The sequence below is a fragment of the Corynebacterium sp. Marseille-P4611 genome (assembly GCF_916618765.1).
In the GTDB taxonomy this organism is placed as follows: domain Bacteria; phylum Actinomycetota; class Actinomycetes; order Mycobacteriales; family Mycobacteriaceae; genus Corynebacterium; species Corynebacterium marquesiae.
Genome location: NZ_CAKAKD010000001.1, coordinates 452,901 through 510,571 on the forward strand (window position 1 = coordinate 452,901; position 57,671 = coordinate 510,571).

General features: G+C 61.7%; 50 protein-coding genes, 1 tRNA gene and 1 pseudogene (2 of these 52 cut by a window edge). 25 read left to right on the plus strand and 27 right to left on the minus strand.

Translation table 11 applies throughout. The features are described 5' to 3' along the window. Nucleotides 1-649, plus strand: the 3' end of a protein-coding gene (locus LG376_RS02305; protein WP_225746041.1) for a long-chain-fatty-acid--CoA ligase. 1,061 nt of this gene lie to the left of the window's left edge; 649 of the gene's 1,710 nt are visible here — the last part of the coding sequence; the start codon falls outside the window, past its left edge; its stop codon occupies nt 647-649. Nucleotides 650-660: 11 nt separating this feature from the next. Further along, nucleotides 661-2,190: an AMP-binding protein gene (locus LG376_RS02310; protein ID WP_225746042.1), complete on the plus strand. Its 1,530-nt coding sequence runs from the start codon at nt 661-663 to the stop codon at nt 2,188-2,190. Here the strand turns inward: LG376_RS02310 and LG376_RS02315 are convergent. Further along, nucleotides 2,187-3,440 (minus strand): YihY/virulence factor BrkB family protein, encoded by a 1,254-nt coding sequence (locus LG376_RS02315; protein ID WP_225746043.1) that lies wholly within the window; start codon nt 3,438-3,440, stop codon nt 2,187-2,189. The genes LG376_RS02310 and LG376_RS02315 overlap by 4 nt on opposite strands. 71 nt (nt 3,441-3,511) lie before the next feature. On the opposite strand from LG376_RS02315, the gene LG376_RS02320 reads away from it, so the two are divergent. Continuing rightward, a complete protein-coding gene (locus tag LG376_RS02320; protein WP_023020462.1) occupies nt 3,512-3,988 on the plus strand; it encodes an S-ribosylhomocysteine lyase in 477 nt (158 codons plus the stop codon). 142 nt (nt 3,989-4,130) lie between these two features. Here LG376_RS02320 and LG376_RS02325 read toward each other — a convergent pair whose 3' ends face one another. Further along, nucleotides 4,131-5,237 carry a UDP-N-acetylmuramate dehydrogenase gene (locus tag LG376_RS02325; protein WP_225746044.1) on the minus strand — a complete coding sequence of 369 codons (1,107 nt, stop codon included), beginning with the start codon at nt 5,235-5,237 and terminating at the stop codon, nt 4,131-4,133. 24 nt (nt 5,238-5,261) lie between these two features. Between LG376_RS02325 and LG376_RS02330 the strand changes: the two genes are divergently transcribed. The 3 genes and pseudogenes from LG376_RS02330 to LG376_RS02340 all read left to right on the plus strand — a co-directional run bounded on the left by LG376_RS02330 (nt 5,262) and on the right by LG376_RS02340 (nt 7,547). Beyond that, on the plus strand, nt 5,262-5,753 hold the full coding sequence (locus tag LG376_RS02330; RefSeq protein ID WP_198492435.1) for a DUF2505 domain-containing protein: 492 nt from the start codon (nt 5,262-5,264) through the stop codon (nt 5,751-5,753). Between the two features lie 20 nt (nt 5,754-5,773). Beyond that, a pseudogene (locus LG376_RS02335) lies at nt 5,774-6,587 on the plus strand (class I SAM-dependent methyltransferase). A gap of 108 nt (nt 6,588-6,695) precedes the next feature. Next, nucleotides 6,696-7,547, plus strand: coding sequence for a DUF2993 domain-containing protein (locus LG376_RS02340; RefSeq protein WP_225746045.1), 852 nt, complete (start codon nt 6,696-6,698; stop codon nt 7,545-7,547). Here the strand turns inward: LG376_RS02340 and LG376_RS02345 are convergent. The 4 genes from LG376_RS02345 to LG376_RS02360 are packed head-to-tail and all read right to left on the minus strand — an operon-like array spanning nt 7,544 to nt 10,170. Further along, nucleotides 7,544-8,065, minus strand: a complete 522-nt coding sequence (locus LG376_RS02345) for a deoxyribose-phosphate aldolase (protein ID WP_225746046.1) — start codon at nt 8,063-8,065, stop codon at nt 7,544-7,546. The two genes, LG376_RS02340 and LG376_RS02345, sit on opposite strands and share 4 nt — an antisense overlap. After that, complete coding sequence (locus tag LG376_RS02350; protein ID WP_225746047.1) at nt 8,065-8,355, minus strand: DUF2516 family protein; 291 nt, start codon at nt 8,353-8,355, stop codon at nt 8,065-8,067. The genes LG376_RS02345 and LG376_RS02350 overlap by 1 nt, the downstream gene beginning before the upstream one ends. A 5-nt stretch (nt 8,356-8,360) precedes the next feature. Then, nucleotides 8,361-8,798 carry a CGLAU_01105 family protein gene (locus tag LG376_RS02355; RefSeq protein WP_225746048.1) on the minus strand — a complete coding sequence of 146 codons (438 nt, stop codon included), beginning with the start codon at nt 8,796-8,798 and terminating at the stop codon, nt 8,361-8,363. Between the two features lie 19 nt (nt 8,799-8,817). Further along, nucleotides 8,818-10,170, minus strand: a complete 1,353-nt coding sequence (locus LG376_RS02360) for a DUF445 domain-containing protein (protein ID WP_225746049.1) — start codon at nt 10,168-10,170, stop codon at nt 8,818-8,820. A 186-nt stretch (nt 10,171-10,356) separates the two neighbouring features. Here LG376_RS02360 and LG376_RS02365 point away from each other — a divergent pair, with 186 nt between their 5' ends. Genes LG376_RS02365 through LG376_RS02375 form a run of 3 tightly spaced genes read left to right on the plus strand, consistent with a single transcriptional unit; the run spans nt 10,357 to nt 16,271 of the window. Then, nucleotides 10,357-13,074 carry a DNA methyltransferase gene (locus LG376_RS02365; protein WP_225746050.1) on the plus strand — a complete coding sequence of 906 codons (2,718 nt, stop codon included), beginning with the start codon at nt 10,357-10,359 and terminating at the stop codon, nt 13,072-13,074. A gap of 9 nt (nt 13,075-13,083) precedes the next feature. Then, a complete protein-coding gene (locus tag LG376_RS02370) occupies nt 13,084-15,069 on the plus strand; it encodes a DEAD/DEAH box helicase (RefSeq protein WP_225746051.1) in 1,986 nt (661 codons plus the stop codon). An 11-nt stretch (nt 15,070-15,080) separates the two neighbouring features. Then, nucleotides 15,081-16,271: a GIY-YIG nuclease family protein gene (locus LG376_RS02375; protein ID WP_225746052.1), complete on the plus strand. Its 1,191-nt coding sequence runs from the start codon at nt 15,081-15,083 to the stop codon at nt 16,269-16,271. A 203-nt stretch (nt 16,272-16,474) separates the two neighbouring features. Here the strand turns inward: LG376_RS02375 and LG376_RS02380 are convergent, their stop codons facing one another. The 4 genes from LG376_RS02380 to LG376_RS02395 are packed head-to-tail and all read right to left on the minus strand — an operon-like array spanning nt 16,475 to nt 20,441. Then, complete coding sequence (locus LG376_RS02380; RefSeq protein WP_225746053.1) at nt 16,475-16,849, minus strand: hypothetical protein; 375 nt, start codon at nt 16,847-16,849, stop codon at nt 16,475-16,477. Nucleotides 16,850-16,905: 56 nt separating this feature from the next. Beyond that, on the minus strand, nt 16,906-17,655 hold the full coding sequence (locus tag LG376_RS02385; protein WP_198492427.1) for a succinate dehydrogenase/fumarate reductase iron-sulfur subunit: 750 nt from the start codon (nt 17,653-17,655) through the stop codon (nt 16,906-16,908). Next, a complete protein-coding gene (locus LG376_RS02390) occupies nt 17,655-19,670 on the minus strand; it encodes a fumarate reductase/succinate dehydrogenase flavoprotein subunit (RefSeq protein WP_225746054.1) in 2,016 nt (671 codons plus the stop codon). Before LG376_RS02390 ends, LG376_RS02385 begins: the two co-directional genes overlap by 1 nt. A 15-nt stretch (nt 19,671-19,685) precedes the next feature. Further along, entirely contained in the window at nt 19,686-20,441 is a 756-nt protein-coding gene (locus LG376_RS02395; protein ID WP_225746055.1) for a succinate dehydrogenase cytochrome b subunit, read from the minus strand. Nucleotides 20,442-20,810: 369 nt separating this feature from the next. On the opposite strand from LG376_RS02395, the gene ramB reads away from it, so the two are divergent. Further along, nucleotides 20,811-22,220, plus strand: a complete 1,410-nt coding sequence (gene ramB, locus LG376_RS02400; protein WP_225746056.1) for an acetate metabolism transcriptional regulator RamB — start codon at nt 20,811-20,813, stop codon at nt 22,218-22,220. 325 nt (nt 22,221-22,545) lie between these two features. Here the strand turns inward: ramB and lpdA are convergent, their stop codons facing one another. Continuing rightward, on the minus strand, nt 22,546-23,958 hold the full coding sequence (lpdA, locus tag LG376_RS02405) for a dihydrolipoyl dehydrogenase (RefSeq protein ID WP_005327177.1): 1,413 nt from the start codon (nt 23,956-23,958) through the stop codon (nt 22,546-22,548). 532 nt (nt 23,959-24,490) lie between these two features. Here lpdA and LG376_RS02410 point away from each other — a divergent pair. The 7 genes from LG376_RS02410 to rfbA all read left to right on the plus strand — a co-directional run bounded on the left by LG376_RS02410 (nt 24,491) and on the right by rfbA (nt 33,274). After that, a complete protein-coding gene (locus tag LG376_RS02410) occupies nt 24,491-25,903 on the plus strand; it encodes an alpha/beta hydrolase family protein (protein WP_049377817.1) in 1,413 nt (470 codons plus the stop codon). A 33-nt stretch (nt 25,904-25,936) separates the two neighbouring features. After that, nucleotides 25,937-27,016, plus strand: coding sequence for an alpha/beta hydrolase family protein (locus LG376_RS02415; protein WP_049377816.1), 1,080 nt, complete (start codon nt 25,937-25,939; stop codon nt 27,014-27,016). Nucleotides 27,017-27,061: 45 nt separating this feature from the next. Beyond that, nucleotides 27,062-28,387, plus strand: a complete 1,326-nt coding sequence (locus LG376_RS02420; RefSeq protein ID WP_225746057.1) for a M1 family metallopeptidase — start codon at nt 27,062-27,064, stop codon at nt 28,385-28,387. A 141-nt stretch (nt 28,388-28,528) separates the two neighbouring features. Beyond that, nucleotides 28,529-30,007 (plus strand): HNH endonuclease signature motif containing protein, encoded by a 1,479-nt coding sequence (locus LG376_RS02425; RefSeq protein ID WP_225746058.1) that lies wholly within the window; start codon nt 28,529-28,531, stop codon nt 30,005-30,007. A 55-nt stretch (nt 30,008-30,062) separates the two neighbouring features. Continuing rightward, nucleotides 30,063-31,067: a dTDP-glucose 4,6-dehydratase gene (gene rfbB, locus LG376_RS02430; RefSeq protein WP_225746059.1), complete on the plus strand. Its 1,005-nt coding sequence runs from the start codon at nt 30,063-30,065 to the stop codon at nt 31,065-31,067. Between the two features lie 2 nt (nt 31,068-31,069). Next, on the plus strand, nt 31,070-32,425 hold the full coding sequence (locus tag LG376_RS02435) for a sugar nucleotide-binding protein (protein ID WP_225746060.1): 1,356 nt from the start codon (nt 31,070-31,072) through the stop codon (nt 32,423-32,425). Continuing rightward, on the plus strand, nt 32,426-33,274 hold the full coding sequence (gene rfbA, locus LG376_RS02440; RefSeq protein ID WP_225746061.1) for a glucose-1-phosphate thymidylyltransferase RfbA: 849 nt from the start codon (nt 32,426-32,428) through the stop codon (nt 33,272-33,274). It abuts the gene before it with no gap. Between the two features lie 3 nt (nt 33,275-33,277). On the opposite strand, the gene LG376_RS02445 is transcribed toward rfbA, so the two are convergent. The 3 genes from LG376_RS02445 to LG376_RS02455 are packed head-to-tail and all read right to left on the minus strand — an operon-like array spanning nt 33,278 to nt 35,845. Further along, nucleotides 33,278-33,892, minus strand: a complete 615-nt coding sequence (locus LG376_RS02445; protein ID WP_005323087.1) for an MBL fold metallo-hydrolase — start codon at nt 33,890-33,892, stop codon at nt 33,278-33,280. Further along, nucleotides 33,892-34,977 (minus strand): S-(hydroxymethyl)mycothiol dehydrogenase, encoded by a 1,086-nt coding sequence (locus LG376_RS02450; RefSeq protein WP_225746062.1) that lies wholly within the window; start codon nt 34,975-34,977, stop codon nt 33,892-33,894. Before LG376_RS02450 ends, LG376_RS02445 begins: the two co-directional genes overlap by 1 nt. 52 nt (nt 34,978-35,029) lie before the next feature. Beyond that, a complete protein-coding gene (locus tag LG376_RS02455) occupies nt 35,030-35,845 on the minus strand; it encodes a GDSL-type esterase/lipase family protein (protein WP_225746063.1) in 816 nt (271 codons plus the stop codon). A gap of 151 nt (nt 35,846-35,996) precedes the next feature. Between LG376_RS02455 and LG376_RS02460 the strand changes: the two genes are divergently transcribed. Further along, nucleotides 35,997-37,619: an AMP-binding protein gene (locus LG376_RS02460; protein WP_225746064.1), complete on the plus strand. Its 1,623-nt coding sequence runs from the start codon at nt 35,997-35,999 to the stop codon at nt 37,617-37,619. Between the two features lie 55 nt (nt 37,620-37,674). On the opposite strand, the gene LG376_RS02465 is transcribed toward LG376_RS02460, so the two are convergent. Then, nucleotides 37,675-37,750 (minus strand) — tRNA-Thr (locus tag LG376_RS02465). 88 nt (nt 37,751-37,838) lie between these two features. Further along, on the minus strand, nt 37,839-39,038 hold the full coding sequence (locus LG376_RS02470) for a DNA polymerase III subunit delta' (RefSeq protein ID WP_370633331.1): 1,200 nt from the start codon (nt 39,036-39,038) through the stop codon (nt 37,839-37,841). Nucleotides 39,039-39,075: 37 nt separating this feature from the next. On the opposite strand from LG376_RS02470, the gene LG376_RS02475 reads away from it, so the two are divergent. Both LG376_RS02475 and LG376_RS02480 read left to right on the plus strand, forming a co-directional pair. Beyond that, complete coding sequence (locus LG376_RS02475; protein ID WP_049377807.1) at nt 39,076-40,608, plus strand: adenylate/guanylate cyclase domain-containing protein; 1,533 nt, start codon at nt 39,076-39,078, stop codon at nt 40,606-40,608. Between the two features lie 11 nt (nt 40,609-40,619). Further along, entirely contained in the window at nt 40,620-41,858 is a 1,239-nt protein-coding gene (locus LG376_RS02480; protein WP_225746066.1) for a DUF418 domain-containing protein, read from the plus strand. Here the strand turns inward: LG376_RS02480 and LG376_RS02485 are convergent. Together LG376_RS02485 and topA are read right to left on the minus strand one after the other, a co-directional pair. Continuing rightward, nucleotides 41,808-42,401: a hypothetical protein gene (locus LG376_RS02485; RefSeq protein WP_049377805.1), complete on the minus strand. Its 594-nt coding sequence runs from the start codon at nt 42,399-42,401 to the stop codon at nt 41,808-41,810. The genes LG376_RS02480 and LG376_RS02485 overlap by 51 nt on opposite strands. Before the next feature lie 18 nt (nt 42,402-42,419). After that, complete coding sequence (gene topA / locus LG376_RS02490) at nt 42,420-45,383, minus strand: type I DNA topoisomerase (protein ID WP_049377804.1); 2,964 nt, start codon at nt 45,381-45,383, stop codon at nt 42,420-42,422. Nucleotides 45,384-45,631: 248 nt separating this feature from the next. Between topA and LG376_RS02495 the strand changes: the two genes are divergently transcribed. Further along, nucleotides 45,632-46,261, plus strand: a complete 630-nt coding sequence (locus LG376_RS02495; RefSeq protein ID WP_225746067.1) for a DedA family protein — start codon at nt 45,632-45,634, stop codon at nt 46,259-46,261. A gap of 16 nt (nt 46,262-46,277) precedes the next feature. Here LG376_RS02495 and LG376_RS02500 read toward each other — a convergent pair whose 3' ends face one another. Then, nucleotides 46,278-46,481: a cold-shock protein gene (locus LG376_RS02500; protein WP_049377802.1), complete on the minus strand. Its 204-nt coding sequence runs from the start codon at nt 46,479-46,481 to the stop codon at nt 46,278-46,280. Between the two features lie 179 nt (nt 46,482-46,660). Between LG376_RS02500 and LG376_RS02505 the strand changes: the two genes are divergently transcribed. Further along, entirely contained in the window at nt 46,661-49,024 is a 2,364-nt protein-coding gene (locus LG376_RS02505; RefSeq protein ID WP_225746068.1) for a DEAD/DEAH box helicase, read from the plus strand. A 447-nt stretch (nt 49,025-49,471) separates the two neighbouring features. Here LG376_RS02505 and LG376_RS02510 read toward each other — a convergent pair whose 3' ends face one another. Genes LG376_RS02510 through ssd form a run of 7 tightly spaced genes read right to left on the minus strand, consistent with a single transcriptional unit; the run spans nt 49,472 to nt 53,990 of the window. Beyond that, nucleotides 49,472-49,798, minus strand: coding sequence for an Rv3654c family TadE-like protein (locus LG376_RS02510; protein WP_198492409.1), 327 nt, complete (start codon nt 49,796-49,798; stop codon nt 49,472-49,474). After that, nucleotides 49,791-50,105 carry a hypothetical protein gene (locus LG376_RS02515; RefSeq protein WP_080970367.1) on the minus strand — a complete coding sequence of 105 codons (315 nt, stop codon included), beginning with the start codon at nt 50,103-50,105 and terminating at the stop codon, nt 49,791-49,793. The genes LG376_RS02510 and LG376_RS02515 overlap by 8 nt, the downstream gene beginning before the upstream one ends. Before the next feature lie 55 nt (nt 50,106-50,160). After that, a complete protein-coding gene (locus LG376_RS02520; RefSeq protein WP_198492408.1) occupies nt 50,161-50,349 on the minus strand; it encodes a DUF4244 domain-containing protein in 189 nt (62 codons plus the stop codon). Between the two features lie 24 nt (nt 50,350-50,373). Then, on the minus strand, nt 50,374-50,970 hold the full coding sequence (locus tag LG376_RS02525) for a type II secretion system F family protein (RefSeq protein ID WP_225746069.1): 597 nt from the start codon (nt 50,968-50,970) through the stop codon (nt 50,374-50,376). After that, nucleotides 50,967-51,755, minus strand: coding sequence for a type II secretion protein F (locus LG376_RS02530; protein WP_225746070.1), 789 nt, complete (start codon nt 51,753-51,755; stop codon nt 50,967-50,969). The genes LG376_RS02525 and LG376_RS02530 overlap by 4 nt, the downstream gene beginning before the upstream one ends. Continuing rightward, nucleotides 51,748-52,926, minus strand: a complete 1,179-nt coding sequence (locus LG376_RS02535; protein WP_225746071.1) for a TadA family conjugal transfer-associated ATPase — start codon at nt 52,924-52,926, stop codon at nt 51,748-51,750. Before LG376_RS02535 ends, LG376_RS02530 begins: the two co-directional genes overlap by 8 nt. After that, a complete protein-coding gene (gene ssd, locus LG376_RS02540; RefSeq protein WP_049377301.1) occupies nt 52,923-53,990 on the minus strand; it encodes a septum site-determining protein Ssd in 1,068 nt (355 codons plus the stop codon). Before ssd ends, LG376_RS02535 begins: the two co-directional genes overlap by 4 nt. A gap of 459 nt (nt 53,991-54,449) precedes the next feature. Between ssd and LG376_RS02545 the strand changes: the two genes are divergently transcribed. Beyond that, entirely contained in the window at nt 54,450-55,331 is an 882-nt protein-coding gene (locus tag LG376_RS02545) for an HAD family phosphatase (RefSeq protein WP_225746072.1), read from the plus strand. Here LG376_RS02545 and LG376_RS02550 read toward each other — a convergent pair. Then, entirely contained in the window at nt 55,328-56,044 is a 717-nt protein-coding gene (locus LG376_RS02550) for an oxidoreductase (protein WP_225746073.1), read from the minus strand. The two genes, LG376_RS02545 and LG376_RS02550, sit on opposite strands and share 4 nt — an antisense overlap. 108 nt (nt 56,045-56,152) lie before the next feature. Here LG376_RS02550 and LG376_RS02555 point away from each other — a divergent pair, with 108 nt between their 5' ends. Both LG376_RS02555 and LG376_RS02560 read left to right on the plus strand, forming a co-directional pair. Next, the gene (locus tag LG376_RS02555) at nt 56,153-56,656 is read left to right on the plus strand and encodes a phage holin family protein (protein ID WP_005323120.1); all 504 of its coding nucleotides are present in this window, start codon (nt 56,153-56,155) and stop codon (nt 56,654-56,656) included. A gap of 120 nt (nt 56,657-56,776) precedes the next feature. Further along, nucleotides 56,777-57,671 carry the 5' portion of an alpha/beta fold hydrolase gene (locus tag LG376_RS02560; protein ID WP_225746074.1) on the plus strand. 20 nt of this gene lie beyond the right edge of the window, so only the first 895 of its 915 coding nucleotides appear in the window; its start codon is at nt 56,777-56,779; its stop codon lies off the right edge, out of view.

A 57,671-nucleotide genomic window follows, 5' to 3' on the forward strand; every position in this document is an offset into this window, starting at 1 on the left:
TGGCGGCCGGCTCGTGGAAGGATTCGGTATGACAGAAACCTCCCCGGTCCTCACCGCCAACCCCATGAATGGCAAGCACCGCCCCGGCTATGTGGGCGTGCCCTTCCCGGATACGGAAGTGCGCATTGCCAACCCCGAAAACCTGGATGAAACCCAGCCCGACGGCCAACCGGGTGAGATGCTCGCGCGCGGCCCGCAGATTTTCCAGGGTTATTTTGGCAATGCCGCCGCCACTGAAACGACCTTTCACAATGGCTGGTTCCGCACCGGCGATATGGCGCTCATGGAGCCGGATGGCTATATCAAGCTGGTCAGCCGCATCAAAGAAATCATCATCACCGGCGGCTTCAACGTCTACCCCGCAGAGGTAGAAGAGGCGATTGCCCAGCACCCCGACGTGGTGGATGTCGCCGCCGTGGGCCGCCCGCGCCAGGATGGCTCGGAGGACGTCGTCGGCTGCGTCACCCTGCGCGATGGCGCCGTGCTCGATCCCGAGGGCTTGAAGGAATTCTGCCGCGAGAGCCTCACCCGCTATAAGGTGCCGCGCACCTTCTACCACTTCGAAGAACTGGCGCGCGACCACCTAGGCAAAATCCGCCGCCACCAGGTGCGCAAGGACCTACTCGAGCTGCTGGGGACGAAGGCCTAAACTTAGCGGCTATGGCAGATATTCATTACGGTGCCACCTTGACGGATTTCCTCGCCGCCGCCGTCGCGAGGTTTCCGCAGCGCCCCGCCACCTACTTCGCCGGCCAGACACTGACCTATGGCGAGCTCGATGCCCAGGTGGCGGCCGCGGCTGGGGCCCTGCGCGAGATGGGCGTGCAGCCCGGCGACCGCGTGGCGCTCCTGCTGCCCAATTGCCCGCAGCACGTGGTGGCATTCTTCGCCATCCTGCGCTTGGGCGCGGTGGTGGTGGAGCATAACCCGCGCTATACCGCGCACGAGCTCACCCCGCTGCTCGCCCACCATGGCGCCCGCGTGGCGATTGCCTGGGAGGACATCGCCCCCACCGTCTCCGCTCAGGTAGAGACCACCATCTCCGTCTCCCTTAGCGCACCGCTTCCGCTAAACGGCACCCCAGTGGAGGCGCACCCAGCCACGCTTGCCGACGCCGCCCTTATCCTCTACACCTCCGGCACCACCGCCCGCCCCAAGGGCGTGGTCTTAACCCACGGCAACCTCGCGGCGAACTGCCTGCAGCTAGAAACCCAGGCCCCGCTACGTTCCGGCCACGAGCGCTTTCTAGCCGCGCTGCCCATGTTCCATTCCTATGGCCTGACGATGAGTGTGCTCCTCGCGGTGCGCTGCGCGGCCGAGATCATCCTGCTGCCTGCCCCACACACCGACGCGGTGACCAAGGCACTAGCCACGCGCCGCCCCACCTGGATGCCGGGCGTGCCCACCATCTACGAGCGGGCCATGGCGGCCGCGCCCACCGCCGCTGGCTCATCCGCCCCCACGGATCTCGGCGGGGTGCGCTATTCCATCTCGGGCGCGGCCTCGCTGCCCTCGCGCATCATCGATCCCTGGGAAGCACGCACCGGCGGCATGCTGGTGGAAGGCTATGGGCTTACGGAAACCTCTCCCGTGCTGACCATCAATCCCCTTAGTGACGCCCGGCGCGCCGGCACCATCGGCCTGCCACTGCCGGATACGCAGCTGCGCATCGGCGATCCTCACGACCTCAGCCGCACCCAGCCGGATGGCGAGGCCGGCGAGATCCTCGCCCGCGGCCCGCAGGTCTTTAGCGGCTACCTTGCCGACGCCCCCGCCACCGCCGCCGCCTTCCATGAAGGCTGGTTCCGCACCGGAGACATGGGCGTTCGCGAGCCCGATGGCCATATCCGGTTGGTGGGCCGCATCAAGGAAATCATCATCACCGGTGGCTTCAATGTCTATCCCGGCGAGGTTGAGGAGGCCTTAGCCTCCCATCCTGATATTGCCCAGGCCGCAGTCGTGGGCGTTCCTCGCTCCGATGGTTCAGAGGATGTCGCCGCTTGCGTGGTGCTTGCCCCCGGCGCGCAACTCGACGAGTCTGCCTTGCGCGACCATTGCCGCGGGTTGTTGGCACGTTATAAGGTCCCGCAGCGCTTCTTTGCCATGGAGACGCTCGCCGCCGACCAGCTGGGCAAGCTGCGCCGCCGCGATGTCCAACGCGATCTCCTCGCCCTGCTCAACCAGGGCTAGCCTTCTTCACGCGCTTCTCGGCGCACCGCCTGTTCGTAGATGCGCTCGGCTCGCTCCTCAAGGTCGTGCTGGGCGCGGGCTTGGGCTTTAGCGGCGGCGTCGGAACGCGGCGGGGCCTGAATATGCCGCGCGGCGTGCCGGCCCAATTGCAGTTCTTTGGCGCGCAGAACCTCCGCATCGATTTTGATGCCCAAAATGAGCATCGTATTAGATAGCCACACGGCCATGAATACAGCCATGATGAGGCTGAAGGCGCCGTAGACGCTGGCACCAGCAAATCGCTGGGTATAGAGAGCGAAAGCTCCCCACACCACCACATTGGCGCTAAGCGCCACTACGGAGCCGAGGGTTATCCAGCGAAAGCGCGCCGGTCGCACATTCGGGGAAAAGTGATACAAGATAGCGATCAAGCTCAGCACGATCACCACGGTGAGCGGGAAGCGCAGCCAATTCCACACTGGCATAAAGATGCCGCCCAAAAAATCCGCGGTGCCTTGCATGTCCAGCTTGCCAGCCAGCGGTTCGACCACACCGCTCACAATGGTATCGCGCAGCAGGTTGGCAAAAAGCACGATGACCGCGCCGATGACCAAGATGATGGTAAGCCCCCACATGAGCGCCCAAGTGCGGATAATCCCGCGGCCTTCTACCCGCCCGTAAACGATATTGGCGGTGCGGGAGAAGGCACGCACGTAGGCCGAGGCGGCAAAAAGAGAAACCAGCACGGATACCACCAGCGCGAAGGTGCCTTGTGCCGTGGAACCAATGATGGAGCCCACGAGGTGCTCGGCCTGCTCCGTCATCGAACTGGGCACGTAGTCTGCAATGAACTGCGAAGTTAATTCGTGTACCTCGGCGCGCCGAGAGGAAAAGATGAGCGTCGCTATCGAATAGGCCGCGAGCACCGTAGGGGCAAAGGCCATAAGCGTGAAGTACGTCATCGTGGCCGCACGGTCCATCAAGGCATCGTGGAAGAAATCGGCCCACACGCGGCGCACCACCAGCCCCCAGCTTTCCTTACGCAAGCGGTTGCCGCAGGCCAGGGGGTCCAATTCATCGGTGTGGCCCTCAATCTTGACCACGGTGGGCGCGGTACTGGGCACAATCTTATCCGCGCCCTCGTAGACGGATTCGCTCACCGGAGTAGCCGCGGCGCTCGACGGAGTGCCGCCAGGCTGTTCAGCAGAAGGCAAGTCCCCAGGGGTGCGTGCGGCGCCAGGAACCTCGGCGGAATCGTCCAGTGTGCTCATATTATCCCAGCGTATGCGGTAAAGAATCTATTTCAGGAAGTGACACTCAGCTGTGATTACACTGGAGAGACATGACTGAACAGAATGATAAAAAGCTCAACGTGAAGTCCTTCGAACTCGACCACCGCCTAGTCAGCGCACCATATATCCGCGTGGCCGATCGCACGGATTTGGGCGGCGGCGTCGAAATCATCAAGTATGACCTGCGCTTCTGCCAGCCGAACCAGGACCACCTGGATACCAAGGCGCTGCATTCGGTGGAGCACATGATGGCAAACTTCATGCGCAATTACACCGATAAGCTCATCGGTTTCGCCCCGATGGGCTGCCGCACTGGCTTCTATGCCATCACCAACGGCATGGAGCAAGATGAGCTGCTGCGCGCGGTGGAAGGCGCGCTCAACGATATTCTTAACGCTACCGAGGTACCGGCCGCCAACGAAGAGCAGTGCGGCTGGGGTGCGCACCACAGCTTGGAGGGCGCGCAGGAGGCGGCCCGCGCATTCTTGGGTGCTAAGGATGAGTGGCTCCAGGTCATGGCCGCCTAAGCTAGGCGGATGCGCCGGCACGCTAGTTGCCGAACTGAAAAAGCGGCCACGATAGTCCCGAAAACCGTGTGGTCAAGGGCGCTATCGTGGCTGCTTTGTAGGTTTTAGGCCCTAGAGCCCGGAGCGAAAGCGCAGTCGCGCGCTACTCGTCGAGGGAAAGGCCGATCCAGACGGGTTCGGGCACGAGCTCCACATCGAAAGCATCGCGGACACCGTCCCGGATGGTGCGGGCAAGCTCCACGATATCGGCGGCCTTAGCCTCGCCGCGGTTGGTCAGCGCCAGCGTGTGCTTCGTCGAGAGCGTGGCCCGGCCGGAGCCCGGGTAGCCCTTGGCAAACCCGGCGCGGTCAATGAGCCAGGCGGCGGAGAGCTTTTCCCGGCCGGTCTCGGCAGAGGGGTGGCGGGGCATGGAGTCTGCGGTGGCGTCGCCAAGCGAGGCACGGACCTTGGCCTGGACGGCGTCGGCAAGAGCGGAGTCCACCACCGGGTTGGTAAAGAAAGAGCCAGCGGACCAGGTGTCATGGTCGGTGGGGTCGAGCACCATGCCCTTGCCGCGGCGCAGCTTGAGGACCTGCTCGCGGACCTCGGCCACGGGGCGGCGCTCGCCCGGATTCTGGGTGAGCTGGCCAAAGCGCAGCGGGCGGGAAAGGCCCTCGGTATCGAGCTGCAGCTCCACCTCAAGGACCACGGCGCGGCCGGTGAATTTCAGGTTGGAATAGCGATACGCTAGCTCCAGATCGGAGGCGGGGACCCACTCATCGCTATCGGTGCGGCGGTTATAAAGGCGCACGCGGGTAAGGACCTCAGAGATCTCCGCGCCATAAGCACCCACATTCTGCACCGGGACCGCACCCACGGTGCCGGGGATGCCGGAGAGGCACTCGATGCCACCCAGGCCGAGCTGCACGGAGCGAGCCACCACGTCATCCCAGACGGCGCCCGCCTGTGCGCGCACCACGCCGGTTTCGGTGTCCATAGAGACCTCGTCGAAGTCGAGGATGACCGCGACGAGATCCACTCCGCCATCGGCCACCAAGAGGTTCGATCCGCCGCCAACGACGATGAATTTCACTTCGGCGTGATCAAGGGCACGCACCACGGCGACGGCGGCCTCTGGCTGCGAGCAGCGCAGTGCGGCCTGCGGTTTTCCGCCTACACGCAGCGTAGTCAGGTCCGCGAAGGTGGCGGCGGGGTCCAGTTCTACCCCGTCGATCTCTGTGAGCTGTTGCGTCAAAGATTTATCAAGCACGCCTACCAAGGTAGTCTGTTAGGCATGTCAACCCGTAGTGAAAACACCGTAACCATCAATCAGCCCATCGAAAAGGTTCACAAGGCGCTGCTCACCAAGGAATACTGGGAGTACATCGTGGCCAACCTCTCCCCTGAGGCGGGCCAGGTGCACGACTTCAGCGATAACGTAGCCACCCTCTTCGAGGTTCTGCCGACCACCCTGCTGCCAGAGGCAGTGCGCGCCATGGTCTCCCAGGACCTGAAGGTCAAGCGCGTGGTTACCGTGGGCGAGCTCAGCGGCGAGGCTGCTGACGTTAACTACACCGCGGATGTCAAGGGCACCCCAGTTGATTTCAAGGGCGATATCTCCCTGGCTGGCGAGGGCGAGATGACCAAGCTGTCCTACGTCAACGAGATCTCCGTCAATATCCCGATGATGGGCGCCGCCATCGAGCCGAAGGTGGGCGAGTCCCTGGCTGAGCTCTTCGATAACGAGGGCAAGCTGACCGAACAGTGGATCTCTGAGAACGCCTAAGTTCTACAGAACCGAAATTTATGGCCGACCACGCACATAATCTGCGCGCTAGCGCAGCTGCGGGTCGGCCTTTTGGCGTTATCACCCGCGGCACCACCAACCACAACCGGCTGCGCCGCTGCGATAGGTGGATGCTCGCGCACCCGGAGATTTCCGCGCTGCTGCGGCATGTAGATACCCCGCTGGCGCTCGACGTGGGCTACGGGGCCTCGCATGCCACCACCGTGGAGTGGGCGGGGTGGCTGCGCCGGGCGAATCCGCAGGTAGACGTGCGCGGGCTGGAAATCCACCCGGACCGAGTGCTGCCGCCGCGCGATGGCGTGCGCTTCGAGCTGGGCGGTTTTGAGCTGGCCGGGTACCGGCCGCAGCTAGTGCGCGCGTTTAATGTGCTGCGCCAGTATGACGTGGACCAGGTGGAAGAGGCCTGGCAGACGGTGTGCTCCCGCCTTGCCCAGGGCGGCTTCTTTGTGGAGGGCACCTGCGATGAGCTCGGCCGGCGCGCGGCCTGGTTGCTGCTCGATGCCCATGGTCCGCGGACACTCACCCTGGCGTGGGACCCGTTTGATGTGGCGCGCCCTTCCGATATTGCCGAGCGCCTGCCCAAAATCCTCATCCACCGCAACGTGCCCGGCGAGCCCATCCACGAGCTGCTTCAGGCCGCCGACGAGGCTTGGGATCGGGCTGCCGGCTGGGCGCCTTACGGTCCGCGCGTGCGCTGGCGTAGGGCACGCGCCATGCTTGCCGACGCCCCCTTTTAACATCCACCCCGTCCGCCGGCGCCTGCGCGATAATGTGCTGACCGTGGACTGGGAGTCTGTCGCGCCACGGGACTAAACGCGCCGCGCGCTGATGGCAGCTGGGGAGCTGTGAAGTGCCTAGCAATGTGCCCGAGAACTCCCGCAAACTTTGCCCCGCGCCATCTCATGCGCCACACTGGTACGCATGGCTTCGAAGAGATCGGCGGGTTCACTCGCCTGGAAAATCATCATTGGCATCCTTGTAGCACTGCTCGTGCTCATCCTCTTGGCCGAGTTCGGCCTGCGCTGGTTCATCGGTCACCAGATGACCTCGCAATTTAACGAGGCCGCGGAGCAAGAGGGAATCCAGGTCAAAGAAGATCCCTCCGTCAGCTTTGGCGGCAGCCCATTGCTCGTAGGGCTGTTCAAGGGTTCCATTTCCCAAATGGATATGACCACGCCGTCCACCCTGCAAATCGACGGCCCCGAGATCAAGGGCCAACCTGCCTCCGAGATCCACGTGGAAGATATGAGCACCGACCAGGAGAATCCGGTAGCCGGCAAGCTACGCGCTTCTACCACCGTGCCGGATGACTACCTGCTGGCATCCTTCCAGAAGGGCATTTCCGAGCAGGCAGGCAGCGAGAAGATAGGCAATATGGTGGTCACGGAGATCACCGCCAACGAGCAAGACCACGTGCTAGACGTAAAGTTCGCCGGCGGCCTAGCCAACCTTTCGCTAGAGCCCACCGCCCACGACGGAAAGCTCGATATCCGCGCTATCGAGGCCTCCATCTTTGGCCTTGAGCTGCCGGATCAGGCCACCGAAGCCATCTCCTCCGCACTGCAGAACGGCATGTCGGATCAATTCGTGGGTTCTGACATGAACGTCGATTCAGTAGAGGTGCTCGATGGCGAGCTCAAGCTCACCATCACCGGCACCGATGTTCCGATGAATGACATGGATAAGCTGGCAGGCGGCGGTGACTCCGCGGGCCAGGGCGGGGCCACTGGCAATGGCGCGCCGCAGCAGGACGCGCAGGAGAAAGCAGCCTAAACCGCAGCAGCGGGAAATTCGAGGACCGGAAGCTTGGCAGCGGCCAACGCCGGTCCTTTTTTCATCTCCTCTTCCCCGGCACCGGATTCCTCGTTGTCCACGGCGGCAGAACTGCGCACAATGAGACGCTGATAACCGGCCTGCTGTGCAGCCGTAACTGCGGCAGCTGCGGCATCGGCCGCATCTGTGCCCACAGCCTCCGGCACGATGAGGCCCAAGCGGGCCGGTTCCGGGCAAGCCTCGCGGATGGCGATGAGCTCGGAGAGCACGGCATTGGCATCCGTCACGGTCTCATCGAGGCTGACCCACACCTCGCTGGCGCCGGATTGAATGGCCAAGCGCGCCTCAGAGGCCTTGATGAGCGTGTGGTGGCGGCCGGTGGGATAGCCAGCGACGGAGATAATATCGGCAGCGCCGGCCCCCGCGGCAATGGAAACATGGTGCGGGGAGACGAGGACGGTGTTATCGGCAGCGCGGTCCTTGACCATCGCGGCTGGGGCAGCAAGCAGGTTAAGCATTAGTAGCTGTAATCACCGTTGATGATGGCCTTGAGCTGCGGGCGCACATCAAACCAGTACACGCCGGTAATGACCGCGCCGATCCAAGACAAAAAGGCCAAGCCGGTGCCCATCGCTACCGCGGAACCGGCCAGCAGGCCTACCCACACCCATTTATCCTTACGGTCGCCGGCCCGGAAGGCATCCTCACGCGTGGTAGCGGCGAGAATCGCGCCGATGATGGCGGTCAGGGCGAGGATGCGCAAAATATAGGCATCCAAGTGGTACGCAATTTGCAAAAGTAAATACATGTAGTTTAATTCTGTGGATCGTCGGTGTCGATTACTTCGCCATCGATAATATTATCGCCCTGCGAAGGAGCCGAATCCTGGCCAGGGCGCGCCGCATTCTTCTTTTCTGCACGGCGGGCCTGCGCGGAATTATAGGCGTCCATCACGCCCTCGCGGGTCTCGTTATAGGCGGTGGAGAACTTGCCCTTGGCGTCAGCGAAAGACGCGGACTCACGGGTGCCATCGGCGGCCTTCTTCAAGGAAGCACCAAATTCCTTCGCGGTGGTGGCGGCTTTATCTACTAGGCCGTCCTTGCCAGTGTTGCCATAAGGGCTTTTCGCTTGCGCGCCATTAGCGTGCTGGGTGCGTTCTTCTTGCAGGCGGCCACCGAAGTCCTTGGCTACCTCAAAAGCAGCGCTGCCGGCATCTTTCAGGGAATCGAAAATCTTCTTATTATCGCTCATTGCTCATTACTCCTTTTGCCTAAGCACCAAAGATAAGGTGGTTGATCGCGAATATCACCAATCCTGCCAGGGAACCGACGATAGTGCCGTTCAAACGAATAAATTGCAGGTCCTTGCCCACCATGAGCTCGATATTTTGGGAGGCTTCCTCCGCATCCCAGCGCTTGATGGTCTCCGGGATAATAGCGATAATTTCCGGCGCGAATTTCTCCACCGCGTAGCGCGCGGCCTTATCCACGAGCGCATTGGCCTGGGCCAAGAATTCGGAGTCCTCGAGCAGACGGTGCGCCAGCTCCTTTACCTTCGCCGTAATCTTCTGGCGCAGGAAAGATTCCGGATCATTGAGCTGGTCAATGAGCGTGGTGGATACCGTACGCCACATGGCTGCCGGCGCCTGCTGCGCTTGATCGGAGGCGAGCATCTCTTGCTTGATGCCCTCGATGCGCCCGCGCATGTCCTCCTCCCACTGCAGATCTGAGGCCAGCTTAGACAGGTTGCGGCGAATGGCCAGGCGAGCCTCGTGGTTGCCATTGCGGCGCACCTCATCAGCAAATTCCACGAGCTCGGTATAGACCTTCTCCCCCACCATCTCGCGGGCAAAGCGCGGCGCCCACCCCGGCATGCGCTCGTCGATGACGGTGACCACGGTGGACTCCATACTCAGAATCTTGCCGTGCGCCCACTCAATGAGGTCGTCTTCCAGCGGACGAGCCTTGCCGTCTGCAATATAGCCCTCCAGCAGCCTGCCCAGCGGCGGGCCCCACTCTGGCTCGGCTAGGCGGTCCATGACTTGGGTGCGGATGAAATGCTCTGCCTCTTCGGGATCCAAATCTGCGACCACGCTGGCGGCACGCTCGCCAATCCATGCGGAGACCTCCTCCGCCTTGCCCGGCTCCACGCCCTGGCGCGCCAGCCATAGCGGCAGCTCCGCCTCCCGCACCTTGGCGCTAAGCGCATCTGCGGTAAGGAAGTTCTCCTCCACAAAGTCACTTAAGGCATCGCCCACGCGGTCCTTATTATTCGGGATCAGCGCTGTATGCGGGATGGGCAGCCCCATCGGCCGGCGAAATAGCGCGGTCACCGCAAACCAGTCCGCTAGGCCACCTACCATGCCTGCTTCTGCCGCTGCACGCACGTAGCCCACCCACACTGGAGCCCCGCTTTCCGACGCCTGCCACCACGAACACCCCAAAAAGATCACCGCCGCACCAATCAGGAACGACAGCGCAATCGCCTTCCACCGCCGCAGGTCCGCCCGCCGAGCCTCTTGGTTGCCAGCCTGCGGCACGGGAGCTGCACCCGACGATGCCGGCTCCGGTGACGGCCCCGGTGTCATAGCCGATTCGAGGCCTTCGTCCGCGCGATGCGTCATGAGTTCTCCTTGGGATGGTCGAGGTACTGTCTGCGACAGCGGATCTCTACCCAACTTTAGTGTTCTTAGCGAGCACACTCGAAAGACGACTTAGCTAAAATCGACTCCTAGCTCTATAACCCTCTATTCTTCTCACGCTATTGCGAACATTCTTCTCTATGGCGTAGAACAGCGAAGGAAAATCAGGTGGCACGACTCAACCTCAAAGCAATCGAAGGACGCATCAAGCCTCTTGCTGGACACGATGAATACGACCGCGAGTTCATCTTCGATCTCATGCTCGCCTACGGTCGTTCCAAGGGAAATATCACCCGTCTTCGCAATGGCTCGCTCAACATCGCTGAGGATCCGGAACACGAAGTAGCTCAGAAGAACGTCATCTACTTCCGCGAAACTACCGGAGATCTCCTTCAAGAATTGGAGCGGCTCCGCGTCTCCCCTGTTGTCATTAAGTTTGCAACCCGTTTCGTTATCGTCACTGATTACACGGAGATGATCGCGTACGACCTGAAAACAGCAGAGAACCGAACTTTCCCACTGCGCGAAATCGATCAACACTTTACGTTCTTCCTACCTTGGGCGGGCATGGAAAAGGCTCAGTACACCGCCGAGTCCCACGCGGACGTCAAAGCCGCGGAAAAGATGGGCAAACTTTTTGATGAGCTGGCCTCTGCTAACCCAGCCATCATGAAAGACCCAGAGCAAAGCCACGGGCTCAACGTCTTTTTCACCCGCCTTCTGTTCTGCTACTTCGCTGAGGACACTGGCATCTTCGGGGAGAATCAATTCACCAACGCGGTGGGGTCCCACACACTGGAGGATGGATCCGATACCGCTGAGTTCATTCGCGATCTTTTTGCCGCTCTGGATGAAGCCGATCCGAAGAAAAAGCCTGGTCACTTGGCCGACTTCCCCTACGTAAATGGTCGTCTGTTCCGCGCGGACGCACATCTGACAGTCCCTCGCTTCTCTCCCAAGGCGCGTGAGATGCTCATTGGTCTGGGCCGACAAATCTGGTTAGACATCAACCCAGACATCTTCGGTTCCATGTTCCAGGCAGTCGTAGCCCCTGGTAAGCGTTCCAACCTGGGCCAGCACTACACATCTGTGCCGAACATCCTAAAGACCATCGAGCCTCTCTTCATGGACGAGCTCAAAGAGGAATTCGACAAGGCTTACGACAGTGCCAAGAAGTTGGACAAGCTGCTTGACCGCATCGCTCGAATCAGAGTCTTTGACCCCGCCTGTGGCTCCGGCAACTTCCTCGTCATTGCGTACAAAGAGCTACGACGCCTCGAGCACGCAATTCTGCAACGGCAAAGCGAACTCGGGGCCAACCAGGCCTTGTTCAATGAATCCCGCATCAACATTGAGAACTTCTTCGGTATTGAAATCGACGACTTCGCCGTCGAGGTAGCCATCCTCTCCATGTGGATTGCCAAGCACCAGATGAACCGGGAGTTCCAAGAGCAGTTCGGCATCTCCATTCCTCTAATCCCGCTGAAGGAGACCGGCCAGATCCGAGTCGGTAACGCCGCGCGCATCGACTGGAACGAGGTGTGCCCGAACAACGGGACGGATGAGATTTACCTGATTGGGAACCCGCCTTATGGGGGATCCAGCATGCAGACGGAGGGACAAAAGGATGATTTCGGGTTCGTTTTTGGCAATCGAAAATTCTCCAAAAATCTTGACTACATTTCGCTCTGGTTTGTAAAGGGCGCAGACTACGTACGAGGAACTCGCTCACAGCTCGCCTTCGTTACGACGAACTCTGTTGCACAAGGAGACCACGTCGGCCTGATGTTTCCCACGGTTCTAACGGGCGGGGTAGAGATCGGATACGCTTACACGTCGTTTAAATGGGAAAACAACGCGAAGCATAATGCTGGTGTCACTGTTGCAGTAATTTCGCTCCGAAATCAATCGCCGCAACCAAAGTATATCTTCACTACTGAGAACCGTATTTGGGCTGAGAATATCAATCCGTATTTAGCCGACGCCCCAGATGCGATCATATTCAGAAGGTCAACTCCACTCGGTATCCAATTGCCGCCGATGCTTTTCGGCTCCAAGCCAACTGACGGAGGGTTCTTAGTTCTGTCGCCTGAAGAGAAGTATCAAATGCATCGCGACGCTCCCGAGGCAGAAAGGTTCATAAAGAAGTACGTAAGTGCTTCGGATTTCATCAACGACGTCGAGAGATACTGTCTCTGGATCGCGGAGGATGAGTATCAGGAGGCCAAAGCCATTCCGCCAATCGGAGAGAGAATCGACAGCGTAGCCGCGTTCAGACTAAAGAGTAAGGCCCAAAGCACGATAGATTTCGCTGAAAAGGCGTATCGGTTTAAACAGCTCGCCTACAAACCCACCGACTCCATCATCGTCCCGCGTCACTCCTCTGAGCGCCGCGACTACATCCCGATGGGGTATCTCGGACCCGAAACGGTAATTTCGGATGCTGCCTTCGCCGTCTACGACGCTGAGCCTTGGCTCTTTGGCCTCCTCACCTCGCGTATGCACATGGTGTGGGTGCGGGCTGTGGGCGGCCAGCTTGGAACGAGCCTCAGGTACTCCAACACCATCGTCTACAACAATTTCCCGGTGCGGGCACTGTCGGACGTCGAAAAGCAAAAGCTCACGGAGAAATCCCTGCGGGTGCTGGATGTGCGTGAGTACCACTGTGAGAAGACGCTGGCGCAGCTCTACGACCCCGACCTGATGCCCGCCAATCTGCGGGAGGCGCACGAGGACATCGACCGCTTCGTGGACGGGCTGTATTCCAAACGTCCGTACGAAACGGATGAGGACCGCTTGTCTGACCTTTTTGCTAAGTATGAGGAGATGATCGCCGCAGAGGAAGCGGCCAAGCCTAAAAAGAAGACACGCAAACAGAAGAAGTAGGTAAAGCACATGGGCAAGCACTCCCGAGACAATCTGGTAAATGTTGAGTACGCGCAAGCTGGGACGTCGGTAAGCACTGACGCTCTTGGCATGCGAGAGATGCAGCGTCGTGTTTATGAGAAGCGCGATTCTGAATACCTTCTGATTAAGGCGCCGCCTGCTTCAGGTAAATCGCGAGCGCTGATGTTCGTCGGACTAGACAAGCTCTTCAACCAGGGGCGCAAGAAGGTCATCGTTGCCGTGCCGGAGCGCTCGATTGGCGGCTCTTTTAAGGACACGGAACTTAAGAAGTTCGGTTTCTTCGCGGACTGGCAAGTTAAACCGGAAAACAACCTGTGCGGTGCCGGCAGCGCTAAGAGCAAGGTCGATGAGTTCATTCGGTTCCTCAGGGGCGACGACACAATTCTCGTGTGTACGCACGCAACACTCCGCTTCGCGTTCGAAAAACTTACGCCCGAGGACTTCAACGGGACGGTGCTCGCTATTGATGAGTTCCACCATGTTTCCGCAGACCTGGAAAACAGCCGCCTAGGCAAGCTCTTGCGAGAGATTATGAACGGTTCCGATGCGCACATCGTGGCTATGACCGGCTCCTACTTTCGCGGTGACGCGGTTCCAGTGCTGTTGCCCGGTGATGAGGCGAAGTTCACGCCTGTCACTTTCAACTATTATGACCAGCTCAATGGATACGAGTTCTTGAAATCTTTGGGCATTGGTCACCACTTCTACCAGGGACGCTACACCGATACGATCCATGAGGTCTTGGACCTAGACAAGAAAACAATCGTCCACATCCCGAACGTGAATTCCGGTGAATCCACGAAGGACAAGATTGAAGAAGTAGGTCTCATTCTCGATGCCATTGGCGAGAACATCGGAGTAGAAGAAGATACCGGAATCATCCTAATGCGCCGACGCGATAACGGAGAGATTCTTCGCGTCGCTGACTTGGTGGATGACACGGATCAAAAAGCCCGTGCACGAACCTTGCTTTATCTCACTGAAACCGCTTCTGAAAAGCGGGATGCCGTCGACATCATCATTGCGCTTGGCATGGCTAAAGAAGGCTTCGACTGGCCCTTTGCGGAGCATGCGCTCACGGTGGGCTACCGTGCCTCGCTGACTGAAATCATCCAGATTATTGGACGCGTTACCCGTGACTCTGCAGGAAAGACTCACGCGCAGTTTACGAATTTGCTTGCTGAGCCGGATGCCGCACAAAGTGAAGTCACGGTATCAGTGAACAACATGCTCAAGGCCATCACAGCCTCTCTCCTCATGGAACAGGTGCTGGCCCAAAACTTCGACTTCAAGGCGAAGATTGGTCATGATGATAAGAGCGAACCAGGCACGCTCAAGATTAAAGGACTGAAGGAACCTTCGACAGATCGTGTCCGCCAGATCATTTCAACCGATCTCAATGATCTAAAAGCAAAGATTCTGCAAGACGATACTTTCGAGCGCGCCGCAGTTGGCAACGTGGATCCAGAAACCACCAACAAAGTCCTCATCCCAAAGATTATTCGAGAGCAGTATCCGGAGCTCACAGAAAACGAGGTAGAAGAAGTCCGTCAACGCGTAGTCGTCGATTCAGCCATCAAGACCGGTGAAGTCCGCGAGGTCGGCGACCAACGCTTCATCAAGATGGCTAATCAGTTCGTCAACGTCGACGAACTTAACATCAATCTCATCGACAAAATCAACCCTTTCCAGAGGGCATTTGAGATTCTGTCTAAGTCCGTGACTCCCTCTGTTCTGCAGCTTATCGCCGATTCCATCTACACCAGCAGAATCGACATGTCTTTGGAAGAGGCAATGCAGCTCTATCCCAAAATCGATGCGTGGGTAAAGGCCAACGGACGAAAGCCCGAACGCCGCACGGACGATCCCGAGGAACGCCAGCTGGCTGATGCTTTGCTCGTCATCCAGAAGGCCGTCGCTGATCGAAAAGCAGAGAAGGCAGCCCAGTCTACTGCCGACTCGGATGATTCCTAAGGAAAGAATGCATGAGTAAAAAGAATCAACAGGACGCGGTTGATCCATCTGTCCTCGAACAACTCGATGCGCTCATCGCGTCGGACACCAACGGCCTGCTCGACCTCCCCGAAAAACCTAAGCCGGTAACGGATGTCGACCGCCTAACGAAAGCCTTCCGTGAGGTTTCCGAATTCTACGCAGAACACGGGCGCGAGCCCGACCCTAATACGATGGTTATTTCGGAGAGAAAGCTCGGAGCTCGTTTGGTGGGAATCCGCGCCAGTGATGAGAAGATGCAAGCACTCAAAGACGTAGATGAACATGGGCTTCTCACCGCTGTTGAGGCCCCTGGCTCCCTTGATGAACTTCTAGAGTCTGACGCCCTGGGCGTTGTGGGTGACATTCCTGACCTATACGACACCTCAACGCTTCCCTCCCGAAAAAGCCCTACAGACGATGGCCAACGCGCTACTCGGGTTAAGGCCAAAGACTTCGAGTCTTTTGAAGAGCATTTCAAGGCCAAGCACGCAGGCCTCGCTGATGGCTCATGGGCGTTGACTAAGTTCGCCGGTGAACACACTATTCGTGAAGGTCGATTCTTCGTCATCAACGGAATCATGTGTTTCGTTGCTGAAGTACGAGAACCTGACGTGCAGAAGGCTGAGGCGAAACCACGCCTACGCGTTGTCTTTGAGAATCGAACCGAGTCCTCAATGTACCGGGAATCGTTGGCTAATCGTCTCTATGAAACCGGTGGGCAAGCGGTGACGCGCACTTCCATTGACGCAACCGAAATCGGTGATGCTGACGAGGAAACGGGTTATATCTACGTTCTTCGATCACTGAGTGACAATCCGGAAATCACCAGCCTCGAGAACCTGTACAAAATTGGCTTCTCGCGTGGACCGGTGGAGCAACGCATTCGCGGTGCAGAGAAGAGTGCTACCTACCTCATGGCGCCTGTGGAAATCGTAGCGAGCTACCGAGCATACAACCTGCGCCCGTCAGCTCTTGAACATCTGATCCATCGCGTCTTCGACTCCGCTCGACTTAATGCGTCGGTCATCAACGATGCTGGCCTTTCTGTAGCAGCAACTGAATGGTTTATGGTCCCCCTCAAGGTCATTGATGAGGCCATCGAACTCATCATGTCCGGGGACATCGTCAACTACGTATATAACCCCTCAGTCGGCAAATTGGTGGAGAACCCTTCCGCATAATAAGGCCAAACATCAGCTACTAAGCCCCACGGCGCGCCCAGCGGTTGAAGCAATAGTGCTAAAAGAGGCGTCGGCAAGCGCTGCTAAAAGCAACGCAATGTCGGCGCCGTCTTGGGTCTCTGGCGGCAGATATACACCAACCCCCGCCTCCCTGCATGTCATGCATGCCGGTGGAAGCGGGGGTTGTGTACTAAAGAAACGATTTAGTTGGCTCGGCCGGTTTCCTTGCGGTACTTGCGGTAGTAGCGGCGGCCGTAGTGGATGGTGCCTACTGCGGCGATGGCCACAATGACTAGGGCGATGATGCCGATGATCATGGTCAGGGTGTAGTCACCCTCGCCTGCGGTGCCCAGCGGGGTATCCCAAACGCCAAGGCCCCAAATGATGATGCCGGCAGCCGGGAGGCAAGACAGGATCAGACCCATGCCCACCCAGGTGGAGGTGCGCAGGAGGGAAGAGTGAGGAGCACCGAAGGATACTGGATCGTAGCCTTCAATGTAGGTGTCCTGAATCTTGCCGGAGAACTCCGGGTAGGTCTCGCTGGCGTAGTCAGCGACTGCGTGGGTGTTATCGCTCATGGCGGAGTCTTTCTGTCTTTCTCTCGTTCCTAGTATTCCTACGGAATAACCTTAGCTTAGTCGTCCTTGCCACGGAAAGCAGCACGTGCACGTTCGCGGGTAACCGCGGATACCGCGGTCAGCGGAACGCCGGCCGGGCAGACATCGGCGCACTCACCGTAGAGGGAGCAGTGGCCGAAGTTGGCTTCCAAGTCATCAACCATGTTGCGGGCACGGCGGCCACGCTCTTCCTTGCCCAACGGCATGAGGGAGAGGTGCACCAGCTTTGCGCCGGTAAACAGGTGAGCCGCACCGTTCGGGCAGGCAGCAACGCAGGCACCGCAGCCAATGCAGGCAGCGTGGTCCAGCGAGTACTCGGAGGTCTCATGGTTGATGTGCATGGTATCCGCATCCGGAGCGGTACCGGCATCCATGGAGACGTAGCCGCCCTGCTCCATCACGTGATCCAGAGCCGCGCGGTCCACGATCATGTCCTTAATGACCGGGTAGGCAGCGGAACGGAACGGCTCCAGTTTAATCGTGTCACCATCGGTGAAGTTGAACAGGCGCTGCTGGCAGGCCGGGGTGTTCTGGCCAGGGCCGTGCGGGCGGCCATTGACGGTCAGGCCGCAGGTACCACAGATGCCCTCACGGCAGTCGGAAGCGAAAGCGAAGGGCTCTTCGCCGCGCTCGATGTAGCCCTCGTTGACGTGGTCCAACAGCTCCAAGATGGACATCTGCTCAGAAGCGTCATCCACCTGGACGGTCTCGAAGTGGCCTTCTTGGGTCGGTCCGGCTTGACGCCAGATCTCAAGTGTCAGTTTCATTACTTGTAGTTCCTTGTCATCAGCGGGATCGAATCAAAGTACAGCGGCTCGGCGTGGCGAATGAATTCGCTCTTATTAGCGCCCGGCTCCCACGCGGAAACAAAGCACCAGTTCTCATCGTCGCGTTCTGCCTCGCCGTCCTCGGTGAGGTGGTCCTCGCGGAAGTGAGCGCCACAGGACTCGTCGCGGTCCAGAGCGTCAACACACATAAGCTCGCCCAGATCCAGGTAGTCGGCAACGCGCAGGCCGTATTCCAGCACCTGGTTCATGTCATTGGCCTCGCCCGGGATGCGGACGTTAGCCCAGAAGTCCTCGCGCAGCTTACGGATCTTGGTGATGGCTTCCTTGAGGTCTTCCACGTTACGGGACACACCGCAGCCGTGGTACAGGATGTCACCCAGCTGGCGGTGGTAGTAGGCCGGACCGTGCGGGTCCTCGCCACGCACGCCCATCAGGCGGTCAATACGCTCCTGTGCCTGTGCCACTGCAGCCTGTGCTTCCTGGGAGTCCTCAGCAAGCTTCTCCTCACCAAGGTGATCGGCCAAGTAGTTCGGGATGGTAAACGGCAGGGTGAACCAGCCATCCACAGAAGCAGACAGCAGGGAGTTAGCACCCAGACGGTTTGCACCGTGGTATGTCCAGGAGCACTCACCGGCGGCAAAGAGGCCGTCGATAGCGGTCATCTCGTTAAAGTCGGTCCACAGGCCACCCATGGTGAAGTGGCAGGTCGGAGCGATACGCATCGGGGTCTCATAAGCGGACTCGCCGATGGCCTCTTCGTACATCTCGATGAGATTAGAGTAGCGCTCGCGGATCTTATCCTTGCCCAGGCGCTCGATGGCGTCACGGAAGTCCAGGTACACCGAGTTGTGCAGCGGTCCAACGCCCAAGCCCTTGTTGATCTGCTGGGAGATGGCGCGGGAAGCAACGTCACGCGGGACCAGGTTGCCGAATGCCGGGTAGCGGCGCTCCAAGAAGTAGTCGCGCTCGTCTTCCGGAATCTCATTAGCCGGGCGGTCATCTTCCGGCTTAATCGGAGACCAGATACGGCCATCGTTACGCAGGGACTCCGACATCAGGATGGTCTTGGACTGCCAATCGGAGTTGACCGGAAGACCCGTTGGGTGGAACTGGATGAATGCCGGGGAAGCCAGGTACGCGCCGTTTTCATACGCACGCATCATGCCGCCAGCATTGGAGTTCTTAGCCAACGTGGACATGTGGAACACGTTGCCGTAGCCGCCGGTACCCAGGATGACGGCGTGACCGGTGAAGGCGGTGAGCTCACCGTTAATCAGGTTGCGGGTGACAATGCCGCCCGCCCGCTTCTTACCGCCATCGTTATAGGTGATGATTTCCTGCAGGTCGTGGTGAGCGAAAAGCTCCACATTACCCAAGCCGATCTGGCGGTAAAGCGCAGAAGTGGTGGACAGCTGCAGCTGCTGGCCTGTTTGGCCACGCGTGTAGTAGGTACGGGAGACCTGCACACCACCGAAGGAACGGGTAGCCAAGGTGCCGCCGTACTCGCGGGCGAATGGGGCACCAATGGCGTTCATGTGGTCAATCACGCGCACGGACTCGTTGGCCAAGCGCCAGCAATCGGACTCGCGGCAGCGGTAGTCGCCGCCCTTCACGGTGTCCTTGGTGTGGCGGTAGGTGGAGTCATTGTCCACCTTCTTGGCACGGGAGGAGTTAACACCACCCTGTGCGGCGACGGAGTGCGCACGACGCGGGGAGTCATGGAAGGTGAAGACCTTCACCTTGTAGCCCAGCTCGCCCAATGCGGCCGCGGCGGAACCGGCGGACAGGCCGGTACCAACCACGAGGACTTCAAACTTGCGGCGGTTCAGCGGGGATACCAGCTGCATGTGATCCTTTTGGTGGGACCACATATCCTTCATCGGCACGCCGTGCGGCTCTTTAGATTCGAGGATCTTGCCGGCGGTGACGCCCGGAACAATGGACTGTGGGTGCGAGAAATTTGGGTGCTCGCGCTTGAGTTCAGTATTAGTCATGGGTTTCTAACTCCTTTAGCTGACCAAGCCCAGGGCAACGGACAAAGGCATAACGATGTTGCCGATGCAGACAACGGCCGGGATGACGTACGCCAGGATCAGGAAGGTCTGACGCCACTTCGCACCGGTGATACCCAGGTCAGAGGCGGCAAGGCGAATGCCGTGGGTGAGGTGCAGGAACAGGAAGCACATGGCAATCACGTACACGATGGTGACCGGCCAGCGGCTGAAGGTAGCAATCATGTTGGCCTTCACCGCACCCTCTGCGAAGTCACCTGGGGCGATGGGCTGTACGCCCATGGTCAGGTCCAGCAGGTGGAAGATGATGAACAGCAACAAGACGATGCCGGAGACCAGCATGGTCTTGGTGGCGAAGGAATCTAGGCCACCCATGAGGTTGCTGCGGCGGAACTTGCCGCGGGATGCCTTGGAGCGGGCAGTCAGAGCGATCGCGCCGTAGATATGGGCGATGATGGCAACCAGCAGGACGGCGCGGATGATCCACAGTGCGCCCTCATGCGGGAACAACGGCTCGCCCATGGAGCGCAGGAATGCACCGTATTCATCCAGCGCCTCTTCGCCGCCGTGCGCCGGCAAGTACAACTTCAGGTTGCCGGCCATGTGGCCAACAACGAAGAGGGCGAAAAGCAGGCCTGTGACGGCCATGATGAGCTTCAGAACCCAGGAGGGCACTCCCGGCTTCTGACGGATTGGTTCGTTAGTAATGTGGCCGTGAGCTACTGCCTCACGGTCGGGATTTCTTAAAGTCATGACACCTCCATTGTCGTCCTCACCTTAACCGGGCTTAACCGCTGGTTACCAGTCAATTCCGGCGGTGTTTCACCTAACGGTACGGCGGTACGGTTAAAGTCAGAATTCTTTTAGGTAAGGGTTGCCTTAAAAGCCTCGGGGCAAAACGTCACTACCTTGGCTGCTCGGAATTCCGCAATATTGACGTTGCGTAATTTCCTCCGCAATTGTGAACTTGGTCACTCGGTGTTACTAGAGTGACTGCCTTACCCCTTTATGCGTCAAACTTTCGCATGAAACCCACATGCAGCCCACAGGGAGGTGAACATTCTTTGCAAGATCTTTGCGATTAGGGTGCACACCCGCAGGCCAGCCAGTAACCTTGCCGGCATGAGTAAGACGTATGTGGGATCCCGCCTTCGCCAGCTTCGCCGTGAGCGCGATCTCAGTCAGGCTTCCCTTGCTGCGACGCTGGGGCTCTCCGCCAGCTACGTCAATCAGATCGAGCACGACGTCCGGCCGCTCACCGTCCCGGTGCTCCTGCGCATCACGGAGGTCTTCGGCGTCGATGCCACCTTCTTCTCCCGTGATGACGACTCCCGCCTTCTTGCCGAGATCCAGGACGTCATCCAGGACAAGGAGCTCTGCCCCTCCCCTGTCGAGCTGCAGGAGCTCTCCGAGCTGGTCTATAACCACCCCACCGTGGCTCGCACGCTGGTGGATGTCCACCGTCGCTACCGCAATGTGCGCGATAAACTCTCGCTAGCCACCGATACCCGCCGCACCACCGAGGCCACCCAGGCCTTATCCATGCCGCACGACGAGGTGCGCGACTTCTTCTACGCTCGCCAAAACTACTTGGACAACCTGGACCACCATGCAGAGCAGCTTGCCGACGCCCTCTCGGTCACCCACTTCGGCATCCGCGACACCGAACACGCCCTCGCGCAGCGCCTGCGTGATCGCCACAACGTAGATATCCACATCACTTCCCAGATGGATGGCACGCTACACAGCTTTAACCGCGACACCGGCGAGTTCCGGCTCGCGTCGCGCCTGAGCGAAGGCCAGCGCGCCTTCCGCATGGCCGCGGAGCTGAGCTTCCTCGAGACCGGGGAGGACATCGCCGCCCTAGTGAAGGAGGAACCGTTTACCTCGGATGCTTCGCGCAACCTCGCACAGCGCGGCTTGGCCAGCTACTTCGCCGCCGCCACCGTGATGCCCTATGCACTGATGCATTCCGAAGCCGAGCGCTCCGGCTACGACGTGGAATACCTCTGCCAGGTCTTCGGCGTGGGCTATGAATCCGTGGCCTCCCGCCTGTCCACCCTGCAGCGCGATAACCTGCGCGGCATTCCTTTTACTTTTGTCCGCGTCGACCGCGCAGGAAACATGTCCAAGCGCCAATCCGCCACCGGCGTGCACTTTTCCAATAACGGCGGCACCTGCCCGCTGTGGAATGTTTACGAGACCTTCGCCCAGCCCGGCATTATCTCCCGCCAGCTGGCCCAAATGCCCGATGGCCGCAATTACCTGTGGATCTCCCGCGCCGTCCAGCACCACCAGGGTCGCTTTGGCGATACCAATAAACTCTTCGCCATCGGCCTAGGCTGCGAAGCCCGCCACGCTGACCGCACCGTCTACGCCGCGGGGCTCGATCTCAGCGATCTCTCCTCGGCCACCCCCATCGGCTCCGGCTGCCGCACGTGCCCGCGCGAGAACTGCGCGCAACGCGCCTTCCCACCCATCAACGAGGTCATCAACGTCGATGCCCACCGCTCCGCCGTTGCGCCGTATTAGCGTCTTGGGCGCCAATCGACCTACTCGAAAACTACTCGAAAGCTACTCGAAAGAGCTCGTTTCGAGTAAATAACGTTATGACCTGCCGGTTTGGCAGTACTCGAAAACTACTCGAAAGCTACTCGAAAAATTTTCGAGTAGCAGTGAGGGTTGCGCGCGTTATGCACACAAAGAGCATCGGCACCGCTGATCCTCCTGCTCCGTGTGGGCGGAGGAGGATCAGCGGTGCCGATACTGTTGCCTTTGTGGTGTGCCGAGGTCCTAGCCTCCCGCCGCTGCTGGGGCGGTGGTGGAAGAACAGGTGGACGTCGGCAAGCAGCCCTGCTTAGAGGTTAATCATGTGGCCGCCAATACCCTCGGCAGCTTCCTTCATGGCCTCAGAGAGGGTCGGGTGGGTGTGAACGTTGCGGCCGATTTCCTCAGCGGTGAGGTCGAAGCGCTGCGCCAGGGTCAGCTCTGGCAGCAGCTCGGAAACGTTGGAGCCCACCATGTGGCCACCGATGAGCTCGCCGTACTCGCCGTCCGCGATGAGCTTGACAAAGCCCGCGGTCTCATTGAGGCCAGCAGCCTTGCCGTTAGCGGAGAACGGGAAGGTAGCGACCTTAATGTCGCGGTCCGCGAACTTCTCCTTGGCAGCCTCTTCGGTGTAGCCGAAGGAAGCGACCTGCGGGTTGCAGAAGGTAGCGCGCGGCATATTCATGTAGTCGCCCAAAAGCTGGGTCTCCACGCCGGCGATGGTCTCTGCAGCCACAACGCCCTGGGCCTCAGCAACGTGGGCGAGCTGCAACTTCGCGGTGACGTCACCGATGGCGTAGATGTGGTCGACGTTGGTACGCATGGTGTCATCGATAGCAATAGCGCCGCGCTCGGTGAGCTCAACGCCGGTGTTCTCCAGGCCGAAGCCCTCGGTGCGCGGGGCGAAGCCGATGGAGATCATGGCACGGTCCACGGTGAGGGTGTCCTGCTTGGAGCCGTCCTTGGACTCCACCTCAACGGTGACATTATCGCCGTTGTCCTTCACGGAGGTGGTCTTGTAGCCGGTCAGCAGCTTGACGCCGAGCTTCTTGTACTCCTTGGCAATGGCCTTGGAGACGTCCTTGTCCTCGTTCGGCAGGACGCGGTCCATGAACTCCACGATGGTGACGTCCACGCCGTAGTTGGACAGAACATAAGCAAACTCCATGCCGATGGCGCCGGCGCCGACGATGACCATGGACTTCGGGGCCTCATCGTTGAGGATCTGCTCCTCGTAGGACACGATGTTGCCGCCGAGCTCTACGCCCGGCAGAGACTTGACCACGGAGCCGGTAGCGATGATGCAGTCATCGAAGGTGACGGTCTTACCCTTGTCATCACCATCGGTGATTTCGATGGTCTTATCGTCTTTGAAGGAGCCAAGGCCGTTGATCTCGGTGATCTTGTTCTTCTTCATCAGGTAATGGACACCCTTGACGATGCCCGCGGAAACCTTGCGGGAACGCTTGTGGGCAACACCGAAGTCGAAGGAGACATCGCCAGAAATGCCGAAGTCCTTGGCCTCGTGGTTGAAGGTGTGGGCAACCTCAGCGTTCTTCAGCAGCGCCTTGGAAGGGATGCAGCCTACGTTGAGGCAGACACCGCCCCAGTACTGCTTCTCGATTACGGCAACTTTCTTACCAAGCTGAGCTGCACGGATGGCGGCCACGTAGCCGCCAGGGCCCGCGCCGAGTACTACTACATCATAATGTTCATTAGTCACGCCCTTTAGGATACGTAACTTTGCCCTCCATGTCGCGCATTGGGTCACACTCTTGTGCCCGAGTACCCCACGCTTCGGGGGTAAAACTCGCAAAGGCCCTGCACGGTGGCGTCGGCAAGCGCGCGACGCCCCCACGCAGGGCTATGGGTTCGGTGTTTTAGAACAGGCCGAGAGCCAATGCGGCGGCGGAGGACATAGAGGAACCCATGTGCAGGAACTGGCCCAGAACTTCATTGATGGATACGAGGATGGAATCGAAAACGTTCATTATGCTTCTTTCTGTGTTTTTACTTGCCTAGAGCGAGGGATGGGTCCGCAGTTGGGACCGCATTATTCACACGTTTAGTACTAGCGGAGATTGTAGCGCCACCGTTACATACGCGCTGCGTTCAGAATTATGACACACAAACCACATGCGTCACAGGTTTTGCTACATTAAAAGGGCTATTAAGGCATAGAGTCTTGCTAACACTCCCGCTATGCGGAACGATACCTACTGAGAAGATTCTCTTAACTCGAGGAAGCTAAAAATATGCATACTTTGCGCTCTATCGGCTCCAGCGTCGCAGGCATCGCCATCGCGGCAGGAGTCCTCTCCGCCCCTATCGCCTCCGCCGTCGAGCCGGCCGAGATCCAGGGTGACGCCACCCCGTCCACCATCCGCGAGGTAAACCTGACCGACTCGGCGGACCCGGAAAATATCAATTACGCCATCACCACCGAAGGTGAAAACCGCGTGGTGGATATTGCTGGATTGAATGATAAGGACAAGTGGAAGGGTTATGCCTTCGGCCACAAGAGCGGCCAAGGCAAGCACTACGGCAACCACGTTAAGGCCCTGACCGCCACCTCCGCCGCCATGGGCGGCCGCGAGGTTCCGCTGGCGGTCATCACCCCAGACGGCGACTTTGAGAAGAAGCGCCCCACCCTGTACCTGCTAAACGGAGCGGGCGGCGCTGAGCAGGGAATGGACTGGCTGACCGCCACCGTCAACCACGACATCGACCCTGAGACCGAGGGCGTACAAGACATGGTGGACTTCTACACGTCCAAGGATGTCAACGTGGTCATCCCGCAGGCCGGCGCCTTCTCCTATTACACCGACTGGGTATCTTCCCCGAATAGCGGCTACCTCAAGGGCCCGCAGAAGTGGGAAACCTTCCTCACCAAGGAGCTACCGGGCAAACTGGAAGAGCACATCGGCGGCAATGGCAAGCGCGCGATTGCCGGCATGTCCATGTCCGCGACCTCCTCCCTGCTGCTGGCGGAGCACAACCCGGGCTTCTACAACGCCGTGGGCTCCTTCTCCGGCTGCGCTGCTACCTCTCGCCCACTGCCGCGCCTGTACACCCAGCTGACCGTCAATCGCGGCGGTGGCTCGGCCGACCAGATGTGGGGCGCTATGGGCAGCGAGTACAACGTGTACAACGACGCCCTGGTGAACGCTAACCCGAATAACCTGGGCAAGTCCGAGACCTATGTTTCGGTCAACTCCGGTCTGGGCGGCGCCAATGACTGGGGTGCTAAGGGCTCGTCCACCCTCATCGTTGAGGGCGGCGTCATCGAGGCCGCGATGAACTCCTGCACCCACGATCTCAAGGCCAAGATGGATTCCCAGGGTATGAAGGCGGACTGGAACTTCCGCAATACCGGCACCCACTCCTGGCCGGGCTGGCGCAATGATCTCTTCACCTCCTGGGCCACCTTCGAGCGCGGCTTTGCCAAGGATGCTGCCGAGACACCGGCCGAGCCGGAGGTAAAGCCCAATGAGCTTTCCATCGAGGCACCGCAGGCCGAGGAAGATGCGCAGGTTAAGGACGCCCCGAGCGCCGCTGACCAGTCCCCGGACAAGGACTTTGTCGAGGGCAAGGACGCAGAGGGCGCAGCGGCTCCGAACACTGCGGAGGCTGCAGCGGACGCCGAGGCTGCTGTCGCTGCCGAATAATCAGGAATTCATTAACTACAGGAAAGAAGCACTATGAAGCGCCTTAGCTCCATCCTGGCCGCCACCGCCGTGTGCGCCGGCCTAGCATCCGCCCCGCTGGCGGGGGCCGCACAGCTCACCCCGCAGCAGGTAGCGGGCAACGCCGCCCAGTCCACCTTGGCCCCGTTGGAGGTCACCCCGGAGCTGGAGCAGCAGACTTGGTACCAGAAGTACAAGGACGATCCGCGCGTCGAAAAGCTGCAGGCCACCTCCCCGGCCATGAACGGCCGCAAGATTCCGCTAGCTGTCATTCGCGCGAAGGATGAGAACCGCCCGACCATCTACCTGCTCAATGGCGCAGGCGGCGCGGAGCAGGACATGGACTGGCTGAAGCTTTCCGATGCCGTTGATTTCTACCACTCCAAGAACGTCAACGTGGTCATCCCGCAGGCCGGTGCTTTCTCCTACTACACCGACTGGGTATCCGAGCCGAACTCCAAGTACCTCAAGGGACCGCAGAAGTGGGAAACCTTCCTTACCAAGGAACTGCCGGGCGCCATCGAGGGCCACATCAAGGCCGATAACCACCGCGCTATTGCGGGCATGTCCATGTCCGCGACCTCCTCCCTGCTGCTGGCGGAGCACAACCAGGGCTTCTACGATGCCGTCGGCTCCTATGCCGGCTGCGCAGCCACCGCCTACCCGGTAGAGCACAAGGCCGTTGAGCTCACCGTTAACCGCGGCGGCGCCACCACGGAGCAGATGTGGGGCCCGTTCGGCTCCCCCACAAACCGCTATAACGACGCGATGATGAACCACGAGAAGCTGCGCGGCACGGAGCTGTACATCTCTTCCGGTTCTGGGTTGGCAGGCAAGGAGGATACCTTCTCCTACCACGTGGCTAAGGGCACGAACCCTATGGCAGCCGCTGCAGGCTCCGCTATTCTGCAGGGTGAAGGCGGTGCCATCGAGGCTGGCGTGAACTACTGCACCCACAACTTCAAGGCCAAGCTGGACCAGGCTGGCATCCCGGCAACCTATAACTTCCGCAATACCGGCACCCACTCCTGGCCGCACTGGATTGCGGACCTTAAGGACTCCTGGCCGGTCTTCGAGCGCGCTTTCAATAAATAAGCTCGTTTCTTTCCGCGGCTGAAAGGGCGGTAGGCTTGCAGCATTATGAAGTTGCTTCCTACCGCCCTTTCGCGTGCCCACACTGATCCTTATACCGGCGTGGATTTTAATCTCGGATTCGAGGTTTCCCACTACACGCTGGATCTGACCTACCGCGTGGAGCCCAACCTGCTCCACGGCGAGGCTATTTTGGCCATCCGGGCCGATGAAGATTTGGCGTCCCTGACCCTGGACTTAGGCGGGGCGATGGTGGCCCGGCGCGTGACCGCAAAGGGTGCGCCGCGGGTGGCTAAATTCCGCCAATCCTCCGGGAAGCTGCGCCTGCGTTTCGCAGAAGAGATTGCAGCCGGCACAGAGTTTGAGCTGGTGATTCGCTACGGCGGCAGCCCGCGGCCGATCCGCACCACCTGGGGCGAGATCGGCTGGGAAGAAACCGAGTCCGGTTCGCTGGTGGCCAGCCAGCCCAATGGCGCGCCGAGCTGGTTCCCCTGCGACGATACGCCTTCTGCCAAGGCACTCTATGACATCATCATTACGGCCGATGATCCCTTCATCGTGGTATCTAATGGTGACCTTGTCTCCCGCCGGGCGGGCGGTTCCACCACGCGCTGGCACTACCGCACCCGCGAGCCCATGGCCACCTATTTGGCGACGGTGCAGGTAGGAGAGTTCTCTAGTTTTGATCTGGGACCTTCCACGCGCGCTTGGGCGCCGGCTGAGTTGCGCGATCGCGTGCTGGATGAATTTGCCCAGCAGCAGGAAATGGTGGACTTCTTCGCCTCCATTTATGGCCCCTACCCATTTGCGGATTACCAGGTGGTCATCACGGAAGATGAGCTAGAAATCCCGCTGGAGGCGCAGGGCCTGTCCATCTTTGGCTCCAATCATATTAAGGGCGACCACGCCTTCGAGCGCCTTATTGCGCACGAGCTCTCGCACCAGTGGTTCGGCAATTCCGTGGGCCTGGGCGAGTGGAAGGATATCTGGCTCAACGAGGGCTTTGCCTGCTACAGCGAGTGGCTATGGGCCGAGCACAAGGGCGAGACCACCGCGCACGAGGCCGCGCGTTCCCACTACCACGTCTTGGGACGCAAGGCACAAGACCTCACCGTTTCTGATCCGGGTTCGCGCGATATGTTCGATGACCGCGTGTATAAGCGCGGCGCCTTGGCTGTGCATGCCATTCACCGCCTGCTTGGCGACGCCTTCTTTAGCACCCTCCGCAGCTACCTCACCGAGCACCGGCATTCGGTGGTGGAGCCTTCCATGTTGCTGGATACCTTCCGCGCCGCCGCTCCTGACGCCGCGCTTTTCGACGCCACCGTAGACGCCTGGCTCAACCAGAAAGCCCTTCCCCCCTTCCCGAATTAGTGGTTTTGGCCCCGCTTTGCGGGGTTTTGGCTGCGTTTGCTTGGGGAATGTCTAATCTATTGACCAATCCCTTCTTTCCTATTGACGGGGTGTTTTATCTGGGTACAATAGAACATGTAAACGAACAGGAAGGGAGGGATCATGCAGACCACCAAGCATGCGGAGATAGACTCCGCCATCGCACAGGTTGCCACTGGGCTAACCCAGCTGCGCAGCCTCATGCAAGATCCCTCCGATCTGTCTTTCGAGCTTCTTCATCCACATTTCGAACACTTGGAGCGGGCATTAGGAAATAAGTCCGCCATCGATGCCGCCTTCGCTTTCATCGCGGAGCGGGATGACGCCGGCCGCCGCGTTGGTTCTTCCAAAGCCAAGGACTATTTGACCACGCGCCTAGGCCTTACCGATGCCGAGGCCGCCGCCCGCCTCCGCAATGGACGTAACCTCTTCGCACCCATCCCCGATCCGGAGCCAGCTCCCCCTGCGGACCCCGATGCCGACGAAGCCGCACGCGCCCAAGCCGAAGAAGAAGCTCGCCGCCGCGCTGACCGCGAGCGCCGCGAGGAAGAGAAGCGCCGCAAGAAGCTCTTCGAGGAAGAGCCTATCCCCGAGCGCATCCTCAACCTCATCGAGAACGAACTGCGTAGCCTCAGCAAGTACGCCATCCCCGGACCGAGCGAGCTGCGCAACCAAGCCCTCGAACAGGCCAAGCGCCGCTCCTTCGATTCCCTGCGCGAGTGGCTGCGTAAGGCAGTTCGCAAGGCAAATAAGCACGCCCTTAATCCTGCCGGCGAACCCGACCCACACGCCGCTACCCGCAAGCGCCGCTTTAGCATCTCCCGCCAAGATGCTGACGGCGGCGTACACATCTCCGGCTACCTCGATGCCTCCGCAGCTGCCATCCTCGCCAGCGCATTTGCCCCCGCCAAAAATAAGGGCAGCGCGGATCTCAGCGCCGAGGATGATACCCGCACCTATGCCCAGCGCATGGCGGACCAATTGACCGCTGCGCTATCGAGCTATCTTTCCGCCACCCAAAAGAACTCCGACGGGCTCGGCTCCTTCTTCGTCGCCACCACATTGGAGGAGCTGGAAGCGATGGGCGGCGATACCCGCTTCGCCACCAGTACCGGCATCGAACTCACCCCGCTCGACCTTCTCCGCCTCGGCGGCGCGCAGCACGATTTCTTCTGTGCCGTGGACGACAAGGGCTTCCCCCTCGAGCTTGGCCGCACCAAGCGCACCGCTTCCCTTTGGCAGAAGCTCGCCCTCGCGGCCTCCGAACTCGTCTGCACCCACCCCGAGTGCCACCGCCCCTGGCAGGACTGCGATGTCCACCACCTCCAAGCCTGGTCCCACGGCGGTGCCACCGATCTCAAGAACCTCACGCTGCTGTGTCGCCGGCACCACGTGGACAATAACGACTACCGCGATGGCCGCAACGGAATGGGACACGCCGAACGAGACCCCGACACGGGCCGGGTAGGATACCGAGCCGCCCACGCCAACGGCTTATCGCCCACCGTGGAGGTCAACAAGCACCCCGCCGCGGAACAAGCCCCAGCCCGCAGGCTCACGGATCCGCCTTCGCCACCTCCTTCACCACCAGGGGCGGCCTGACCGGGGCCCGCGGCCTGCCACAGCCGCGCGCCCGACTGCCCTACACTGGATAACCATGCAAACGATGCTCGTCACTGGCGGCGCCGGTTTTATCGGCGCCAATTTCGTGCGCCTAATATGCCAGGCGCGCCCCGATACCCGCGTTACGGTGCTCGATAAGCTCACCTACGCCGGAAACCGCGCCAACCTCGCCGGCCTCGATATCGACCTCGTGGAGGGGGATATCGCCGATCCCGCCACCGTAGAACCGCTCGTCGCCGCTGCGGATGTAGTGGTTCATTTTGCCGCCGAGTCCCATAACGACAATTCTTTGCGCGACCCCTCGCCCTTCATCCACACGAACCTCGTAGGCACATTCACCCTTCTGGAAGCCTGCCGCAAGCACGATACCCGCCTCCACCATGTCTCCACTGACGAGGTTTTCGGCGATCTGGAAATCGGGGCAGACACCAAGTTTACTGAGGACACCGCCTACGCTCCCTCCAGCCCGTACTCAGCCACCAAGGCGGGGTCTGACCACCTCCTGCGAGCATGGGTGCGTTCCTTCGGGCTGCGCGCGACCATCTCAAACTGCTCCAATAATTACGGGCCGTACCAGCACATCGAGAAGTTCATCCCCCGCCAAATCACCAATATCCTCTCCGGACACACGCCCAAGCTCTACGGCACGGGCGAGCAGGTGCGCGACTGGATCCACGTCGATGACCACAACAAAGCGGTGCTCGCCATCCTCGAGCGGGGCCGCATCGGCGAGACCTACATTATCGGCGCGGACCAAGAAGATATTAATAATAAGCAGGTCATTGAGCTGATCTGCGAAATCATGGGCCACACCCGCAATGGGCGCGCACTCTATGAGCACGTAGCGGACCGCCCCGGCCACGATCAGCGTTATGCCATGGACGCCACCAAGCTGCGTCGCGAGCTGGGCTGGGCCCCGCGGTTCACGGATATCCGCGCCGGTCTCGAAGACACCATCGCGTGGTATCGCGATAACGAAGGCTGGTGGAAGCCCGAGAAAGAAAACGTGGAAGCCCGCTACAAGCAGCAAGGACAGTAGATATGCGTATTACCGAAACCGCCATCCCGGGGCTGCTCATCATCGACCTCGACGTGCACAGCGATAACCGCGGCTGGTTTAAGGAGAATTGGCAACGCGAAAAATTCACCGGCCTCGCGCCCGAGCTCGCGAGCTTCCAGCCGGTACAGAACAATATTTCTTATAACCACGCCGGAGCCACCCGCGGCCTGCACGCCGAGCCGTGGGACAAACTCGTCTCGGTGGCGCACGGCAAGATCTTCGGCGCGTGGTGCGATTTACGCGAGGGATCGGAGAGCTTTGGCGAGGTCGTCACCCACGAGGTGGGGCCGGAGACAGCGGTGTTTGTGCCGCGAGGCGTCGCTAATGGCTTTCAGGCGCTGGAGGAAACCTCCTACTGCTACCTGGTCAATGAGCATTGGTCGGCCGAGGCGCGCTATGCCGCGGTGAACCTCAGCATCGTCGACTGGCCGCTAGAGCCCACCGAGATTTCGGACAAGGACAAGCAGCACCCCGATCTTGCAGAGGTGAGCCCGATGCCCGCCCGCCGTATCCTCGTCACAGGCGCGAATGGGCAGTTGGGGCGGGCGTTGAAGCGCCTGCTTGCCGACGCCGAATTTTGCACCCACGCCGACTTCGACATCACCAATCCGCCGGAACGGAATTGGAAGCAGTACTCGGCCATCATTAATTGCGCGGCGTATAACGACGTCAACGGCGCCGAGAACGACCGCGCCGCCGCTTGGGCCGTCAACGCGGAGGGACCTGCAAAGCTGGCGCGCATCGCCGCAGAAAACCAGATCACGCTGGTGCATGTCTCGAGCGACTATATCTTCGATGGGGCGAACGAGGTCCACTCCGAGGAGGAGCTACTGTCGCCGCTCAGTGCATACGGGGCGTCGAAAGCCGCGGGTGATACCGCCGCGCAAACCGCGCCGCAGCACTACGTCATTCGTACTTCCTGGGTCTTTGGTGATGGTGAGAATTTCATGTCCACCATGCGCCGGCTGGCCGCTAAGGGAGTGGAGCCGAAGGTCATCCACGACCAGCGCGGGCGGCCCACGTTTGCCGAGGATCTTGCCAAGGGCATCGTCCACCTGCTCAATTCCGACGCGGACTACGGCGTGTATAACCTGTCTAACTCGGGCGATACCGTGGGCCGCGATGAGATTGCCATGGCCGTGTTCATCGGGCTCGGCCACGACCCGGCCGAGGTCACTCCGGTAAGCACCGAGCAGTACCGCGAGATCGCGGGCCCCGAGGCGCCGCGCCCTAAGGAGTCGACGCTTGCGCTAGATAAAATCGAGGCTACCGGCTTCAAGCCGCAGAATTGGCGTGCGGCCCTTGCCCTGTATTTGGCGCTGTACCCGGAGGATTAAATGAAAGGCATCATCCTGGCCGGCGGTTCCGGCACGCGGCTCTACCCGATTACCAAGGGCATCTCGAAGCAGCTCATGCCCATTTATGACAAGCCGATGATTTATTACCCGCTAACCACGCTCATTCAAGCGGGCATTCGAGAAATCCTCATCATTACCACCCCGGAGGATGCGGGGGCTTTCCAGCGCCTCTTTGGCGATGGATCGCAGCTCGGGCTGATGATCGATTACGCGGTCCAACCGCGGCCGGAGGGTCTTGCGCAGGCCTTTTTGATTGGCGAGGAGTTTATTGGAGACGACAGCGTCGCGCTGGTGCTCGGCGATAATATCTTCCACGGCTTCGGCGGCGAGCTCGCCCACTGCCAGGATCCGGAGGGCGGCATCATCTTCGCCTACGAGGTTTCGGATCCGCAACGCTACGGAGTGGTGGAATTCGACGCCGCAGGCCATGCGCTGAGCATCGAGGAAAAGCCGGAGGTACCGCGATCGAACCACGCGGTGGTGGGCTTGTACTTCTACGACAACTCGGTGGTGGAGATAGCCAAGGGCATCACGCCCAGCGGCCGCGGCGAACTGGAAATCACGGCCGTGAACGAAGAGTACCTGCGCCGCGGCGAGCTCAATGTCCAGCGCCTGCACCGCGGGAGCGTGTGGCTCGATACAGGAACGGTGGACTCGATGAGCGAGGCCTCCGCCTACGTCGAGGTGATGCAAAAACGCACCGGGATCGTTATCGGATCGCCCGAGGTCGCCGCATATGAGGCGGGCTTTATCGACCGCGCCCAGCTAGAAAAACTCGCCGAGCCGTTACTCAAGTCCGGCTACGGCGAGTACCTGCGGGCGTTTTAGAGGCTAGTAGCCGCGCTCGATGTATTCGTCGATGCGCGCGGCCTCCGCGCCCACCGTGGTGGCGTCGCCATGCCCTGGCAGGACCTTAGTGTCCTCCGGCAGAGTGAAGACGACGTTCTTCAGCGACTCGATGATCACATCGAAGTCGGAGTACTTGCGGCCAGTGGCACCAGGGCCGCCGTTGAAGAGCGTATCGCCCGACAGCAGCGTCTCGCCCACGTGCAGCACCACGCAGCCCGGCGAGTGACCCGGGGTGTGGTAGACCGTAATCTTCTCGCCGCCAATATCGAACTGACCGCGGTCCGCCAATGGCGTGTACGGAGCATCGCCATTGGACTCCTGCCACAGCATGTCATCGTCCGGGTGCAGGTAGACCTCGGTATCGAAGCGCTTTGCGGCCTCGGGGGCGAGCTCGCAGTGGTCATTGTGCGCGTGGGTGAGCAAGATGCCTTCTACGCGACGGTCGCCCACGAGCTCTGCTACCGCATCGAGGTCGTGGGAGGGGTCCACCACGTAGACGCTGGAGTCATCGCCCACGACGTAGACATTATTGTCCACATCCCATTCGCCGCCATCGAGGCGGAACTTGCCAGAAGTAACCGTGCTATCGATACGCATTAGAACTCCACCACAGAACGCAGAACCTTGCCGTACTTCATGGTGGCGAAGGCCTGCTCGACGTCGTCAAGCGCAATGCGCTCGGTGACGAACTTGTCCAGCGGGAAGTTGCCGGCCTTGGACAGCGCTACGTAAGCGGGGAAATCGCGCTCTGGGAGGCAATCGCCGTACCACGCAGGCTTGATGGAACCGCCGCGGCCGTAGAGGTCGATGGCCGGAATGTCCACGTGATCGGTGAGGTTCGGCACGCCCACCATGACCATGCGGCCGGCGTGGTCGCGAGAGTAGAAGGCCTGGCGCCAGGTGGGCTGGATGCCCACGGCGTCGATGGAGACATCGGTGCCGAAGCCGCCGGTGAGCTCGCGGACGGCGTCAATAACCTCCTGCTCCGAAAGGTCCTTGGAGCAGATGGTGTCGGTCGCGCCGAACTCGCGGGCGGTCTCCAGCTTGGACTCGTCGATATCCACGGCGATGATTTTCGCCGCGCTCGCCAGCTTGGCGCCCGCAATGGCCGCCATGCCAACGCCGCCGCAGCCAAAGACGGCAACGGACTCGCCGAGCTGGATATCGCCGGTATTCACGGCAGCGCCGAGGCCCGCCATGATGCCGCAACCCAGCAGGCCAGCGGCGGCTGGGTCGGTGTCTTCCACCTTGGTGCACTGGCCCTCGTGGACCAGGGTCTTCTCCGCGAAGGAACCGATGCCCAGCGCGGGCGTAAGTTCGGTGCCATCCTCGAGGGTCATCTTCTTGGAGGCGTTGTGGGTATTGAAGCAGTACTTTGGCTCGCCCTTCTTGCAGGCGCGGCACTCGCCGCACACGGCGCGCCAGTTCAAAATGACGAAGTCGCCTTCCTCCACGTGGGTGACCGCAGAACCTACGGTCTCTACTACGCCTGCGGCCTCGTGGCCGAGCAGGAAGGGGAAGGCGTCTTCAATATCGCCATCGCGGTAGGCAAGGTCGGTGTGGCACACACCGCAGGCCTGGACGCGCACGATGACGTCATTAGGGCCGGGATCAGGAACGACAATGTTGACGGTTTCGACTTCCGCGCCCTTGGAGCGGGCAATAACAGCTTTTACAGTCATGCACCCGAGCGTACCTATATTTTCAAAACCGGCGCATTATTGAAAACTCTTTTTAAGAGCGGGCGATAACGTTGGCCGCATGCTCGTGGCCGCGCTGGTTCATGTGGATGGGCAGGTTGCCGTCGCCGCCAGTAAAGTCCACCAGACCAGCCCACATGCGCTGGTTTGCATCGGCGCACATGCCGTTATTGCGAGTAGAGGGCTTCAGGTCTAGGAACTGCACGCCGGTGCGCGCCGCCAGATCTACCTGCATCCACTGCGCCTTATTCTCAAAGTCCTGAATGCCCGGCAGGAAGGTGGAATCGGCCGGGCGCGGTCCGAAGTGGAATAGGCAGTAGTACGGGCCGGAACCGATGGTGGGGTATCCCACGATCTGCACGCGGGCGTTCGGGGCTGCGCGCTTAATGCGCTCGATCTGCGGGGCGGTGCGGTCCGCGAACTGCTTGCGAATCTGCGGCAGGTTCATATCGCGGTGGTTGTAGGTGTCATTAAAGCCGGTGGTGATGACCACGCGGTTAGTGGCCGGGCTCAGCGCGCCGGTACGGATGGCCGCATCCACCTGCTGGGAAACCTGCGGGCCGGGGGACATGGACACGGCACCGGAGCAGGAGAAGTCCCGCACCGGAAGGCGCAGCTTGGCGCCGGCGCGCTTGGCGTAGTTATTGGAGGTCGGGCAATCTACGCCCACACCTTTAGAGGGATCGTAGCGGTGGGCGAAGTAGGAGCCGGCGTCTGGATCCGCCAAGACGGAATCGCCGAAGGCCACTAGGTTGCGCTCCGCGGCGGTGGCCTGCGGCGCGGCCACCGCACCCAGCACGGTCAGCGCGGAAGCCACCACGGAGAGTACTTTCAGCTGCAGAGATTTCATGAGATCCTTTTCTAGAAACACCAGTAACTTCAGGTAACTGTAGTCACTTCTGTAACATATTTCGAGTTGGCGGCAACACCGCCCGCCTCTCTCACGATATCGTCCATGGTTATCTTTTCGTTATCTTCGCTAATTTGGAGCTTTCCCGATCGTGAATTTTTCTGATTTCACATTCCACGCTGCAGCCCTCGGCCGGTTCGTGCCGGCGCTTCTTAACGCCGGACTTGTCAGCCACCAAGGCGGCGCGAAGGCCCAGCTCAATCTGCTGCCGAACCTGGCCCGCTACCGCTTCACCACCGCGCGCGAGATAGAACAGGGCTACCTCGCCTGCCCGGAGCGCTTGGCGCTTATCGACGACGACGGCACCCTCACCTACCGCCAGCTGCGCACCCACACGCAGGGCTTCGCCCGCTATCTCCGCTCGCTGGACCTGCCCGAGATTCGCCTCGGCGTCATGGCGCGCAACGGCCGCGGCATCATCATTCCACTCGGCGCCAAGGGCTATGTGGGCGCTTCTATTTACCTGCTCAACGTGGGTTCTTCCCCGGAACAGCTGGCCGGCTGCATCGAGGAAAATGGCATCAACGTGCTCGTGGTGGATGATGAGTTCATCGACCGCGTGGACACCGATATCCCGGTCATTATCGCGCACGATACGGGCGCAAGCGATCTGCCGAAGCTGGACAAGATTGTGAAGAACCCACCGGCCGTGGAGCTGCCGCGCTTCCCCAAGCACGGCCCAATCGTGCTCATGTCCTCCGGCACCACCGGCATTCCGAAGGGCATTGTGCGGCCGGAACCGACCCTGCCCGTGGTGCTGGCCTCCATCGTGGATACGATTCCGTGGCGCGCCGACCAGCGCCTGCAGCTCACCGCCTCCATTTTTCACACCTGGGGCTGGGCCTGCATCAATATCGCGCTGGGCCTGCGCAATACCATCGTCACCCGCCGCGTATTCGACGCGGAGCAGGTGCTTGACGATGTCCAGCGCTACCGCCTCGATGGCATGATTTCCTCCCCCATCTTCTTTAAGCGCTTGGTGGAGCGGGACCCAGCCGGTGAGTTCGATACCTCGAGCCTGAAATTCATCGCCTCGGCCGGCAATGCACTGACCCCGGAGGTGGTCAAGGAGACCAATGAGCGCTTCGGCGCCATCCTGTGCAACGTGTACGGATCCACCGAGCTCGCGCTCGCGACGACCGCCACCATGGATCAGGTGGCCGCCAACCCCACCATCGCCGGGCGCGTGGCCTCGGGCACGAAGCTGCGCATCCTCGATAAGGAGGGCCACCCGGTTCCGCGCGGCGAGGTGGGAGAGATCTACCTGACCAACTCCACCGCGATGACCGGCTATACCAACCCGAACCTGCGGCTCAATAAGGTGGACGGGCTCATTTCCATCGGCGATTTGGGCTACATCGACGAGCACGACTTCCTGCACGTGGTCGGCCGCGCCGATGACATGATCATCGTCGGCGGCGAAAACGTCCACCCGCAGTCCGTCACCGAGGTCCTCGAGGCCATGCCCGGCATCCACGAGGTCCATGCTGGCGGCGTAAAGGATAGCGAGACCTTCCAACGCATCGCCGTGTGGGCGGTGCCTACTGCCGACGCCGCCGGAAAGGCCCTCACCGCCGACGCCATCCGCGACTGGGTCCGCACCAAGCTCGCCGATCACTCCGTGCCGCGCGACGTGCACTTCCTGGCCAAGCTCCCGCGCAACGCCACCGGCAAGGTGGTCCCGCGCCTGCTCAATAACCACGGCGAGGCTTAGCGCGCACCTCCCCCGAATACGCGAAAGGCCGCAGGCTATACACCTGCGGCCACTGTGGAGCCGCCTGCGAGAATCGAACTCGCGACCTTTTCATTACGAGTGAAATGCTCTACCGACTGAGCTAAGGCGGCGCGCTGCTCGGCATACGCCAGTGCAGCAAGAGAAAGTTTAACCTAGGGGCGCCGCGGAATAGAAATCGGCCCCCAACTATTCACCCATTTACAGACACGCGCGGCGCAGCCGGCCCACTAGCCCGTCAAAGGCAATCTGCGTGCCGACGTTTTGGGTGAGCTGCTCGCGGCACAACGTGATGGCCGCTTGGCACTCCAGCAGGCCTTCTTCGCTCACGCGCTGCGCGATCTCACCAGAAAGTCCAGCGAAATCCGGGTGGGTGAGATCCACCTGCGCGCCCACCTTCTGCATGAGCGCATCGCGGTAGACGCCGGAGAGATCAACAAGCACAAGGTCCAGGTTGTCGATAACCCGGCGCTTGGCTCTCTTCTTGTGCTGATCCTGTAAGTCTTTAATGGCGGAGCGGGCGTCGCGCTGCGCCTTAGCCGCGCCTTTGCCCTTCGCACCCACACCGAGGGTCTGTTCCAGCTTCGCCAGCTCGGCCTCTTCCTGTTCCTTATGCGACTCCTTCGCCTCCGAGTCCACCAGCTTCAGCAACGAGGTCACCGCCTGGAAGCCCTGGGAGCCGTGGAAGACCTCCTCTGCCAGGTTGATGGCCACCGCGCGGCGTTTTTGCACCGCCGGATCGTTGACCAGGCGCCGCGCCCGGCCGACGTGGCGGAGGGAGGTGAGGGCGGCCAAGTGGGCGTCGTGATCCGAGGCACCCTCGCTGACCAACTGGGCGGTAATGCTCTCCACCGACGGGGAGGGAATGTAGAGGTGGCGGCAACGCGAGCGAAGGGTCTGGGAGAAGTCCTCGGGGGCGTCGGAAGGCGCGCACATGATGATCACGGTGCGCGCCGGCGGCTCTTCTACCGTCTTGAGCAGGGCATTCGCGCCGTTATTGTTGAGGCGGTCGGCGTTGTTGAAGATCACCACGCGCCAAGGGGCCACCGTGGGCAGGCTCGCGGCACGGCCGATGACCTCGCGCACCGTATCCACGGGGATGATGACCTCCTGCGGATCCACGAGGACCAGATCGGTGTGTTGTTTGGTCTCCAGCACCGCGCGGCAAGCCTCGCAGCGGCCGCAGCCTGGTTCCTCCGGATCCGTGCACATGAGCGCGGCCGCAAAATCGATCGCGGCCAGGGAACGGCCGGAGCCCGGCGGGCCAGTAAATAGCCAGGAATGGCTCATCGCCCGTGGGTCTGCCCCCGGCATCCCCCGAGCTGCCCGGGCGGCACCCAAGATAGTGCGGGCCACACCTGGGGTATCTGCCAATCTTTGCGCAACGCTTCCGGTATTCACTCGCCCTAGCCTACTGGTCTTACTAAAGTATGAAGGCATGAACAGACTACTGCGCGGCGCACGATGGCTCATGGGTACCCAATGGCCGGTCTACGCCGCCTTAGTCCTTGGCGCGAACCTCATCGGCGCCATCGCCATCATGACTTTTGTCCTTTATTTCCTGCCGATGCCGGAGATTAAGAACTTTGCCGCCGAGCTGCCCAGCCTGATGGGCGTCGCCGCGGTGTACCTCATCTTTGCCGTGGTCATCGGCATCGCCGTCACCCTGCTGCTATTCCGCCCGGTGCTGGACTGGCAGCGCAATCCGGACGAGCACGATCCGAATATGGTGCGCAACTTAGTGCTGCGCATCCCCGTCTATCAATCCGTGGTGGCGGCCGCAGTGTGGCTCATCGGCATCATCCTGGCCGTGGTGATTTCCGGGCAGGAATCCGGCCGCCTGGGGCTGGTCGTTGGCGTATCTGCCACCCTGGCCGGCCTCGTGGTGATCATCTTGACCTACCTGCAGGCAGAGCGCCTCGTACGCCCGGTGGCCGCCCAGGCGGTGGCACGGCGCTTTGAGGATTCCACCCTAGAGCCGCCCATCAAGTACCGCCTCATTTCAACCTGGCTGATGACCTCCGGCGTGCCGCTGCTGGGCATCTTGCTCATGCTCATCGCCCAGCGCACCGGGCTCTTCTCCGGCACCGCAGGAGACCTGGTTCCCGCCATCACGGCCCTGGCCCTTACCGCTCTGGCCACCGGGTTTATCGGTACTAGCTTCGCGGTGATGAGCGTAGTGGACCCGATCGTGGAGCTGCAGGACGCCATTAACCGGGTGCGCCGCGGCGAGAACAATGCCGAGGTCGATATCTATGACGGGTCCGAGCTGGGCGTACTGCAGGCCGGTTTCAACGAGATGATGCGCGGCCTGCGCGAGCGCAATCGCGTGCGCGATATCTTCGGCCGCTACGTCGGCGCCGAGGTGGCGCAGCGCGCCCTAGAGGAGCGCCCCGAGTTGGGAGGCGAGGACCGCAAGGTCGCTGTGCTCTTCATTGACGTCATTGGTTCTACTACCTTCGCCGTCAACCACTCCCCCGAGGAGGTAGTAGAGGAGCTCAATAAGTTCTTCGAGCACGTTGTCGAGGTAGTGCACCGCAATAAAGGCATCATTAACAAGTTCCAGGGCGATGCCGCCCTCGCCGTTTTTGGCGCGCCGCTCAATGTTTATGATTCCGCCTCCGTGGCGCTGCAGGCCGCCCGCGAGCTGCGCGGCGAGTTGCGCGGGCTGGAGCTGCAAGCGGGCATCGGCGTGGCGGCGGGGCACGTCGTCGCCGGGCACATCGGCGGCGCGGATCGCTTCGAATATACCGTCATTGGTGACGCCGTGAACGAGGCTGCGCGCCTGACCGAGCTGGCCAAGGACACCCCGGGCCAGGTGCTCACCAATGCCGCCACGCTCAAGACCGCCAATGAGGCCGAGCAGGCCCGCTGGACTATGATGAAATCCATTGAGCTGCGTGGGCGTCACCGCATGACCCAGCTGGCTCGCCCTATCCGCGCTACCCTGGCAGAACGTTCCGAGGTATAACGAGGTTTTAAGTGAGCTCAGCTTCCCGGCCCCGCATGATCGTGCCCGATGTGGCGCGCGGCATGGCCCTCCTAGGCATCGCCATGGCCAATATGACCACGGCGTGGATCATCACCACCGACCGGCCGGGCAGCTATTTCGGCGGCATCATTGATGGCAGCGCGTGGGATAAGGCGGCCGTCGTCTTCAGCGCCTTCTTTGTCCACAACCGCGGCCTTCCCATGTTTTCTACCCTGCTCGGCTTTGGCGTGGGGCTCATTGCCCTGAGCCTGTGGCGGCGCGGGTTTCCGGTGCGGGCGGCGCGCAGGACCATCGCCAAGCGCTATACCTTCTTGGCGCTCATGGGCGCGGTGCACATGGTGCTGCTGTTTTGGGGCGACATTATGTTTTTCTACGGCGTGGCCGGGATCGTCATTGCATTCCTGCTGCGCAAGCGGGATTCTACCCTGATGCTCATTGCCTATATTCTTTTTGCGCTGTGCGCACTTGGCGGGATTGTGGCCTTTATTTCCGGTGCTATGGATCCCCTCGGCGTGGTAGCCACGGAGGGCATTGGCACCATCGAGTCCTACCCCGATCTGCTGCTCAGCCAGCTTATTACTTTAGGCAGCCAGGCCTTGGCCACGCCGATCATTTTGCTGATGTACCTGCCCGTGATGCTGGTGGGCTTTGTGTGGGCGCGCCAGGGCGTGCTTGCCGACGTCCCCTCTCACCGCCCCACCCTCCTGCGCTGGGTCGCCATTGCAGCGGCCATCACCGTGGTTATCGGCACCTTGTGGTCTTTGAGCACGCTCGGGGTCATCGAGCAGCGCTGGGCCAATGCCGCCAATAATGCCAACGCTTTCATCGGCGTCTTTACCGGCCCTGGCATCCTGGCCGGGCTCGCGCTGCTGCTACAGCCGGTGCAGGAGCGGCTTTCGGCCGGCGCGCCACTGCCCGCAGTGCTGTGGCCCTTTGCGGCGCTGGGCAAGCGCTCCATGAGCGGCTACGTAGGGCAGTCCATTCTCTTTTTCTTCCTCGTGCACCCATTCACGCTGAACTTCGGCCACGAGCTGGGCGCCTTCGGCCAGGCCACGCTGGCCTTCGCGGTGTGGTTGGTCACGCTTATCGGAGCCTGCGTGCTGGAAGTCTTCGACCGCCGCGGACCTTTTGAGGCCGTGCACCGCCGCCTGTCCTACGGCCCGACGATGCAGCCGCAGTTACCGGGTGCGGCGCAGGCCATCGAGAAGCAGCAGATGGCCGACCGCTAGGGCGCCCGCCTCGGCCGCGCCCACTAGGCGCGCCCCCTGCTTCCACTTACCGCGATAGTGCTGCGCGAGCGCCGCGCGCAGGGCCGTCAGCCCCTCGGCCGCAACGAGCAGGTTGGCGCCGTGGCTGATGCCCTTGCCGGCGTCAGTGCGCAGCGCCGGATCCCCCGCCACTGCCGAGGTCGTGAGTACCGCCGCGCCGCCCACCGCCACGGCTGCGGCAGTCGGCTCCTTGCGAGTCGCGGCAACGCCCGCGCCCCATACGGCCGCGCGCAAACCCCAGCCCAAGGCGTCGTTGCGCGCGCCGCGGCGATATAGGCTCCACGCATAGGTGGCATGGCTCGCCGTTACGGCCGCCACGCCGAGCGCCGAAGGACGGGTCAGGGTGCGGGCCTTTTCCACCTGGCCAATAGCTGCGGCTAGGACTCCGGCGCCAACGACGGGCTCTTCACGAACCGAGGCCAAAAGCTGCGGCCGCGTTTTGATGGTGACGGCGCGCCTCAGGGCCGCAGCGCCTTCTTGGGTGCGGGCAAGAAAATCGTTCATGCCCGCCACCTTACGCGGTTACTTCTTGCGCGAGCCGGCCTTTACCACGTTCTTCGTGCCGGGTGAAGGCTTCTTCGTTGCCTTCTTGCCAGCCTTCTTCGTGGACTTTTTGGTGGCCTTCTTGGTCGCCTTCTTCTTCGTCGTCTTCTTAGAGGACTTCTTCTTGGTCTCGCCGGAAGCTTCCTTGGCGCGGCGCTCGGAAAGGAGCTCGTTCGCGCGGGCGTCGGTAAGCTGCTCCGGGTCATCGCCGCGGCGCAGGGAGGCATTGGTGGTGCCGTCGGTGACGTACGGACCGAAGCGGCCGTCCTTCACGGTCATCGGCTTGCCGGAGACGTCATTATCGCCCAGCTGCTTGATCGGCGGCTGAGCGGCGGCGCGGCCGCGACGCTTCGGCTCAGCATAGATGCGGCGGGCCTCATCCAAGGTGATGGTGAAGATCTGCTCTTCCTTGGCCAAGGAGCGCGAATCCGTACCCTTTTTCAGGTACGGGCCGTAGCGGCCATTTTGCGCAGTGATCATCACGCCGTCGTCCTCGCCCACCTCGCGCGGCAGGGAAAGCAGCTTGAGGGCCTCCTCCAAGGTCACGGTGGAGGGTTCCATGGAGCTAAACAGCGAAGCCGTACCCGGCTTGAGCTTGTTCTCGATGTATTCCTTGACGCGCTTTTCCTTCTGCTTCGCGGCCGTCTTGGTTTCCCAATTCTTGGCGCGCTTGCCTTCTTCGGCGCGTTGCTTGTCTTCCTCGGCGCGCTCCTTGGCGACGACCTCCTCGGCCTCACCCTCGGCCTTCTCCCGCTCATCCTCGCGGACGACTTCGGTGACATACGGGCCGAAGCGGCCCTCCTTGGCCACGATCATGCGGCCGTTTTCCGGGTTCTCGCCCAGCTCGCGGCCGCCCTGCGGGGTAGCGAAGAGCTTTTCCGCCAGCTCCTCGTTGAGGCCATCCGGGGTGACGGTTTCGGACAGGTTAGCGCGCTGATACTCGATGCTGCCGTCGTCGTTAGTGCCAACGGCGCGCTCGATGTACGGGCCGTAGCGGCCTACACGCACGAAGACGTCGCGACCTTCGGCGTCGGTATAAAGCAGTAGCGAGTTAACCTTGCGCGCGTCGATGGCTTCCAGGTTGACGTCGATAAGCGACTTCAAGCCGCCGTGACGGGCAATGGAAGCCGCCTTCTGCTCGTTGGCCTCGGCGTTGCCGAAGTAAAAGCCGTTTAGCCAGGCGGTGCCATCCTCGATACCGGTGGCAATCTGGTCTAGCTCGTCTTCCATGGAAGAGGTGAAATCGTAGTCCACCAACTCGGTGAAGTTCTCCTCCAACAGGCCCACGACGGCGAAGGCAACCCACGAAGGCACCAGCGCATTGCCGCGCGAGACCACATAACCGCGGTCCTGGATGGTCTTGATGATGGACGCGTAGGTAGACGGGCGGCCGATGCCCAAGTCCTCCATCTTCTTGACCAGGCTGGCCTCGGTATAGCGCGCCGGCGGGTTGGTGGAGTGGCCCTCGGCGGTAACCTCCTTGGCGGTCAGGGCGCGGCCCTCCTCCAAGTGCGGCAGGCGGGTCTCGCCCTTCTTATCACCCTTGGCGTCGTCAGCGCCGTAGGCCTTCAAGAAGCCGGGGAAGGTAATGGTGCGGCCGGTGGCGGAAAATTCCACGTCGTAGCTGCCCTTATCGGTGGCGGCGGTGCCGGCTACGGTGACCTTCATGGAGGTTCCCTTGGCATCGGCCATCTGGGAGGCGACGGTGCGCTTCCAAATCAGGTCATAGAGCTTAAACTCCTCCGCATCCAACTGGCCAGAGAGCTGGCCCGGGGTGGCGAAGGACTCGCCGGCCGGGCGGATGGCCTCGTGGGCCTCCTGGGAATTTTTCACCTTGCGGTCATATACGCGCGGGGAATCAGAGACGTATTCTGCACCATAGATGCTGGTAGCGGAATTGCGCGCAGCCGACAGGCCCTGCTTAGAGAGCGAGGTGGAGTCCGTACGCATATAAGTAATGTGACCGTTTTCGTACAGGCGCTGCGCAATGCGCATGGTGCGCTCAGAAGTAAAGTGCAGGCGGCGGCCGGCCTCCTGCTGCAGCGTCGACGTCATAAACGGCGCATAGGGCTTGCGCGTATAGGGCTTGTGTTCGACCCCAGCGACTTCCATGCCCGCGCCTTGGAGCGCAGACTCCAAGGCCTTGGCCTGTGGCTCGGTGATGACGATGACGTCTTTGCTCTTGACGTTTCCGCGATCATCAAAGTCGCGGCCCAAGGCCACGCGTTTGCTATCGACGGCGGTAAGGCGGGCGTCGAAAGTGGCTGGGTTGTCCCCGTCCGCAGCGCCAGTATCTAACGTGGCGGCCAGATCCCAGTAGTCCGCGGGGATGAACGCCATGCGCTCGCGCTCACGCTCGACGATGACGCGGGTGGCCACCGACTGCACGCGGCCGGCAGAAAGCCGCGGCATAACCTTCTTCCACAGCACCGGGGAGACCTCATAGCCGTAGAGGCGGTCGAGGATGCGGCGGGTTTCCTGGGCGTCGATAAGGTTGTAATCCAGATCGCGGGTATTGTCCGCGGCCTCCAGGATCGCGGACTTGGTGATCTCGTTAAAGACCATGCGGCGCACCGGAACCTTGGGCTTGAGGACTTCAAGCAGGTGCCAGGCGATGGCCTCGCCCTCACGGTCGGGGTCTGTTGCGAGGTAGAGCTGATCGCACTGCTTCAGCTTGGACTTGAGGTCCGCGACCTTCTTCTTTTTATCGGGGCTCACCACATACAGCGGTGCGAAGTCATCTTCCGGGTTCACGCCGAGGCGCGCCCAGGATTCCTTCTTATATTTAGCCGGCACGTCCGCAGCGCCGCGGGGAAGATCGCGGATATGGCCCACAGAGGCCTCCACGATGTAGTTATCTCCGAGGTAAGGCTGAATCTTCTTCGCCTTCGTCGCCGACTCGACGATCACCAAGGTCTTTCCCGGCCCGGCTGCTTCTGCCACTTCGACTTCATCCCTTTCGATGATGCGAACAATAAGGTATGCACGCTTTCAGCAATCGCCCCTAGCGTACACAGTTGATCTGCATTTCCTGTCTCGCACCATATACGCGGTACTGCCAAAAGGCCGTTTTCAGGGGCACTATGTACCCCCACAGAACGGGTCTATACTGGCCTACTTAGAACGCCCCGTAGCTGCGAAAGCATTGTGGGGCACAATAGCACACCCAAGACGACGCCCGCGGAGGATTCATGGTTGACGCCATCACTATGTGGATCGAAACCGTCATGTCCACAGAGTGGATCTACCCGCTGGTTGGCGTGCTGATCTTTGGTGACTGCTTCTTCCCCGTCCTGCCTTCTGAAATCCCGCTCAATATGGCCGGCGCCTGGTCCGGCTCCCAGGGCTTTCCGCACCTGCCCACCATGTTTTTCGTGGCGCTGATTGCCGCCATGATGGGCGATAATCTCTGCTTCCTGCTAGGCACACGGTTTATGCCCCTACTCCAGCGCGTGCCTAAAGGTTCTAAGGCCTACGAGGGGTTGAACTGGGTCAAGCGCAATATGCGCCGCGGCGGCGGTGCGGCCATTATTATTGCCCGCTTCATCCCTTCAGCGCGCTTGTTTATGACCATCCTGCTGGGATCGATGCGCTTCCCGTGGATCGTCTTTGTCTTCTTCGACACCATTGGTGTTGCGCTCTGGGCCAGCGAGGCGTTGGCCATTGGCTACCTCGGCGGCATGGCCTTTTCCAATTCGCCCGTGCTGGCTGTGGTGGTCAGCATCATCGCCGCGGTCATTATCGGCGTGGGGCTGCAAAAGCTGCAGAATAAGTTCACCGAATGGTGGGATACCCGCCGCGGCTACGCAGAAACGCCGTAGCGAGGGAGCCGACCGCCTAGATTACGGACACGGACTGGGCCTGCTCGCCCTTCGGTCCGGAGCCTACCTCGAAGGTGACCTGCTGGTTTTCTTCCAGAGTACGAAAGCCACTGCCCTGAATCTCGGAGTAGTGGACGAAGATATCGCCTTCGCCGTCCTCGCGCTCGATGAAGCCGTAGCCCTTTTCAGAGTTAAACCACTTAACGGTTCCTTGTGCCATGGTGTGCAGTCCTTTTCTTGATTAGCGGTGCGGCGATTCCGCACCAAGGGAGGTTTCGGTAAATGCGTCCTTTAGCAGTACCTTAAAGTGTAAACACCGCACCAAGACATCATTGGCCTCATATCAGTGTGACACGTTCCACGCCAAAGCGATAGGCCTAACCCACGAGGGGGTAGAAATTGGCTCACCCGGAAACGGATAATCCCCTGGGAGAAGAGCTGCTCGAGTTCATCCAGCGCCGCCTCGATGAGTCCACTCTCACATTTCACACCACTCTGCCGCCGCAGCGTGCGCAGTATGCCGAGTGGCCCGAATGGGTGCTGCCGGAGTTGAAGGAGAAGCTGGTCGAAGGGGGCGTCGGCAAGCTGTATAGCCACCAAGCGGAGCTGGCGCAGGCAGCCTGGGCCGGCGAGGATGCGGTGATTTCTACCGGTACGTCCTCGGGAAAGTCCCTGGGCTACCAGCTGCCCATTTTGAGCCGACTGGCGCAGGAGCCGAGCGCCTGCGCGCTGTATCTCACCCCCACCAAGGCGCTGGGATCGGACCAGCTGCAGGCAGTGCTCGAGCTGTGCCGGGGCATTCCGGCGCTCAAGGGCGTGGTGCCCTCGCCCTATGACGGCGATACGCCGCAAGAATCCCGCGCGGGCGTGCGCGATCATTCGCGGTTCATTTTCTCCAACCCGGATATGGTGCATATGTCGCTGCTGGCGGCGCATGCCCGGTGGGCGCGGCTACTGCGGCACCTAGAGTTCATCGTTATCGATGAATGCCATTCCTACCGGGGCGTATTCGGCGCGAACGTGGCGCTCGTGTTGCGCCGGCTGTTGCGCTTGTGCGCGCACTATGGCTCGCGGCCGACGGTAATTTATGCCTCGGCCACTATGAAGGACCCGGGCCGGCATGCGCAGCGCCTTACCGGCCGGCCCGCCCGCGCGATTACGGAGAACACCGCCCCCACCGGCGCGCGCACCGTGGCGCTATGGGAACCAGGCTTTATCGAGGGGGCCGAGGGCGAACATGGGGCGCCGGTGCGTCGCGCCGCCACCACCGAGGCGGCCGAGATGATGGCCTCCTTCATCGCCGAGGGCGCGCGCACCATGACCTTTGTGCGGTCGCGCCGCTCGGCCGAGGTGGTGGCCATGCGCGCGGCCGAGGCGCTCTCCGGTAGCCTCGGCCGGCCCGATTTTGCCCAGCGCATCGCCGCCTACCGCGCCGGTTACTTGGCCGAGGACCGCCGCACGTTGGAGCGCGCGCTTGACGATGCCTCCTTGCTCGGCGTCGCCACCACCTCCGCCCTCGAGCTGGGTATCGATGTCGGCGGGCTCGATGCCGTGGTCACGGCCGGTTTCCCGGGGACCGTCGCGAGCTTTTGGCAGCAGGCCGGGCGCGCCGGCCGCCGCGGGCAAGGCTCGCTCGTAGTACTCATCGCCCGCGATGAGCCGATGGATACCTACCTGGTCCACCACCCTGAGGCCCTGCTGGGCCGGCCGGTGGAGGCCAGCGTTTTCAACCCGGCCAATCCGTATATCCTCTTCGGCCACGTCTATTGCGCCGCGGTGGAAAAGCCGCTGGATGATGCCACGATTGCCGCCTGGGGCGCGCAGGACGTGGTTCACCAGCTGGCCGAATCTGGCCTGCTGCGCCGCCGCGAGCGCGGCTGGTTCGCCGTGCCCATCCCTGCCCATTCACCGGAGGAACTCTCGCCCGAAACGGCCCATACCGCGGTTTCGCTGCGCGGCGGGGCGGTCGAGGAAGTCATGATCGTAGATTCCTCCGACGGCCGCCTGCTCGGCACCATCGATGCCGCCCGCGCTACCAGCCAAGTCCACCCCGGCGCGGTGTACCTGCACCAGGGCGAAAGTTTTGTCATCGAGGAGCTCATCCTCAGCGATTACCTGGCGCTGGCCCGCCCCGAGGCCCCGGACTATTCCACGACTCCGCGCTCCACCACGGATATCCGCATCCTGCGCGAGGCCGATAACCTGGTCAATTACTCCCCAGGACTGTGGGTGGCGGACGTGGAGGTGGAGGTCACCGACCGCGTCACCGGCTATCAGGTGCGGCTTGCCGACGGCACCATTGGCGACGATATCCCCCTCGATCTCCCCGAACAGCTCCTGGTCACCCGGGCGGTGGCCTATACCATCGATCCAATGGCGCTTGCCGCGATGGGGGTTACCGCCTCCGATACTCCCGGCACCTTGCACGCGGCTGAGCACGCCGCGATCGGCCTGCTACCGCTTATCGCCACCTGCGACCGCTGGGACATTGGAGGCGTGTCCACCGCGCTGCACCCCGATACGCAGCTGCCCACCGTCTTTGTCTACGACGGCCACCCCGGCGGCGCCGGTTTTGCCGAGGAGGGCTTTCGCCGCTTCCCCGAATGGATCGCGGCCACCTTCGAGGCGGTGCGCTCCTGCCCTTGTGAATCCGGGTGCCCGTCGTGCGTGCAATCGCCCAAGTGCGGTAACGGAAATAACCCGCTGAGCAAAGATGGTGCCATCAAGCTACTGGGTGCGCTGGTCACCATGACGCAGGGCTAGCCGCAGCTTAAGCGGTTCTGCCTTTTTCTTCATTTACTCGCTGCGCCCGCGCGTGTTCATAGTCCGCGCTGCGCTGCAACAGCTCCTCACGCCGATGAGGGAACCGCTCCAAAATTATGCGCTGAATTTCCGCCGCTGCACGTGCGCGAGTGCGCCGCACTTCCGGATCCGGCTCATAAAAAGGCGAGCCTTGCGGATGTCTCATGGAGCATCACCTCTTTCTTCTTTCGGGGCAGATTTGTCGAGCTCACCCTCTTTAAACTCTTGGGCAAAATCCCACAGTGTGTTGATAAAAGGGGAATCTCCTTCAACGTCCGATAATAATCCCAGAATTGTGGGGAGAAAATACCATCCAGTAATTCTTTCGGCGGTATTCCCGCCAAGCGATGAAGCCTGCTACGGCTGCCACTGCGGTGGGGATAAGGCGCACTACTGCTTCCTGCCAGCTCATACCGGCCCGGCCTTCGCTTGAGTGGAGCGGCCACGGACCGTGGCGGTGACGATGACGTCGCGGCCGGACTCGGTGCAGGTTTCTAAGGCGGCGTCATTGAGCGCGGCGGTATCGCGCGCGGCGGCACAAGCATCTTCACCCGTAGCGAGGGCCCAGGCACCGGCAACCGCCGCGAGGTCGGCCGCCACCTGGGCCTCGTGTCGCGCGGCCACGCGCGAGCCCACTGCCGCCACGATAAGCAGCAGGCTCACGATGGCGACGATGATGCCGGCCGCGGCAATGGTGGCATAGCCTTCCTCGCCGCAGCGCTTCGGCTTACTCATTTCCGCCCACCTCGGCTGGAAATACCGCCTCGGAGCGCATGGTGCCGATGGGGGCATCAACGCTTACCGACGCCCTCACCAACCCACCGCTTTCTTCCACGCTGACCTGGGCATCCTCGCGCGGGGGATGGTATTCGACGCCGATGGCGTGCGAACGCGCGGCCGCGCCCGCCATGTCCACCGCGGCGATATAGGATGCCAACGTGGCAATGGCACCCACGATTCCCGCCGCAACCAAGACCAGGGAGCTTAAAGCCAAGGCGGCCTCGATGGTCACGGAGCCATCGTCATCAAATACCCTGTGCATCATTCCTCCTTTCTGCCGGCGGGTTGGACCCGCCGGCCGTGGTTAGAGAGCGGCGCTAGCTCGGGGTATTCGAGAGGGCGTCGGTAATGATGCCCTCGATGGCATCGACCACCCCGCCACCGTTGATGACCATGTAGAGCACCCCGGCAAGCGCGGCGGCCGCCAGAGAACCCATGGCATATTCAATGGTGCTCATCCCCTCGTCATTGCGGATGAGCTGGGAATATTTCTGAAGTGCGTGCATGATTAGTGTCCTTTCACGTGAGGTTTAGAGAAGTTGTGCGCCCAAACTGATAACTACGGGCGCAAGGCCTAGAACGATGAATGCTGGCAGGAAGCACACCGCCAGCGGGAGGGCGATAAATACTCCTGCGCGCTCCGCCTGCGCTGTGGCGTGGGCGGATGCTTCCGCGCGCAAAGAAGCACAGATTCGGTGGCATCCGGCCGCGATGGTGGCGCCGGATTGGCCCGACATGATGACAAGCTGCGCTAAGTCCTCCAGCCCCGCATGGCCCTTCATGTGACCCCACGCGGACTGCGCGGGAACACCCACTCCGAGTAGCGCGGCGACGGTCTCCCACAGCTCCTTAGTCTGGGCATCCGCGGTGCGGGCCACCGCGGTGGTGGCGCCGTGCGCGGAGAGCCCTGCGGCCAGGCACGCTGCGAAAAGTTCGACGTCGCCAGCTACTGCCAGTGGATCCAGCGGTGCGGCGGGCTTGAGCTTGCTCATCAGTCCCCCGCGCGCGGTCGGGCCATCGCGCGGGGTCTTGGCGGTGGTCTTGGTTGCGCTGGCAGGTGCCAAGCGGGCGGTGTGCGGCGGCAGGCCAACGAGGGTGGCGAGGGCGATAAAGATGAGCGGGGTCATGCGGCCGCCTTCCGGATAATGACGCGCGACCAGGCGAACCCGCCGCAGGCCAGCGCCACGCCCACCACGAGGAGAATGCCGCCTAATCCGCCGCCTAAAAGGAAGCCGAGCGAGTTGGCGCCCATGGCCCCTCCCATGGCGATGCCGGCTATGGGCAGGCACGCGAGCACCGTGGCGGTTGCTTGGGGGCCTTGCAGACTAGCGGAGGTGGATTGCTGGTGGCGTCGGGAAGCGTCGAGGCGGCTTTGCGCTTGGTCGAGCAAGCTGGCCACCGCAATGCCGTGGTAGGTGGAAAGCTCTAATAGGTGGCCTAAGCGGTGAAGCTCTGGCAGGGCCTTGCCGCCTTGCGCATCTATCAGCGCCATGTGCGGCGGCGCACCGCGCGCGGCGAGGGTGGCCGTGGATTCTAGTGCTGCGGATACCTCGCGCGGGGTGGTGGCTGGAAGGGACTCGACGCCGCGGGCGAGCGCGCCAGCCAGGGTCGCCCCCGCACGCAGGTCCGCGGTGACCACGCCCAGGTAAGCAGCCAGCCCCTCGCGGCCGCGCCGCTCTGCCCGCGCAGCCACTAAGTCTTTGACGTACCAGGACACGCACCACGCGATAATGGCGCCAGCGATGGCGATGCTAATGCGTCCCACCGAGTAGAAGACCAGGCTGCCGCAAAAGACTGCGCCTAGGATCACCACGGAGCTGGTCTGTGCCCGGCGCGGGGCGGAGGCCAAGCGACCGGCACTCGAGGGCGCGGGTATTAGCAGCGCAGCAGCAAGGATGAGGTAGCTAAGCATGGCTGACCTCCCCGGCATGCTCTCCCAGCAGCTGCGCGGAGAATTCCGCGAAGCCTTCTGCCGGGCCATCTTCGGCGCTCCAGATGATGCGCGGAGTCACTGGGTTTCCCTCGAGCAGGCCGATATGGGCGAGGCGGCGGCCCTGTGGGGTGCGCTCCATGGTCAACACCATGTGCACAGCCGCCGCCAGTTGCGAGTGCAGCGCCGCGCGGTCCAAGCCGCCGAGGGCGGCGAGAGCCTCCATGCGGGCTGGTACTTCAAAGAGAGAATTGGCGTGCAGCGTGCCGGCGCCGCCGTCGTGGCCGGTGTTGAGCGCGGCGAGGAGATCCACCACCTCGCGGCCGCGGATTTCGCCCACCACGATGCGGTCCGGCCGCATGCGCAGCGCTTGGCGCAGCAGTTGTGACATCGTGACCTCGCCGCTTCCCTCCGCGTTGGCCCGGCGCGAGACCACACTGACGCAGTGCGGGTGGTGTGGGGAGAGCTCAGCGGTGTCCTCGATAACGAGGATGCGTTCACGCTCGGAGACGGTTCCCAAAAGCGCAGAGAGCAGGGTGGTTTTGCCGGAACCAGTGCCGCCTATGACTAGGAAGGAAATCCGCTTGTCTACCACGGCGCGCAGCAGTGCCGCGATGTCTTCTGGCAGCGTGCCATTGTCTACAAGCTGGGGCAGGGTTGTCTGCGCTTGGCGCAATACGCGCAGGCTCAGGCAAGTCCCGGCCACTGCGGGTGGGCTCAGCAGTGCGTGGACGCGCAACACGACGCCATCGGGGCGAGTGACGCGGCCATCGGCAAAGGGCTGCGCATCATCGAGGCGCGTGCCTGAAGCTGCCGCAAGCCTGCTGGCCAGCTGGCGGACCTCGGCATCATCGCGGAAGGTGATATCGGTGCGCTCGAGGCCTTCGCCGCGGTCCATAAATACCGCGTCTGGCCCGTTGACTACGACGTCTGTGACGCCCTCGCGCCCCAGCACCGCATCGAGAGGCCCCATCCCGGTGGCGTCTTGGCGCAGGCGGCGCAGCAAGTCAAGCACTGCAACGTCACTAATCACGCCGGCTTCTGCGCGAATGCGCCGGGCCAGGGCTGCAGCATCCTGGACCAAGTTAGGCTCAGCGGCAATGATGCGCTGCATCTTTTCCAGCGTTTCTTGTGCTGCTTTATGCTCGCTCATGCGCCGACCTCCTCGAGGACCACGCGGGCGGCCTTACGCAAGGGTGCGGGGAGGCGCTGCGGTAGGCCGCCGATTTCTACCGTGCGGGTGAGACCCCGAAGCGTTGGCAATTCTGCCAGCACCGTGCTGTGGACGATGCGTTCTACTTCCGCCGCGCTTAACGACGCCCACTGGCGTTGCCGCAGCACCACCACGCACCTGCGCCGCACGGCATCGAGACGCACCAGAAGCTGCGCGGCCGACGCGGCCGAGCGCACCTCCGCGGCCACCACGATGACCACGTGGGTACAGGCATCTGGGATGGTCTCCGGGGTGCAATCCACCACGCATACTCCCTCACCCGCATGGGCCGCACCTACCACCCGCGCGAGCAGATCCTTTTCTAGGCGGAAGGGATCTGCGACGGTGCTGCGCGCGGCGGAGAGCACCGCTACCCCATCAGGCGTGGATGGCAGCGCGCGGTAGAGATCAGCGGCATCGATGCTGCCATCGCCCACGGTAAGCTCCGGCCAGCGCGCCCCCGGTTCCGCTTCTACGCCGAGCAGGAGGTCGAGGCCGCCGGAGCATGGGTGGGCGTCAACAAGCAGGGCGCGACCGTCGACTGCGCTCTGGGTGCGGGCCAACGCGGCCGCAAAGGTAGAAGCGCCTACCCCACCGCTCGCGCCAACCACAGCGATGGTCGCACTGCCCGGCCGCGCTTCCTGCGGCGCGCCCGCCGCGGCAATGCTCGCCAGCAGCTCCTTAACTTGGGCGGGGATGATAAAGGCGCTCTCCGCGTGGCAGGCAAGCGCCGCCTCGTAGTCAATCGGTCCGGGGTCCGCGGCCAAGAAAAGCACGGGCGCAGGCGCGGTATGGGTGCGCCGCGCTGCTGCCACCACGCGGGCCATCAAAGAATCAACCAGCACCGCATAGGCCCCGGGCAGGCTGCGCGGGATATCACGGGGATCAGTTACGGTCAGCACATCGTGGCTGGTCGCAGCCGCAGCGTGAACGGCCTCGGCGCGCAGCGCTTCGTCACCAATGGCGACAACGATGACGGCGGAATCAGGGTGTAATGCGTTCATGCCTCATAGCCTGAAGCAGTCGCGCAACCGCAGCGAGGCTCTGGCAGCAGCGTTGTGGATAACCCGCCAGACGTCACCATGTAGGCGCGATTTGGTTGTCGTTTCAACCAAAATTCTGTGGATAACCGGCACCGCACGGCGGTAGATATAGGTGACGGCCCGCGCATCGGGGGGGTGTGCGCGCGGGCCGTCAGTAACCCGGCCTCGGGGGGGTGAGCCGGGGCAGGCCGCACAGTATATCGGGGCCTTGCACGCATTATTATGACATGTTCGCCACCCAATCACAACAGCTAACAGCAGATTTCCACGGTCACGGCGCTGACCTGCACCGAATGCATGTTCACTCAGCGCCACCCCACGCGGGTTCCCAATCCCACATTAGTGGCATACAAATCACCGTTAACGTCAGCCACTTCTACACCACCAAGCGCTAAGGGCGGCTACACTCGGCAGCACATCATGCCTACTTCCCGCGAGCCCCGTCATCCCCGCCGCGCCGCCACCACCCGCACCGGCGGCGATCCCGCACGCACCGCGGCGTTTTTCGATCTCGATAAGACCATCATCGCCACCTCCTCGGCCTACGCGTTTGGTCGCGAGTTCCTCCACAACGGGCTCATCTCGCCGGCCGAAGCACTGCAGCTATCACTTGCTAAGGCCAGCTATATGTTTTCCGGTCTGACCAGCGAAGGCATGGATTCCACCCGCGACCAGCTCACCACACTGGTCACCGGGTGGTCCGTGGACGAGGTGCGCGCCATCGCCCGCGACACCATGCATCACGTGGTCACACCCTCCATTTATGCCGAGGCCCGCGAACTCATCCGCGCCCACCGCTCCGCTGGCCACCACGTGGTCATCGTCTCTGCCTCCGCGGCCGTGCTGGTGGACATCATCGCAGAGGAACTCGGCGTCGAGCACGTCATCGCCACCGAATTGGCAGAGGAAAACGGGCGCTTTACCGGGGAGGTGCTCTTTTATTGCAAGGGTCCCACCAAAGCAGAGGCACTGGAGCGGACCGCAGCAGCAGAAAGCATCGACCTTGCTGCCAGCTACGCCTACTCGGATTCCGCGACGGATATCCCGATGCTGGAAAAGGTAGGCCACCCCGTCGCCGTCAACCCGGACAAGCAGCTAAAGCGCCACGCCCTCGCCCACCACTGGGAGATCCGCTCCTTTAAGGACCCGGCGCCGCTCCTTCCTGCTCCGACTGCCAAGGAAATTGGCATCGGCGCCTCCGTTCTAGCAGGTACAGCAGCAGTTATTGGCGCCGGACTGTGGCTAACGCAGCATCCGGGCCGCCCTGGCCCGCCCAAGCGGGGCCCTCGGCGCGCCTCTTAGGCCGCGCGGGCAATCGCGTCGGCTTCTTTGCCACCGGCGGTCCAGGCGGCGAGGTGGGTTAAGAGGGCGTCGACAAGCGCGGTGCGATAATTGCCCACCGCGGCGGCATAGTCGGCGCGGTGGCGGGTGTAGTAGACCTCGGGCACGGCGAAACCGCGCGGGTCAAAGCCCGTATGCACCGCGGCGAGGCGGGAGGCAACGTGGGCGACGAGGCCACTGCGCGGGCCAAAGAACTCGCCGGCGGCAATCTCGGCATGGACAACACTCGGCAGCAGGAGATCGAAGGCGGGACCGCCACCCTGCGCGATGAGCCGGCCCAGCCTTTGCAAGCGCGCACTCTCGCCGGCCGGAATGCCGGTGCCGCCGGCCGCGACGTCGATGCGCGCCAGTACCTGCAGCGGTGCTCGGGCAAAGGAGCGCACCGTGGCATCTAAGAGTTCCGGGGCGGCCACGGAATAGGCGCTAACAGCGCTGGCCAGCGGCCCTTCTTTCATATCTTCCGGTCCCGGATGTGGGGGGATGGCGTGGCCGTCCAGCGCCACGCTGGCTCGGGCGCCGCGCATGAGGGACTCCGCAGAGATAACCTCAAACTTGCGCAATCCTGCAGGTCGGCGGTGTGCGCGGGCGACGGCAGCGGCGGCCTCTTCTGCACGTTCTTTCACCCCCGGCAGGCGAAACAGCGGGGATAACGCGTCATTTTCTGACATATCCATTAGGATAGCCGTGGAAGTCCCTAAGTATGCGTGGCACCATGGGATAATAGTGATTCCATTATTATTGGGGACATTACAAGGTTTAGATAAACGCGAGGAGAATTAATCGTGAGCAACGACGGACTTTTTACCGACGGTACTGATCAATTTGCACCGAAGGTGAACTCGATCCCTTTGAGTGACGTGGATACGTCCTCGTCCGAGACCTCGGTAGGCCAGCTGGTCTCCAACGCTACCGAGCAGATGTCCCAGCTCGTGCGCTCCGAGGTGGAGCTAGCCAAAACCGAGTTGGCAGAGTCCGCTAAGAAGGGCGGCATCGGTGCAGGCCTCTTCGGCGGCGCAGGCACCATCGCACTGTATAGCTCCTTCTTCTTTTTCTTCTTCCTGGCCGAGCTTCTCGCCGTCTGGCTGGACCGCTGGGCAGCGTTCCTGATCGTCTTCCTGATCATGATCGTCCTCGCTGGCATCCTGGCCTTCGTTGGCCTGAAGAATGTCAAGCAGGTCAAGGCCCCGCAGAAGACCATTGACTCCACCAAGGAGCTCAAGAACCTGGTTCCGGGCAAGGCGCAGAAGTCCCTGGACCGTAAGAACACCCACGGCCTCTACACCTAAACCGGCAGGCGCCACGCGTACGTGCACCCCTCTATCCGCCCTAGCTAGCCTGGGGCGGATTTTGTGTACTTCCTCCCCTTTTCTCTACCGTTTCTGCCCCAACTATAGAAAGGCGGCACCATGGCCTTCGCACCCCTGCCTCCCTCAACGGTGGAGCTGGATGGACCTTATGCGCATGAGTTCGTCCATACCCGCGGCATCCGCTTGCACGTCGCCACGGCGGGCGATAGCACGCAGCCACTCGTGGTGCTTATCCACGGCGCTTTTGGCGGGTGGTTCGATTATCAGGACGTCATTGCGCCGCTTGCGCAGCGCGGATTCCATGTCGCGGCCGTGGACATGCGGGGGTTTGGCATGTCCGATAAGCCGCCCATTGATGCGGGGCAGGATATCCGCACCTTGGTGGGCGATATTAGCGGTCTCATTCAGGCCTTGGGCCATGACGACGCCTTTGTGGTGGGTGCCGATACGGGCGGCGCGGTGGCTTGGTGCTTGGCTGCTGAGCGCCCCGAGCGGGTGCGCGGCTTGGTTTCCATTTCCGCCGCCCACCCGGTGGATCTGCGCCGCGCGATTGCCGCCCGGCCGTGGGATTTTGGGTGGATTAACCTGCGCTCACTGCTATGCCGCCTGCCCCGCGTCACCCGCGCCCACAACCTACTGCTTAGCCCGCGCGCCTACCGCAAGGAGCTGGATCTGGATACGGGGCCTTCGCTTGCCGACGCCACCCTAGACCGCATCCTCGATCTCCGCCTGCGCGCCTCCCGCATCGGCAGCGTCCGCCGCGGAATCTTGTGGAACCACCGCATGCGCACCGCCGTGGTCCCCTTGAACTGGGTAGAACTGACAGTAGAGCGTCCCGTACTTTTCATCCACGCCCAGCAGCGACTGTGGAACCCCGTGGTCCGCCGCGCCGCCCTACGCGCCCGCCGCGGATTTACCGCCACGACCGTCCCCGGCGCGAAGAACCTTCCGCACCTGGAAGTACCAGCGGATTTCGTTGCCACGCTGGCTGCGT

Excerpts from the sequence above, each read along its gene's own strand:
- LG376_RS02310 (WP_225746042.1), top strand. The coding sequence starts at position 661 with ATGGCAGATATTCATTACGGTGCCACCTTGACGGATTTCCTCGCCGCC.
- LG376_RS02315 (WP_225746043.1), bottom strand. The coding sequence starts at position 3,440 with ATGAGCACACTGGACGATTCCGCCGAGGTTCCTGGCGCCGCACGCACC.
- LG376_RS02320 (WP_023020462.1), top strand. The coding sequence starts at position 3,512 with ATGACTGAACAGAATGATAAAAAGCTCAACGTGAAGTCCTTCGAACTC.
- LG376_RS02330 (WP_198492435.1), top strand. The coding sequence starts at position 5,262 with ATGTCAACCCGTAGTGAAAACACCGTAACCATCAATCAGCCCATCGAA.
- LG376_RS02340 (WP_225746045.1), top strand. The coding sequence starts at position 6,696 with ATGGCTTCGAAGAGATCGGCGGGTTCACTCGCCTGGAAAATCATCATT.
- LG376_RS02345 (WP_225746046.1), bottom strand. The coding sequence starts at position 8,065 with ATGCTTAACCTGCTTGCTGCCCCAGCCGCGATGGTCAAGGACCGCGCT.
- LG376_RS02350 (WP_225746047.1), bottom strand. The coding sequence starts at position 8,355 with ATGTATTTACTTTTGCAAATTGCGTACCACTTGGATGCCTATATTTTG.
- LG376_RS02355 (WP_225746048.1), bottom strand. The coding sequence starts at position 8,798 with ATGAGCGATAATAAGAAGATTTTCGATTCCCTGAAAGATGCCGGCAGC.
- LG376_RS02360 (WP_225746049.1), bottom strand. The coding sequence starts at position 10,170 with ATGACGCATCGCGCGGACGAAGGCCTCGAATCGGCTATGACACCGGGG.
- LG376_RS02370 (WP_225746051.1), top strand. The coding sequence starts at position 13,084 with ATGGGCAAGCACTCCCGAGACAATCTGGTAAATGTTGAGTACGCGCAA.
- LG376_RS02375 (WP_225746052.1), top strand. The coding sequence starts at position 15,081 with ATGAGTAAAAAGAATCAACAGGACGCGGTTGATCCATCTGTCCTCGAA.
- LG376_RS02380 (WP_225746053.1), bottom strand. The coding sequence starts at position 16,849 with ATGAGCGATAACACCCACGCAGTCGCTGACTACGCCAGCGAGACCTAC.
- LG376_RS02385 (WP_198492427.1), bottom strand. The coding sequence starts at position 17,655 with ATGAAACTGACACTTGAGATCTGGCGTCAAGCCGGACCGACCCAAGAA.
- LG376_RS02390 (WP_225746054.1), bottom strand. The coding sequence starts at position 19,670 with ATGACTAATACTGAACTCAAGCGCGAGCACCCAAATTTCTCGCACCCA.
- LG376_RS02395 (WP_225746055.1), bottom strand. The coding sequence starts at position 20,441 with ATGACTTTAAGAAATCCCGACCGTGAGGCAGTAGCTCACGGCCACATT.
- ramB (WP_225746056.1), top strand. The coding sequence starts at position 20,811 with ATGAGTAAGACGTATGTGGGATCCCGCCTTCGCCAGCTTCGCCGTGAG.
- LG376_RS02410 (WP_049377817.1), top strand. The coding sequence starts at position 24,491 with ATGCATACTTTGCGCTCTATCGGCTCCAGCGTCGCAGGCATCGCCATC.
- LG376_RS02415 (WP_049377816.1), top strand. The coding sequence starts at position 25,937 with ATGAAGCGCCTTAGCTCCATCCTGGCCGCCACCGCCGTGTGCGCCGGC.
- LG376_RS02420 (WP_225746057.1), top strand. The coding sequence starts at position 27,062 with ATGAAGTTGCTTCCTACCGCCCTTTCGCGTGCCCACACTGATCCTTAT.
- LG376_RS02425 (WP_225746058.1), top strand. The coding sequence starts at position 28,529 with ATGCAGACCACCAAGCATGCGGAGATAGACTCCGCCATCGCACAGGTT.
- rfbB (WP_225746059.1), top strand. The coding sequence starts at position 30,063 with ATGCAAACGATGCTCGTCACTGGCGGCGCCGGTTTTATCGGCGCCAAT.
- LG376_RS02435 (WP_225746060.1), top strand. The coding sequence starts at position 31,070 with ATGCGTATTACCGAAACCGCCATCCCGGGGCTGCTCATCATCGACCTC.
- rfbA (WP_225746061.1), top strand. The coding sequence starts at position 32,426 with ATGAAAGGCATCATCCTGGCCGGCGGTTCCGGCACGCGGCTCTACCCG.
- LG376_RS02445 (WP_005323087.1), bottom strand. The coding sequence starts at position 33,892 with ATGCGTATCGATAGCACGGTTACTTCTGGCAAGTTCCGCCTCGATGGC.
- LG376_RS02450 (WP_225746062.1), bottom strand. The coding sequence starts at position 34,977 with ATGACTGTAAAAGCTGTTATTGCCCGCTCCAAGGGCGCGGAAGTCGAA.
- LG376_RS02455 (WP_225746063.1), bottom strand. The coding sequence starts at position 35,845 with ATGAAATCTCTGCAGCTGAAAGTACTCTCCGTGGTGGCTTCCGCGCTG.
- LG376_RS02475 (WP_049377807.1), top strand. The coding sequence starts at position 39,076 with ATGAACAGACTACTGCGCGGCGCACGATGGCTCATGGGTACCCAATGG.
- LG376_RS02485 (WP_049377805.1), bottom strand. The coding sequence starts at position 42,401 with ATGAACGATTTTCTTGCCCGCACCCAAGAAGGCGCTGCGGCCCTGAGG.
- LG376_RS02495 (WP_225746067.1), top strand. The coding sequence starts at position 45,632 with ATGGTTGACGCCATCACTATGTGGATCGAAACCGTCATGTCCACAGAG.
- LG376_RS02500 (WP_049377802.1), bottom strand. The coding sequence starts at position 46,481 with ATGGCACAAGGAACCGTTAAGTGGTTTAACTCTGAAAAGGGCTACGGC.
- LG376_RS02510 (WP_198492409.1), bottom strand. The coding sequence starts at position 49,798 with ATGAGTAAGCCGAAGCGCTGCGGCGAGGAAGGCTATGCCACCATTGCC.
- LG376_RS02515 (WP_080970367.1), bottom strand. The coding sequence starts at position 50,105 with ATGCACAGGGTATTTGATGACGATGGCTCCGTGACCATCGAGGCCGCC.
- LG376_RS02520 (WP_198492408.1), bottom strand. The coding sequence starts at position 50,349 with ATGCACGCACTTCAGAAATATTCCCAGCTCATCCGCAATGACGAGGGG.
- LG376_RS02525 (WP_225746069.1), bottom strand. The coding sequence starts at position 50,970 with ATGACCCCGCTCATCTTTATCGCCCTCGCCACCCTCGTTGGCCTGCCG.
- LG376_RS02530 (WP_225746070.1), bottom strand. The coding sequence starts at position 51,755 with ATGCTTAGCTACCTCATCCTTGCTGCTGCGCTGCTAATACCCGCGCCC.
- LG376_RS02535 (WP_225746071.1), bottom strand. The coding sequence starts at position 52,926 with ATGAGCGAGCATAAAGCAGCACAAGAAACGCTGGAAAAGATGCAGCGC.
- ssd (WP_049377301.1), bottom strand. The coding sequence starts at position 53,990 with ATGAACGCATTACACCCTGATTCCGCCGTCATCGTTGTCGCCATTGGT.
- LG376_RS02545 (WP_225746072.1), top strand. The coding sequence starts at position 54,450 with ATGCCTACTTCCCGCGAGCCCCGTCATCCCCGCCGCGCCGCCACCACC.
- LG376_RS02550 (WP_225746073.1), bottom strand. The coding sequence starts at position 56,044 with ATGGATATGTCAGAAAATGACGCGTTATCCCCGCTGTTTCGCCTGCCG.